The organism is Methanorbis rubei, assembly GCF_032714495.1.
Classification (GTDB): domain Archaea; phylum Halobacteriota; class Methanomicrobia; order Methanomicrobiales; family Methanocorpusculaceae; genus Methanocorpusculum; species Methanocorpusculum rubei.
In genome coordinates, this window is record NZ_JAWDKB010000007.1 from 1 (window position 1) to 55,881 (window position 55,881).

General features: G+C 50.9%; 61 protein-coding genes, 3 tRNA genes, 1 rRNA gene and 1 other RNA gene (1 of these 66 only partly in view). 37 read left to right on the forward strand and 29 right to left on the reverse strand.

Features of this window, described 5'->3' with window-relative positions; translation table 11 throughout:
* The 5 genes from rrf to McpCs1_RS07950 all read left to right on the forward strand — a co-directional run.
* Positions 1-112: ribosomal RNA gene (gene rrf, locus McpCs1_RS07930) — 5S ribosomal RNA — on the forward strand; the annotation flags it as partial.
* Positions 113-886: 774 nt separating this feature from the next.
* Positions 887-4,372: an InlB B-repeat-containing protein gene (locus tag McpCs1_RS07935; RefSeq protein ID WP_338096723.1), complete on the forward strand. Its 3,486-nt coding sequence runs from the start codon at positions 887-889 to the stop codon at positions 4,370-4,372.
* 1,121 nt (positions 4,373-5,493) lie between these two features.
* The gene (locus tag McpCs1_RS07940) at positions 5,494-5,985 is read left to right on the forward strand and encodes a hypothetical protein (RefSeq protein WP_338096724.1); all 492 of its coding nucleotides are present in this window, start codon (positions 5,494-5,496) and stop codon (positions 5,983-5,985) included.
* Positions 5,986-6,141: 156 nt separating this feature from the next.
* On the forward strand, positions 6,142-6,291 hold the full coding sequence (locus McpCs1_RS07945) for a hypothetical protein (protein WP_338096725.1): 150 nt from the start codon (positions 6,142-6,144) through the stop codon (positions 6,289-6,291).
* A 442-nt stretch (positions 6,292-6,733) separates the two neighbouring features.
* The gene (locus McpCs1_RS07950; protein WP_338096726.1) at positions 6,734-8,134 is read left to right on the forward strand and encodes an META domain-containing protein; all 1,401 of its coding nucleotides are present in this window, start codon (positions 6,734-6,736) and stop codon (positions 8,132-8,134) included.
* Positions 8,135-8,405: 271 nt separating this feature from the next.
* On the opposite strand, the gene McpCs1_RS07955 is transcribed toward McpCs1_RS07950, so the two are convergent.
* From McpCs1_RS07955 to McpCs1_RS07970, 4 genes are all read right to left on the reverse strand, one after another.
* The gene (locus McpCs1_RS07955) at positions 8,406-9,053 is read right to left on the reverse strand and encodes a DUF1129 domain-containing protein (RefSeq protein WP_338096727.1); all 648 of its coding nucleotides are present in this window, start codon (positions 9,051-9,053) and stop codon (positions 8,406-8,408) included.
* A gap of 1 nt (position 9,054) precedes the next feature.
* Positions 9,055-9,381 carry a PadR family transcriptional regulator gene (locus McpCs1_RS07960; RefSeq protein WP_338096728.1) on the reverse strand — a complete coding sequence of 109 codons (327 nt, stop codon included), beginning with the start codon at positions 9,379-9,381 and terminating at the stop codon, positions 9,055-9,057.
* A gap of 376 nt (positions 9,382-9,757) precedes the next feature.
* A complete protein-coding gene (gene speB / locus McpCs1_RS07965; protein WP_338096729.1) occupies positions 9,758-10,612 on the reverse strand; it encodes an agmatinase in 855 nt (284 codons plus the stop codon).
* Between the two features lie 18 nt (positions 10,613-10,630).
* Positions 10,631-11,011: a translation initiation factor IF-5A gene (locus McpCs1_RS07970; RefSeq protein WP_338096730.1), complete on the reverse strand. Its 381-nt coding sequence runs from the start codon at positions 11,009-11,011 to the stop codon at positions 10,631-10,633.
* Between the two features lie 35 nt (positions 11,012-11,046).
* On the opposite strand from McpCs1_RS07970, the gene McpCs1_RS07975 reads away from it, so the two are divergent.
* The 4 genes from McpCs1_RS07975 (at position 11,047) to McpCs1_RS07990 (ending at position 14,060) form a co-directional block, all read left to right on the forward strand.
* A complete protein-coding gene (locus McpCs1_RS07975) occupies positions 11,047-11,331 on the forward strand; it encodes a hypothetical protein (protein ID WP_338096731.1) in 285 nt (94 codons plus the stop codon).
* Between the two features lie 13 nt (positions 11,332-11,344).
* The gene (locus McpCs1_RS07980; protein ID WP_338096732.1) at positions 11,345-12,136 is read left to right on the forward strand and encodes a bifunctional fructose-bisphosphatase/inositol-phosphate phosphatase; all 792 of its coding nucleotides are present in this window, start codon (positions 11,345-11,347) and stop codon (positions 12,134-12,136) included.
* Complete coding sequence (locus McpCs1_RS07985) at positions 12,136-12,954, forward strand: NAD(+)/NADH kinase (protein WP_338096864.1); 819 nt, start codon at positions 12,136-12,138, stop codon at positions 12,952-12,954. The genes McpCs1_RS07980 and McpCs1_RS07985 overlap by 1 nt, the downstream gene beginning before the upstream one ends.
* A gap of 398 nt (positions 12,955-13,352) precedes the next feature.
* Positions 13,353-14,060: a DUF169 domain-containing protein gene (locus McpCs1_RS07990; RefSeq protein ID WP_338096733.1), complete on the forward strand. Its 708-nt coding sequence runs from the start codon at positions 13,353-13,355 to the stop codon at positions 14,058-14,060.
* A 387-nt stretch (positions 14,061-14,447) separates the two neighbouring features.
* On the opposite strand, the gene McpCs1_RS07995 is transcribed toward McpCs1_RS07990, so the two are convergent.
* The 3 genes from McpCs1_RS07995 to McpCs1_RS08005 form a co-directional block, all read right to left on the reverse strand.
* Positions 14,448-15,098, reverse strand: coding sequence for an ArsR/SmtB family transcription factor (locus McpCs1_RS07995; RefSeq protein WP_338096734.1), 651 nt, complete (start codon positions 15,096-15,098; stop codon positions 14,448-14,450).
* 205 nt (positions 15,099-15,303) lie between these two features.
* The gene (gene map, locus McpCs1_RS08000; RefSeq protein WP_338096735.1) at positions 15,304-16,182 is read right to left on the reverse strand and encodes a type II methionyl aminopeptidase; all 879 of its coding nucleotides are present in this window, start codon (positions 16,180-16,182) and stop codon (positions 15,304-15,306) included.
* Positions 16,179-17,312, reverse strand: coding sequence for a M24 family metallopeptidase (locus McpCs1_RS08005; RefSeq protein ID WP_338096736.1), 1,134 nt, complete (start codon positions 17,310-17,312; stop codon positions 16,179-16,181). Before McpCs1_RS08005 ends, map begins: the two co-directional genes overlap by 4 nt.
* 66 nt (positions 17,313-17,378) lie before the next feature.
* Between McpCs1_RS08005 and McpCs1_RS08010 the strand changes: the two genes are divergently transcribed.
* The 6 genes from McpCs1_RS08010 (at position 17,379) to McpCs1_RS08035 (ending at position 20,005) form a co-directional block, all read left to right on the forward strand.
* Complete coding sequence (locus McpCs1_RS08010) at positions 17,379-17,729, forward strand: hypothetical protein (protein ID WP_338096737.1); 351 nt, start codon at positions 17,379-17,381, stop codon at positions 17,727-17,729.
* A 7-nt stretch (positions 17,730-17,736) separates the two neighbouring features.
* Positions 17,737-18,039, forward strand: coding sequence for a hypothetical protein (locus McpCs1_RS08015; protein WP_338096738.1), 303 nt, complete (start codon positions 17,737-17,739; stop codon positions 18,037-18,039).
* A 71-nt stretch (positions 18,040-18,110) separates the two neighbouring features.
* Positions 18,111-18,183: transfer RNA gene (locus McpCs1_RS08020), tRNA-Asn, on the forward strand.
* Positions 18,184-18,545: 362 nt separating this feature from the next.
* Positions 18,546-18,617 (forward strand) — tRNA-Ile (locus tag McpCs1_RS08025).
* Between the two features lie 85 nt (positions 18,618-18,702).
* An RNA gene (gene ffs, locus McpCs1_RS08030) (signal recognition particle sRNA) lies at positions 18,703-19,014 on the forward strand.
* Between the two features lie 25 nt (positions 19,015-19,039).
* A complete protein-coding gene (locus McpCs1_RS08035) occupies positions 19,040-20,005 on the forward strand; it encodes a malate dehydrogenase (protein ID WP_338096739.1) in 966 nt (321 codons plus the stop codon).
* A 183-nt stretch (positions 20,006-20,188) separates the two neighbouring features.
* Here the strand turns inward: McpCs1_RS08035 and McpCs1_RS08040 are convergent, their stop codons facing one another.
* The 3 genes from McpCs1_RS08040 to McpCs1_RS08050 all read right to left on the reverse strand — a co-directional run bounded on the left by McpCs1_RS08040 (position 20,189) and on the right by McpCs1_RS08050 (position 21,269).
* Positions 20,189-20,449 (reverse strand): elongation factor 1-beta, encoded by a 261-nt coding sequence (locus McpCs1_RS08040; protein WP_338096740.1) that lies wholly within the window; start codon positions 20,447-20,449, stop codon positions 20,189-20,191.
* A gap of 9 nt (positions 20,450-20,458) precedes the next feature.
* Positions 20,459-20,620, reverse strand: a complete 162-nt coding sequence (locus tag McpCs1_RS08045; RefSeq protein ID WP_338094787.1) for an HVO_2753 family zinc finger protein — start codon at positions 20,618-20,620, stop codon at positions 20,459-20,461.
* Positions 20,621-20,684: 64 nt separating this feature from the next.
* A complete protein-coding gene (locus McpCs1_RS08050; protein WP_338096741.1) occupies positions 20,685-21,269 on the reverse strand; it encodes an amino acid kinase family protein in 585 nt (194 codons plus the stop codon).
* A 46-nt stretch (positions 21,270-21,315) separates the two neighbouring features.
* On the opposite strand from McpCs1_RS08050, the gene McpCs1_RS08055 reads away from it, so the two are divergent.
* Positions 21,316-22,992, forward strand: coding sequence for a phospholipase D-like domain-containing protein (locus tag McpCs1_RS08055; protein ID WP_338096742.1), 1,677 nt, complete (start codon positions 21,316-21,318; stop codon positions 22,990-22,992).
* 43 nt (positions 22,993-23,035) lie between these two features.
* Here the strand turns inward: McpCs1_RS08055 and McpCs1_RS08060 are convergent, their stop codons facing one another.
* Complete coding sequence (locus McpCs1_RS08060) at positions 23,036-23,275, reverse strand: winged helix-turn-helix transcriptional regulator (protein ID WP_338096743.1); 240 nt, start codon at positions 23,273-23,275, stop codon at positions 23,036-23,038.
* 210 nt (positions 23,276-23,485) lie between these two features.
* The gene (locus McpCs1_RS08065) at positions 23,486-23,725 is read right to left on the reverse strand and encodes a winged helix-turn-helix transcriptional regulator (protein ID WP_338096744.1); all 240 of its coding nucleotides are present in this window, start codon (positions 23,723-23,725) and stop codon (positions 23,486-23,488) included.
* 94 nt (positions 23,726-23,819) lie between these two features.
* Here McpCs1_RS08065 and McpCs1_RS08070 point away from each other — a divergent pair, with 94 nt between their 5' ends.
* The gene (locus tag McpCs1_RS08070; protein WP_338096745.1) at positions 23,820-24,179 is read left to right on the forward strand and encodes a hypothetical protein; all 360 of its coding nucleotides are present in this window, start codon (positions 23,820-23,822) and stop codon (positions 24,177-24,179) included.
* On the opposite strand, the gene McpCs1_RS08075 is transcribed toward McpCs1_RS08070, so the two are convergent.
* Positions 24,176-24,358: a hypothetical protein gene (locus McpCs1_RS08075; RefSeq protein WP_338096746.1), complete on the reverse strand. Its 183-nt coding sequence runs from the start codon at positions 24,356-24,358 to the stop codon at positions 24,176-24,178. The two genes, McpCs1_RS08070 and McpCs1_RS08075, sit on opposite strands and share 4 nt — an antisense overlap.
* Positions 24,359-24,413: 55 nt before the next feature.
* Between McpCs1_RS08075 and McpCs1_RS08080 the strand changes: the two genes are divergently transcribed.
* Positions 24,414-24,818: a hypothetical protein gene (locus McpCs1_RS08080; protein ID WP_338096747.1), complete on the forward strand. Its 405-nt coding sequence runs from the start codon at positions 24,414-24,416 to the stop codon at positions 24,816-24,818.
* On the opposite strand, the gene McpCs1_RS08085 is transcribed toward McpCs1_RS08080, so the two are convergent.
* Positions 24,788-26,044: a MiaB/RimO family radical SAM methylthiotransferase gene (locus McpCs1_RS08085; RefSeq protein ID WP_338096748.1), complete on the reverse strand. Its 1,257-nt coding sequence runs from the start codon at positions 26,042-26,044 to the stop codon at positions 24,788-24,790. The genes McpCs1_RS08080 and McpCs1_RS08085 overlap by 31 nt on opposite strands.
* Before the next feature lie 80 nt (positions 26,045-26,124).
* On the opposite strand from McpCs1_RS08085, the gene ppk1 reads away from it, so the two are divergent.
* Together ppk1 and McpCs1_RS08095 are read left to right on the forward strand one after the other, a co-directional pair.
* Complete coding sequence (gene ppk1 / locus McpCs1_RS08090; RefSeq protein WP_338096749.1) at positions 26,125-28,224, forward strand: polyphosphate kinase 1; 2,100 nt, start codon at positions 26,125-26,127, stop codon at positions 28,222-28,224.
* A complete protein-coding gene (locus McpCs1_RS08095; protein ID WP_338096750.1) occupies positions 28,211-28,816 on the forward strand; it encodes an HD domain-containing protein in 606 nt (201 codons plus the stop codon). Before ppk1 ends, McpCs1_RS08095 begins: the two co-directional genes overlap by 14 nt.
* Positions 28,817-28,818: 2 nt before the next feature.
* Here the strand turns inward: McpCs1_RS08095 and McpCs1_RS08100 are convergent, their stop codons facing one another.
* The 3 genes from McpCs1_RS08100 to McpCs1_RS08110 all read right to left on the reverse strand — a co-directional run bounded on the left by McpCs1_RS08100 (position 28,819) and on the right by McpCs1_RS08110 (position 30,722).
* Complete coding sequence (locus McpCs1_RS08100) at positions 28,819-29,397, reverse strand: MerR family transcriptional regulator (RefSeq protein WP_338096751.1); 579 nt, start codon at positions 29,395-29,397, stop codon at positions 28,819-28,821.
* 146 nt (positions 29,398-29,543) lie between these two features.
* On the reverse strand, positions 29,544-30,113 hold the full coding sequence (locus tag McpCs1_RS08105) for an HdeD family acid-resistance protein (RefSeq protein ID WP_338096752.1): 570 nt from the start codon (positions 30,111-30,113) through the stop codon (positions 29,544-29,546).
* Positions 30,114-30,167: 54 nt separating this feature from the next.
* Positions 30,168-30,722, reverse strand: a complete 555-nt coding sequence (locus tag McpCs1_RS08110; protein WP_338096753.1) for an HdeD family acid-resistance protein — start codon at positions 30,720-30,722, stop codon at positions 30,168-30,170.
* A 103-nt stretch (positions 30,723-30,825) separates the two neighbouring features.
* Here McpCs1_RS08110 and McpCs1_RS08115 point away from each other — a divergent pair, with 103 nt between their 5' ends.
* From McpCs1_RS08115 to McpCs1_RS08125, 3 genes are read left to right on the forward strand one after another with little or no spacing between them, the layout of a single operon-like run.
* Entirely contained in the window at positions 30,826-32,904 is a 2,079-nt protein-coding gene (locus McpCs1_RS08115) for a YIP1 family protein (RefSeq protein WP_338096754.1), read from the forward strand.
* Between the two features lie 10 nt (positions 32,905-32,914).
* Entirely contained in the window at positions 32,915-33,940 is a 1,026-nt protein-coding gene (locus McpCs1_RS08120) for a PKD domain-containing protein (RefSeq protein WP_338096755.1), read from the forward strand.
* Between the two features lie 11 nt (positions 33,941-33,951).
* Positions 33,952-34,452, forward strand: coding sequence for a PKD domain-containing protein (locus McpCs1_RS08125; RefSeq protein WP_338096756.1), 501 nt, complete (start codon positions 33,952-33,954; stop codon positions 34,450-34,452).
* A 61-nt stretch (positions 34,453-34,513) separates the two neighbouring features.
* Here the strand turns inward: McpCs1_RS08125 and guaB are convergent, their stop codons facing one another.
* Positions 34,514-35,983 (reverse strand): IMP dehydrogenase, encoded by a 1,470-nt coding sequence (gene guaB / locus McpCs1_RS08130; RefSeq protein ID WP_338096757.1) that lies wholly within the window; start codon positions 35,981-35,983, stop codon positions 34,514-34,516.
* Between the two features lie 5 nt (positions 35,984-35,988).
* Complete coding sequence (locus McpCs1_RS08135) at positions 35,989-36,678, reverse strand: (5-formylfuran-3-yl)methyl phosphate synthase (RefSeq protein ID WP_338096758.1); 690 nt, start codon at positions 36,676-36,678, stop codon at positions 35,989-35,991.
* A gap of 75 nt (positions 36,679-36,753) precedes the next feature.
* Between McpCs1_RS08135 and McpCs1_RS08140 the strand changes: the two genes are divergently transcribed.
* From McpCs1_RS08140 to McpCs1_RS08205, 14 genes are all read left to right on the forward strand, one after another.
* Positions 36,754-37,470, forward strand: coding sequence for a HisA/HisF-related TIM barrel protein (locus tag McpCs1_RS08140; protein WP_338096759.1), 717 nt, complete (start codon positions 36,754-36,756; stop codon positions 37,468-37,470).
* Positions 37,464-38,063: a dTMP kinase gene (tmk, locus tag McpCs1_RS08145; protein ID WP_338096760.1), complete on the forward strand. Its 600-nt coding sequence runs from the start codon at positions 37,464-37,466 to the stop codon at positions 38,061-38,063. Before McpCs1_RS08140 ends, tmk begins: the two co-directional genes overlap by 7 nt.
* Positions 38,064-38,625: 562 nt before the next feature.
* Entirely contained in the window at positions 38,626-39,516 is an 891-nt protein-coding gene (locus tag McpCs1_RS08150) for a dihydroorotate dehydrogenase (protein ID WP_338096761.1), read from the forward strand.
* Complete coding sequence (locus McpCs1_RS08155; protein WP_338096762.1) at positions 39,509-40,270, forward strand: dihydroorotate dehydrogenase electron transfer subunit; 762 nt, start codon at positions 39,509-39,511, stop codon at positions 40,268-40,270. The genes McpCs1_RS08150 and McpCs1_RS08155 overlap by 8 nt, the downstream gene beginning before the upstream one ends.
* Positions 40,271-40,274: 4 nt before the next feature.
* Complete coding sequence (locus McpCs1_RS08160) at positions 40,275-40,925, forward strand: CpXC domain-containing protein (RefSeq protein ID WP_338096763.1); 651 nt, start codon at positions 40,275-40,277, stop codon at positions 40,923-40,925.
* Positions 40,922-41,620, forward strand: a complete 699-nt coding sequence (locus tag McpCs1_RS08165) for a CpXC domain-containing protein (RefSeq protein ID WP_338096764.1) — start codon at positions 40,922-40,924, stop codon at positions 41,618-41,620. Before McpCs1_RS08160 ends, McpCs1_RS08165 begins: the two co-directional genes overlap by 4 nt.
* Positions 41,607-43,088 (forward strand): argininosuccinate lyase, encoded by a 1,482-nt coding sequence (gene argH / locus McpCs1_RS08170; protein ID WP_338096765.1) that lies wholly within the window; start codon positions 41,607-41,609, stop codon positions 43,086-43,088. Before McpCs1_RS08165 ends, argH begins: the two co-directional genes overlap by 14 nt.
* Entirely contained in the window at positions 43,085-44,326 is a 1,242-nt protein-coding gene (gene gatD / locus McpCs1_RS08175; protein WP_338096766.1) for a Glu-tRNA(Gln) amidotransferase subunit GatD, read from the forward strand. The genes argH and gatD overlap by 4 nt, the downstream gene beginning before the upstream one ends.
* The gene (gatE, locus tag McpCs1_RS08180) at positions 44,327-46,165 is read left to right on the forward strand and encodes a Glu-tRNA(Gln) amidotransferase subunit GatE (RefSeq protein WP_338096767.1); all 1,839 of its coding nucleotides are present in this window, start codon (positions 44,327-44,329) and stop codon (positions 46,163-46,165) included.
* 79 nt (positions 46,166-46,244) lie between these two features.
* Entirely contained in the window at positions 46,245-46,514 is a 270-nt protein-coding gene (locus McpCs1_RS08185; RefSeq protein WP_338096768.1) for a DUF5350 domain-containing protein, read from the forward strand.
* 142 nt (positions 46,515-46,656) lie between these two features.
* Positions 46,657-47,895, forward strand: coding sequence for a methyl coenzyme M reductase-arginine methyltransferase Mmp10 (gene mmp10 / locus McpCs1_RS08190; protein WP_338096769.1), 1,239 nt, complete (start codon positions 46,657-46,659; stop codon positions 47,893-47,895).
* A complete protein-coding gene (locus McpCs1_RS08195) occupies positions 47,892-48,335 on the forward strand; it encodes a ribonuclease III domain-containing protein (protein WP_338096770.1) in 444 nt (147 codons plus the stop codon). The genes mmp10 and McpCs1_RS08195 overlap by 4 nt, the downstream gene beginning before the upstream one ends.
* A 172-nt stretch (positions 48,336-48,507) precedes the next feature.
* The gene (locus McpCs1_RS08200; RefSeq protein ID WP_338096771.1) at positions 48,508-48,789 is read left to right on the forward strand and encodes a peptidylprolyl isomerase; all 282 of its coding nucleotides are present in this window, start codon (positions 48,508-48,510) and stop codon (positions 48,787-48,789) included.
* A gap of 19 nt (positions 48,790-48,808) precedes the next feature.
* Positions 48,809-49,903 carry a HEAT repeat domain-containing protein gene (locus tag McpCs1_RS08205; RefSeq protein ID WP_338096772.1) on the forward strand — a complete coding sequence of 365 codons (1,095 nt, stop codon included), beginning with the start codon at positions 48,809-48,811 and terminating at the stop codon, positions 49,901-49,903.
* A gap of 160 nt (positions 49,904-50,063) precedes the next feature.
* On the opposite strand, the gene McpCs1_RS08210 is transcribed toward McpCs1_RS08205, so the two are convergent.
* The 10 genes from McpCs1_RS08210 to McpCs1_RS08255 form a co-directional block, all read right to left on the reverse strand.
* Positions 50,064-51,260, reverse strand: coding sequence for an SPFH domain-containing protein (locus McpCs1_RS08210; RefSeq protein ID WP_338096773.1), 1,197 nt, complete (start codon positions 51,258-51,260; stop codon positions 50,064-50,066).
* Positions 51,260-51,796, reverse strand: coding sequence for a hypothetical protein (locus tag McpCs1_RS08215; protein WP_338096774.1), 537 nt, complete (start codon positions 51,794-51,796; stop codon positions 51,260-51,262). The genes McpCs1_RS08210 and McpCs1_RS08215 overlap by 1 nt, the downstream gene beginning before the upstream one ends.
* 28 nt (positions 51,797-51,824) lie before the next feature.
* A complete protein-coding gene (locus McpCs1_RS08220; RefSeq protein ID WP_338096775.1) occupies positions 51,825-52,151 on the reverse strand; it encodes a hypothetical protein in 327 nt (108 codons plus the stop codon).
* A gap of 73 nt (positions 52,152-52,224) precedes the next feature.
* Positions 52,225-52,551 (reverse strand): tetratricopeptide repeat protein, encoded by a 327-nt coding sequence (locus tag McpCs1_RS08225; protein ID WP_338096776.1) that lies wholly within the window; start codon positions 52,549-52,551, stop codon positions 52,225-52,227.
* Between the two features lie 63 nt (positions 52,552-52,614).
* Positions 52,615-52,687, reverse strand: a tRNA-Glu gene (locus McpCs1_RS08230).
* Positions 52,688-52,755: 68 nt separating this feature from the next.
* Positions 52,756-53,619, reverse strand: coding sequence for a branched-chain-amino-acid transaminase (gene ilvE / locus McpCs1_RS08235; RefSeq protein WP_338096777.1), 864 nt, complete (start codon positions 53,617-53,619; stop codon positions 52,756-52,758).
* A gap of 577 nt (positions 53,620-54,196) precedes the next feature.
* Positions 54,197-54,598 (reverse strand): molybdenum cofactor biosynthesis protein MoaE, encoded by a 402-nt coding sequence (locus McpCs1_RS08240; protein WP_338096778.1) that lies wholly within the window; start codon positions 54,596-54,598, stop codon positions 54,197-54,199.
* Positions 54,599-54,604: 6 nt separating this feature from the next.
* Positions 54,605-54,883, reverse strand: a complete 279-nt coding sequence (locus tag McpCs1_RS08245; protein ID WP_338096779.1) for a MoaD/ThiS family protein — start codon at positions 54,881-54,883, stop codon at positions 54,605-54,607.
* A complete protein-coding gene (locus tag McpCs1_RS08250; protein WP_338096780.1) occupies positions 54,880-55,611 on the reverse strand; it encodes a HesA/MoeB/ThiF family protein in 732 nt (243 codons plus the stop codon). The genes McpCs1_RS08245 and McpCs1_RS08250 overlap by 4 nt, the downstream gene beginning before the upstream one ends.
* Positions 55,608-55,881, reverse strand: partial view of a TfuA-related McrA-glycine thioamidation protein gene (locus tag McpCs1_RS08255; protein ID WP_338096781.1) — the 3' end only. The gene runs 365 nt beyond the window's last position; only the last 274 of its 639 coding nucleotides appear in the window; the start codon falls outside the window, past its right edge; it ends in the stop codon at positions 55,608-55,610. The genes McpCs1_RS08250 and McpCs1_RS08255 overlap by 4 nt, the downstream gene beginning before the upstream one ends.

Sequence of the window (55,881 nt, forward strand, 5' to 3'; positions counted from 1 at the left end):
ATAGCAGAGAGGTTCCACCCGGACCCATTCCGAACCCGGCAGTTAAGCTCTCTTACGTCGGATACTGTACTGAGATACGCGAGTTCTCGGGAACTATTCAACGCTGCACCCCCTTCCTTTTGATTGATTGTTTTGTAATGTTTTTTTGAAGAGCGGGGAGCTTTTGTGAATTTTGTTTGAAATGAAACGCGAATAGCGCGAATCGCATGCCTTCGGCCTGCTCACCGCTTCTCGGAATAAAAATTTTCAGGATAGTATTCAAGGATTATTTTTTGGATGCATCTGGTTATTCAAAAATATGCTGATAATTTTCTTTATCTTTTGAAAAATCGCCATTGGCGATTTTTTATTCGCGTTTCACTCCAAACAACAAAAGTCTCGTCGACCATGACCCAAGCATCTGCTCCGGTGTTCGGCATGGTTGTCGGGCTGTTCGCAGCTGGTCTGCTGATCAGAAGGCGACTCTCGTAAGAGAGTAACCACTCTTCTTTTTTCTGCTCAGGACTTGGTGTCAAGTCTGGGTAAAACCGCGCACGAACCTCGCAGACCCAATGGCTCGGTTGTATTTCATGCGAATTTGAAAATACGTTTCGAGAGTTTTTTGATCAGTAATTTATGGCGAATATGTGGTTTTTGATCAATTCTGATCAGCAATCTCTCGAAAAAGAATCTGCGAGAGGTCTTCAATCCGGATTTTATGGTCATACATTAGGTCTGCTTGAAAATAAAGCTCAGAATGAGTAGAACGGAATAATTATTCTCGCGAATAACCCGGGCAAGTTTTATTTTCTCTCAAAAACCACGTACAAATGTCTTAGGATTACATGACCTGATTTTGAGAAACTCTGCTGTTTCTGCAAGCTCATCTCTCCTGAGGAGGAATCACATGCTTTTACGAACATGCGGGACACAATGTCCCAAAACCGAGGCAGGAGAACTTGGACGCGGTGGTGTACTCGCGGTCAAAGCTCCTGAACGAAGAGAAGACCCAGACCGCACTATGGCTGCGGCTGCCGCTTCTGAAGGAAAAAATACTACAAAATATCTCTGGCTTGCAACTACCTCTCTTTTACTAATATTCTTGCTGATGGCGGGAGCTGTCAGTGCAGAAGGATGGAATGTCGTTACAACAGCAGAAGAACTGCGATCCAATCTCACTGTCGGCAACAATGTAACACTTGGCGACTCTTTCACCGATGCAGGCACATCCTCACTGATCATTGAAAATGCAAATCCTGTACTTGATCTGAACGGCAAGACGCTCACTTTTTCGGGAATTACAAATAGTGCACTTGTCATCGGCAATGATACCGCAAACAAAAAAGGATCACTCACCATTCAGGACTCACTCGGAAATGGTGGAATAAAAGTACCAAATGGATACTTATTTTTCGTGCGAAACGCCAGCACTCTCACCCTGAACGCAGGTTCGTTTGAGGCAAAATATTTTGTTGTCTCCACAAATGCCAACGGAGAGTGGAATGACCCAACCATCACCATCGGCCAGGATGTGACCCTCACCACACCAGACACAGCGATCTATATCCCTGCACAAGGGAGCAACGTGACCATTACCGGTGCGAAAATCAACGGAGGTCTTGGTGGAGTATGCGTCGCATCCGGTAATGTTACCATCACCGATACCGAGATCACTGTTTCGGGTCAGAGTAGCCCGCGATGGAACGACGTAGACGGATCTGCAGATGACGGATCGGCTGTTGTAGTGCAGAAAAAGAGTGCTGCATACAAAGGTGATGTCAATCTGAAACTTCTGGGCAACACCGTCGTCGACGGTCCCACCGCAGATGCACTGCATAATTACATCCGCAAAAATCCTGATGATCCAGGAAAAACCACCGTAACTATTGCAGATACTGTTCGGTTCAACGGAGCACTCAGAAGCTATCAGTATGGTACCGCCACAAGTGATATCGGCGGCATATTCCAGAATGAAAGCGGCGAAATTCTTCTCTATCCCGGTTTAAGTCAGGATGGTGTTGCATGGGGCGGTGACGCCGTCAATGGCTGGACGCTTACCATCTCCAAATCCGGCAGTTACAAACTGATGGAGAGTTTCGATTACGCTCCCTACACGAGTGCCAACCGGCTTTCTATCACCAATGACGTAACCCTCGATCTGAATGGTCACACCATCACCGCTCAGAGAGCCTCATCTGCTGGTGATACCGCATTCATCAGTGTGAGCGAGAAAACGCTGACCATCAACGGAAACGGAGGTGGAATTTCCACCTCAGGTACAAGTTCTGACGGTTTCAAGTCATGTCTCTTCCTTGCTGGAAAGAACAGCACATTAACGATAAACTCTGGAACATTCTCCAGCAACGGAATTGTCATCTCTGAGAACGGAGCTGTAAGCCCGAGTTATGCAAACCCAACCATCATCCTCAACGGCGGAACTTTCACCTCATCGAACTCTACGGCGGTTTACATGACTGCGGATGACGGCACGCTTACCGTTGCAGACGGAGTTGCCATCACCGGCAAGACTGCGGGTATTGAGATACGCTCAGGCAAGGCAGAAATCACCGGCGGCAAAATTCATGCAACCGGCAGTAACAATTATCCGCCCTTATCAGCGGTTCCTGCAAACCCAATCAGTGACGGCTCGGCTATTGTTCTCGTTTCAAAACCGGATGCATACACAGCAGATATTGAGTTGACGGTTGGTGGAACCAGCACAGAGCTCATCAGCACGAATGGTGCAGCGATCCGCAACTATGTCCGCAATGGGGATGGAAAGGGCGGTATCAAAGCCTCTAACGATACGATCAACGTGATCGTTTCAGATACCGCGAAGCTTTCCGGAAAGACAGCAGTGATCGAGAACACTCATTACTCCGGCGATACAACTCCTGTCGTCGGCACCTTCAACCTCAACGGCGGTTACTACAAATGTACTGATGCTGCCGCGGGAGTTCTGCTGAAAGATGTTACTCCCACGTATCTGGCGAATCACATTATGAGCGATACTCCGGTCATGGACGGCTATTACGGCATCATCTCAGTCGAACCGATACATTCGCCGGGCGGAACGGTTAATGATGCCTGCGGCTGCATCGATGTCAGTGCGGGGGACATAGAACTGATTGGAAACACAGTAAACATCACCGTTCCCGAGATATCTGGTGTGGTTGCCGTAAACTTCACATTGACCTATCCGGGCGGGGTAGAGGTATATGGAAACCAGATTCAGCCAAATGTCTCCGGCGAGATCCCCAAAGTAGAGATGATCTATTCTCCGGTTTCACTGAGGGTTTTCGAAGTTGGTCGGTTTTATCTGACAGTTGAAGGAAATCCAACCGGAGCAGAAAATCTCTCCAGACTTCTGAACGGGACTGCAATTCCGTTTATCTCAACCGAAATAAACGATGAGGCGAGAGACAAACTTCCCACTACAGCTGTCTACATCGGCATGGTTACGGTGGATTACACCAACTACAGCAGATATGTTGGCACTCCAACCCTGCTGATGACGTTTGGCATTCTGGATGTCGGCGAGTTTGAGGGCATGGATTACCGGAAAATATTTGTTTTCCATGTTGACAAGGACGGTAAGGTAACGAAGATACCCACAACTCAGAGTTATCATGGCAATGATTGGTACACGTTCACCGCCACTTTCACCGATGCATCTCCACTGATTCTTGCCTATGATCCGAGCGGCGGCCCGGGCCCGGTTCCCCCGGGGCCTTCAGATTCTTCTGACGGCAACATGGAAAACGCGTTCCGTGTCCTCTTCGATTCCAAAGGCGGCAGTTTTGTACAACCGGCAACGTATCTTTCCTACGGTGACCGCGTTCCAAAGCCCAGTGAACCAACTAAAGATGGTTACACTTTCTCAGGCTGGCACAAGGATGAGGCATGCACGATTCTCTGGATCTTCAGCGAGGATGCAATTCCTGGCGACATGACGCTGTATGCGAAGTGGATCAGCACCGCAACTCCAGTTGTAACCCCGTCAGTAGAACCGACAACAGAGCCTCCGGTACCAACCATGCAGCCCACCGCCGCACCAACAATTACGGACGTCACCATCTCACCGCCGATTGAGATTGATGACGACAGCAAATCTGGTACCGAAAATAACGGGGTGTTCTTCATTATCCTCCTACTGTTGCTGCTGTTCCTCCTGTTCCTGATCTATCTCCTCCGCCACACCGTAATCTTCCTTGTTCATACAGCGGAAGGTATCGAAAAGTATCGCATCAGAATCTGGCATGGGAAAAAAATCGATCCGAAAAAACTACCCGAACTTCTCAGAACAGCCGACTGGTATCTCGACAAAGAACACAGTAACCGCTGGGACATGAAAGAAGATCGTGTCACCCGAAATATCACGCTCTATCACTAAGAGCGCTGTATAATATCCGACAGATTCACACTGATCCCCTATGTGCGATCCGTGTGAATCTCTTCGTTTGGATTACTGATCGATGTGCACTCTTGTCGTCTTCTGGGCATATGTCGGTAAATATCTTCAGAAAACCCTCAAAAATCACTGCTGGCGTTGTTTCATTTGCGTTATTTACGCGAAACTGCGAAGCTGCGAAGCAGTGAACACGGCGGAATGGTATGTGATTACGACCCTGCTTGCAGGGGAACCAAGCAAGCCATAGGTATGCGAGTGAATCCGAGCCGGGTTGATTCTGTGGGCTGCTCCGCCCATTACGGGCGGAAGCCGTCCCACATTAGAATCGAAGCGGGGAGGGAGGCTCCTGCTCCGGTGTTCGGTGTGGTTATTGGGCTGTTCGCGGCTGGTGTACTGATGAGAAGGAGGTCTCCATAAGACGAAAAACCGTCTTCGGGGTGCGAGAGAAAAACAACTTCTCTTTTCCACTCCGCAAGATTATTTAAGCAACGGATGATATTACATTGAGAGTACATTTGGTCTCATGGTGAGGCCACTCGTCACTGCCAAACCGAACTCAAAGGCTGCCTGAGGCAGTACTGGCGGCCATAGATAATTCTGCGCAAAATATGATGATCCAGATACTTTTCATGTAATTCCTATCTGGAAATGGGTACACACATATGCCCGCCATCAAAACAGCACACTGCGCGGGATTATCTGCCGATACCGGTAAAAAACAATTTTTTTTTGAATAGGACTTACGCGGTGATGAGTTTCATTGTTTGGGATTTTTCTGTAGGTGGTCTCGCTTGAAGTAACCACGTATCGCATGCCTTTGGCCTGCGATACGTGGTTGCCCCAAATAAAATCAAGGACAAAGAATCCCTTTTTTTCTTATGTTATTTCATACCGCGTAAGTCCTATTGATATAAAACCGCTTATTGATGCGAATCTGTAATCTGTTGATTGTTCTGTCTTTTTCCCTAAATTTTCTCACTTCTGTCGAAAAACGCCCGCGAACTCGCATTGATTACTGATCACAACTAATACTCTTCTGTTGCAAAGCGGCCGCTCCTGTAACACCAAAAACTCCACACAAAAAACAAAAGGAAACAACTGAAATGCCACTCGACTTCACCCCCACCTCTATTCAGAAAGCCGCAAAACGCGTCTTCACGGTGCCCATCACCAATGCCGCCGCGTTTGATGCAAACATCGCCGCACTCAAAGACGAGACCAATCCTCTCGGCACAATCGCAGGCGGCATCACCACCACCGAAGCGTACTACAAAGCAACGATCGCCTACCTCAACCCGCTTGGGAAAGTTCTCGGCACCATTGTTGTCACCGCCCCGACCCGTGATACCTATGACAGCGTGATCGCAGATATTCTTGCAGACACTGCCATCAGCACTGCGTTTGGTGAGAACACCATCGCCGACCGCAACAATACCAAAGATAACTGGTACGTCAAACTCAGACTCCGCGACCCGACCGGCGAGACCTATTACCTCGCCTTCAACAGAGGGGAGCTTAAGATCAGCTCTTACGGAGATGATGCCATCCTCGCCAGAGCCGAGGCATGGGCGGATACAATCACCAACCTAAACTAACCGCCCCGCTTCAATTCTAATATGGGACTGCGGGCCTTTGGCCCGCAGCCCCATAGAATTAAACCGGCTCGGCATCTCTCGTCCCTTCGGGACTCGGTCTCACGGTTGATTGAGATTATTTGAAAACTGACTACACAACGAAACGGAGAAACAATCATGGACACCATCACCACCATCCTCATCATCGGCATTGCTGCCCAAGGCATTACCGGCGCTGTCCTCATCCTCGCAGGACCCATTTACGCCTGGAACGACCGGTGGCTTGACAGAACTCATCGGACAACTGCTGATGAAAATCGGGAGTAAAATCTCGATCTATTTTTTTAAAATTCGTTTTTCCTGCTTAACCGTGAGAACGAGTCCCGAAGGGACGAGAGATGCCGAGCCGGTTTGATTCTGTGGGCTGTGCCGCCCGTTACGGGCGGAAACAGCTCACATTAGAATCAGAGCGGGGCGGGTGGCTTGACAGAACTCATCGGGCAACTGCTGATGAAGATCGGGAGTAAAATCCCAACCTTATTTTTTGCGCGAACCGCTCAGTCCAATATCACATATCAATTCTGCAAACAACTCCCCTTCCTCCCTCTCCCGAAATCCTCCTCATCCACATTGCCCCTCGTTCTCTCATCAGGTACGTCATAGGGAATTTCCTGAAATTTCATTTCATTTTGAAAACCAACCTCATATAACTGAGAAAAAAATTGTAGTTAAAGCTACCCTTTTAATCTCTACAGACCAACGATAAGATATGAAACGCACAGGACTTGTGTTACTCGCCCTCATACTCGTAGGCGGACTCGTCTTTGCAGCAGGCTGCATAACAGCCCCTGCATCTCAGTCCCCTGAGGGCAAATGGATCCTCACCGATTTCGGATCCAACGCGACCCCAGACCACCCGATGGGTGTCATCGACCTTCAGATAGCTGGCACCAACGTCTCCGGCAACAGCGGCGTAAACCAGTACTTCGGCACTGCCACCATCGACGCAGCCAACGGAAAAATCAGCTTCGTCACGCTCGGCACCACCAGAATGGCAGGATCCGAAGAGATGATGGCACAGGAACAGGCATACCTTGCAGCCCTTGCCAACGTTACCGGTTACAAAGTTGCTGACGGCAACCTCATCCTGACCGACTCTGCTGGCGCAGTTCTTCTCACGTTCGCAGCAATGCCTGCCGTAACCCTTGACAAAACCTCATGGATTCTTGCCGACGACAAAAACGTCACCCTTGAGTTCGCCAACGGCATATTCAACGGCAACGCTCCGGTCAACTTCTACTCAGGCGCATGGTATGTCACCGGAACCAACGGCATCCAGTTCGGCAACGTCATCTCCACACTGATGGCAGGGCCGACAGACGCAATGAACGCAGAGTCTGCCTACTTCAAAGCGCTCGCCAACACAACCAGCTACAAAATCACTAACGGAAACCTCGTCCTCATGGACGCCTCCGGCAGCACTCTCCTGACCTTCAGGGAAAATATTGTCGAAATTGGCATCACCATCACCGGCAGCTGGACGCTCTCCACCGACAAAAACGTAACCATCGACTTCGACACATTCGGCGAGGTCAGCGGCAAAGCTCCGGTTAACTCTTACTTCGGCAACGTAACCATCACCGGCACCACCATCAGCTTCGGCCCGATCGGTTCCACCAAGATGGCAGGACCTGAAGTCGCGATGAACGCTGAGTCCGCATACTTCGCAGCTCTTGCGAACGCCACCGGTTACAAGTACGGTTCAACCACCCTTGACCTGCTTGACGCCGACGGCAACACCATCCTGACCTTTGTCAGACCGGTCAACGCAGGCCCTATCTCTGCAAAAGCCCTGCCCGGCATGGAAAAACACGGGCTCGTGAACGAGTGGCTCCTTGCTGACGACAACGCTGTTACCCTCACCTTCACGTCCGAAGGCACCTTCAACGGACATGCTCCGGTCAACTCCTACTCCGGCAGCTACACCGAGACCCCTGACAGCCTTATCCTCAGCGATGTTATCACCACCCTTATGGCAGGGCCGGAAGCTGCGATGAATGCTGAGTCTGCATATTATGCGGCTCTCGGCAAAGTTGCTGACTACAGAGTCGTTGACGGCAGACTCTACCTCAACGATGCGGCAGGAAATACTCTGCTGACGTTTGTGTGAATATCATATCCCCAAACACACCAAACCAATTTTTTTCTTTTTTGTGGTTTTGTCTATTAATTCCTGCTTCCCACTATTCGCACGCCGTTCCGTCGTGCTCACTGCTTCGCAGCTTCACAGAAAAAAACATCACAGAGAGGCGTGAACATCACTGAATCCGAAACAATTCATTTCTGTGACGTTCACGTTTGCTCCGTGATGTTTTCTGCGATGTTCAGTGTGTTCCGTTTTTCCGTGGGCGGAGCAGGCAAAGCCGAAAAAAAGTATGAATTCAGTTCTGCCGTCTTCGGATCAGAATAACCCCGATCAGAATCACAACCCCGATCACCAGAACAACATAAGGATCGATGGTGAACAGTTCTGTTGTTGGCAGGAAGCTGTAGAGCAGAAGAAATCCTGCAAGCACAACAACCACTCCGCCGTAGCCGAGAATCCGGTTTCTCCATACATGTTCTCCCGGCAGTCCCCAGACAACTCGGGAAAGAAACCACATAACCGCGGTCCCGCAGACAATACCAAACAGAATCGATACAAAGAATGCCGGAGTTACCATCATCGCCGTTCCGGGCAGCGTGCCGTTCAGAAAAATTGTTGCTATCAGCAGCGCGATTCCGGTGTAGAGCAGAAGTTCGACAACATCCAGAACCTTGGTCAGCGGGGTCTTTTTTCTACCGTTTGCGATCAGCTCGTTGCAGAACAGGGTGTAATCCTCACCGATTACCTCTGCAAACGAATCATTTCGCTCCTGCGCCTCAAGTGCCATGCCGGTCAGATCCTTTCGAATGGTCTCCACCTCAAGGTCTGTTAAGGCAGACGCGGTCAGGTAAAAATACATTCGCGTGATCAGACTGCTGTTCTCTCTTGTCAGTTCTTTTTCCAGTGCATTGTTTTCTTTTCTGAGTTGTGATAATTTTGACATGTTATTTTTCCTCGGTAAGTATGCGGCCTGTGGCCTGCGAAATCTCCTGCCAGGCAAGAACAAACTCTGCCGCAGTTTCACTGCCGGTTTTGGTGAGATGATAGTATTTTCTGCTCGGACCAAGGGGCGAAATCCGGTACTCGGACTCGATGAGATTTTTTTTCTCAAGCCGCACCAGAAGAGGATAAATGGTTCCCTCCCTGACGTCAGTAAATCCGTAATGGATCAGTTTCTCCATAATCTCGTACCCGTAGGTGGTTTCATGGCCGATGATCTTCAGAATGCATCCTTCAAGCGTTCCTTTCATCAGCTGCGTTTTGTCAAACATTGTTCTTCTGCCTATTGTGTATTGCAAGCTACTTTGTAATACAAAGTAGTGATCAGAAATAGGAAGTAAGATCCTAAATACGTTGTGGTTACTGAGGTGTTGCCAATAAATTCGTTTATTACTAGCTAACATTCATCGTAGCTCCGCCCACGGAAAAACAGAACACACGGAAACTTCACCGAAAAAAACATCACAGAGAGGCGTGAACATCACGGCAATGAATTTTTTTCGGATTCTGTGATGTTCACGTCTGCTCCGTGATGTTTTTCTGAGATATTCAGTGTGTTCCGTTTTTCCGTGGGCGGAGCAGTGAGCAGGCCGAGAGCATGCGAATCGTGGGCGAAGCAGGCAAAGCCACAAAAAAATAAAAAAAAAATTATTCGGTATGAGCGCAGTAATGCCCTGCAATGAACTCGCGGATCAGGTGCGCCGCAACAACCGCGGTCTGGCCGGAATCGTTTGGCAGAACCTCAACATAATCAAAACCAACCGCATTCTTCGCAAATCGTCTGATCACTGACCGCACGTCCACCGGCGTCAGCCCGAACGGCTCAGGCGTTCCAAGGCCCGGCGTCATACAGCAGTCGATGGCGTCTGCATCTATTGAAAGATACACCGAATCCTCGCCGATCATCTGCCCGACCTCATCCAGAACCGACCGCATTCCGCGTTCGAGCACATCATCAGCCGTGTAGAGATGGAATCTCTCGCGTGCCTCGGCAAACTCATCCCGTGTCCCGCTCCGGGGACCAATGATCACAATGTTTTCCACGTTTTCAGAAACTCGCGCCGTAACACAGTCATGATTAAACCGGGACCCGCGGAACTCCTCAAGCATATCCAGATGCGCATCGCAGACAACATACCACTTCGGCGCAACCGCCCGCACCGCGCCGATGGTGAGCGAGTGCTCGCCGCCGATCATAACCGGAATCTTCTCATCCTTCAGCAGATCAGAGACCGCGTCCTCCACTTGTCCGCAGACAAGGTCGGGAACGCAGTCGCAGTACATATCCCCCATATCATGGAACAAAATCTCCGGCATCTCCACATCATGGAACGGCAGATAAGTCTCCACATTGTATGATGCTGCCCGAATTGCGAGCGGTGCATCACGTGCCCCGGCTTTAAACGTCGTAGTTGCATCAAACGGAACGCCAAAGATCACATACCGGGCGTCCTGATACGTAGCGTCTGCATCTGCGAAAAGAGTGTTGGAAAAAGACTGCATGGGTGGTATTGTGCAGTCTTATCGGTCAAGCTTGCGCTTGCCAAGGGATTCGATGTAAGGAACTTCCTGAGCCGGCTGGAAGGTTGCGACAATTTCATCATCGACAACAAGCTCGAAGTTGTTGAAGTCTTTCATATCCATGAACGTCACAACGTTTCCTGCGATCGTTAAAATCTGGCCGGTCTTGCGCTCCACGATGGGTGCGTAAACGGTCGAGGACGTCGGGGAAACGACTGAGCGTTTCTGTCCGTCAAAGAGACCGACAACGTCGAGTCTTGCTTTTGCTGCTCCATGCTTTCCCGGCTTGGAGATAGAGATGCTCTGAATCTTGCACGGCTCGTCGTCAACAACAACGTAGCGGCCTTCCTTGAGCTTGCCAACTTCTGTCTGTTCCTTCATAATTAACTCTGACTAATTATGCGAGGTAATTGCTTATGAGTGTTCCGACACTGATTGCTGGAAAGCTGATATTCATGCTCGTTGGTGATGTGTGGGGGATGTGTGGAGGAAAAAACGCGAATAGCGCGAATAGCGCGAATAAAAAATCGCCAATGGCGATTTTTCAAAAGATAATTTGTATTTTTCACCGATTGATATGCAGAAAAATAAGTAATCTTGATGAAATTCTAAAAATCGCCTTTGGCGATTTTTTATTCGCGTTCTTCGCGTTTCAGATATCTGTTTCACCCACCGCTGATTTCATGAGGGTGCCGCACTAATACCAATATATCTATGGTAACGCCGTTTCAGTTTCTGTCTGCATGCGATGAAGTGGGAACAATCATGTCCAAAGAGCTTGCTCCGCTGATTGGGACTGCCTACGGCGGCGAAGAACTTTGTATCGGCGCTGACAACACACCGACCGAGCGCATCGATCAGATTGCCGAGGATATTGTGTTCACGTACTTTCGGGAGAAGAAGATCTGTTGTTCGCTTCTTTCCGAGGAGGCCGGGATGGTGGATATCGGCGGTGAATCAGGAATTGCATATCTTGATCCGGTTGACGGCACGTTTAATGCGGTCGCCGGCATTCCGTTTTATGCTCTCTCTATCGCCTTATCCGACGGCGAGAAGATGATCGCAGGGTATGTGATGAATCTCTCGAACGGCGAGCGGTTCACCGCAATTCGTGGAGAGGGTGCGTATCTGAACGGCGAGCCGATTCAGGTATCAACGGAAACCATGCTGGATCACTCTGCGATGAGCGTGTATGCAAAAAAATTTGACATGACCCGGATGATGGAACTTGGCCACAAGATCCGGCGCTGGCGGCTACTTGGAGCATCTGCTCTTGAGCTGTGTTATGTTGCCTGCGGGAGGCTTGACGGGTTTGTGGATATGCGCAACACGCTTCGGGTGACTGATGCTGCGGCAGGTATTTTGATTTGTCAGGAGGCAGGCGGCCGCGTGTCTCTGCCGGACGGGAGTCCGGTGGTGTTTGCTGATAATGTTGTTTCAGGAACCTGTCTTGTTGCGACGAACCGCGTGATTCACCGAAAGGTGATTGAGTATCTGAGGTCATGATGAAGGTCTGTGTTGTTTCCAGGATTGATCTCAAGGAACCAATCGAAAATGCCCAGTCGCTTGGGTGGATGCTGCTTGACAGCGGGCACGAGGTGGTGTATGAGGATTCGGTGGCGTCAGAACTTGGATACGAGGGAGTCTCTCTTTCCTCTCCTGATTTTTCTGCGGATCTTGTTGTGGTGCTTGGGGGTGATGGCAGTGTGCTTCGGGTGGTGCGGATGCTGGCCCGCCAGATTCCGGTCGTCGGGGTGAATCAGGGTAGGGTTGGTTTTCTTACGGATCTTGAGCGGGAGCATGCATGCGCTGTTCTTTCAAATCTTACGCTGCCGCTTGCGGTTGAGCCGCGCATGCGTCTTTCTATTGAGCAGGACGGGAAGCTGCTTGGTTCAGCTTTGAATGAGGCTGTTGTGGTGACGTCGCGGCCTGCGAAGATGCTTCAGTTCGCGACGTTTGTTAACGGAAGTAAGGTTGGCGAGTTTCGTGCGGACGGTCTGATTATTGGAACGCCTACGGGCTCAACCGCGTATGCGATGAGTGCGGGCGGCCCTATTGTGGATCCTTTGATTGAGGCGTTTGTGCTGGTGCCGCTTGCTCCGTATATGCTGTCTTCGCGTCCGTATCTGATCTCGTCGCAGAGTGAGATTGAGGTGCGGCTGGTGAGCAGTAAGCCTGCGCAGCTGGTTCTTGACGGGCAGATGCAGATTGATTTGGGCGAGGAGGCGACGCTTGTGGTGCGCAAGTCGCTTGAGCCTGCGCTGTTTCTGAATGTTGGCCGGAGTTTCTTTGAGAAGGTTGAGCAGAAGCTCCGCCTTCTCTGATTTTTTTTTGGTTGTGGGTGTGTTTGTATATTCGTATGGGGTTTATTGCGGGTGCTCGCTCGTTTTTTTTTGTCCTTGGTTTTGCTTGGAGCAACCACGGAATGCACTGAAATTTCACGGAGCTTCACGGAAAAAATGCACGGAGAACGCCTGCGGCGCCGGAATGCACGGAACATAAATACCCTTAGATTCTTCCGTGCATTCCGGCGCCGCAGGCGTTCTCCGTGCATTTTTGCGAAGCAATGAGCAGGCCAAAGGCATGCGATTTCATTTTTTCCGTGAAGCTCTGTGTTCTCCGTGCATTCCGTGGTTATTCTGATAGAAAATCACTGTCCCCCCTAACGAACACCCCAAGAAAATGAGGAATGATTATATAACAGTCCCGCCTATGTTCATGCATGGAAGGAATGAAATCAAACCCTGATTTCGCAGCGATTTCCGCTGTTCTCAAGGATAATCTGGATCTTACCGGCTCACCGGTCGCGGTCAGGATCGCGACCTCGCCTGATCAGATTCCGTCAAACATCAAAGAAATCGAAGAGACCGTCCGTCACTGTAAAATGATCTCCCTCGCCCGCGAAGGCCAGGTGTTCTACGCAACTGATGCCAAGCATCAGTGCGGCGGCGGCGCATGGGCGCTGGGATTCCGCAGCAAAAGCGAGTCTCTGAGAACCGGCGAGCATTATTTCCGTCTCGGCAAGTACGAATCCATCTCTTCGAGCCGCAGAACCATGGAAAGCGTTCCAAATCTTCCGCAGGAAACCTATGCAACCATCTATGCTCCGCTGGAAAAAGCAGAGTTCGCTCCAAACGTTGTGTTGATCTTTGCCAAACCCAAAGCAATGCTCAAACTTGCCCAGACTGTGCTCTTCCGGCTCGGCGGCAGAATTTATCCGCAGTTCTCCGGCATCCAGTCCGTGTGTTCTGATGCAACAGCTTACCCTCTCCTCAGCGGAAAACCCAACTTCTCCCTCGGATGCGACGGCTCGCGCAAGTTCTCGGGCATCGCTGACGAAGAGATGGTCGCCGGACTGCCGGTGGAAATTCTCGCAGAAATTGCTGAGAGTCTTGCAACTGTGGTGAACGCCGCAGGCTCGAAAAAATAACTCTTTTTTACAATCCGGCTTTGCCCATAAATTCGTTTATTGGTGAACACTGTTCGGCATTATTTGTTGTTCCGCCCACGGAAAAACGGAACACATGCCTTCGGCCTGCTTACTGTTTCGCAGGAACACACGGAAATCTCACAGAAAAACATCACGGAAATGAAATGTTTTCGGATTCCGTGATGTTTTTTTTTCTATGTGTTCTGTGTGCTCTGTGCATTCCCGCGAAGCTGCGAAGCAGTGAGCACGACGGAACGGCGTGCGAAGCGGGGAGCAGGCCGTAGGCATGTGAATCGTGTTTACTCCAAGTGAGGCCAAGGACAGAAAAATCTCAGGACGATGAAATTCATCACCGCGTAACTCCTATTTTCAGCAAAAAAAGAAAAATCAGGCTCCCCGCTTGAGCGAGTAAACCTCATACACCATCATCAGCGCAAGAATCACGACCCCTGCAACAAAGAAAACGGTCACCGCATCATGAATCCAGAGCGGTATTGCAGAGTTCGCCGCGTCAGTCATCATCTCTGTCGGCGATGCTGTAAGCAGAGTCGGCTGACCGACGTCCATTACTACTGCCCCGCTCTTGGCAACCATAGGCAGTCCTCCGTGAGGTGGTGCCGGCTGAATAAAGCCGAGAAGTGTTGACGGAATCGCCAGCCCCAGAGCACAGATAATTGCCAGCGCTCCTGCGGCAACACCATAACGTTCCACAATTCCCCGAACATCCACCTTCTTCTTCGGAGCAATAATTACTACCTGATCCTTTACCGCATAGATCTTCATCTCGCGGCCTTTTGCGCTCCAGCGGGTATCCGTGACCTCAATCAGACCTGCCGACAGCATATTTTCCAGATGATATTTTACGGTCGTCAAAGGAAGGCTGCTTCGCTCTGCCAAAGCTGTTGCACTCATCGGGCAATCGGAAAGGGCATTGAACAGATCTGCTGAAGTCGGGGAAGACATAGCTTTTGCAATCTTCTGCGCCTCAGACGAACCCTGTTCAACAACCACAACATTCTCGTCTGTCACCGTTATCACGACCTGTATAGACTTACCTCAAGATTGGACGCAAAATTATAAAACCTTCTGGTAAACTTCGAATACATTGGTAGTCAAGAAAAATTTCAGGGATTGGTCGCATTTCAGCCCACGGAAAACACGGAACGCAGGCCGAAGGCATGCGTTCCGTTTTTCCGTGGGAGGCAGAACTCAAGACCCTCCACTGAAAAATCTCAAAAAAAAATTATCTGGTTGTTACAACCGGTCCTTCTTCAGAAACAATAATCGTATGCTCAAACTGGGCAACAAAACTCCCCGGCGTGTCTGATAAGCAGTGATACACATACATATTTCCCTGTCGAAGAAGCGACGGCAGTGCAAGGTCAGCCTTTGGCACATTCAGCCATCTGCGGGAGAACGGCAGGCCCTGCATAACCTCGGCACGCTTCATAATCTTTCGCGCAGTTGGCGACCGCACGGACCCGTCTGCTACCACCTGATAAATTTCCGCCCTTGGTGTCTCATGCACCATGCCGGTCCCGGTCGTTGCGAAGGGCTCTATTGCCACAACATTACCCTCGCGCAGAACTGCTGAGCCGAACATGCCGGTGTTTGGAATTGAGGGGCCGTGATGCAGATCATATCTCGCCACACCATGACCGGTCAGATTCAAAATCGGCTTGAACCCGTACGAAGTAATCGCTGCTTCCACTGCCGCACCAATCTCGCTCACCACAACTTCGGGCATCACAACGTTGATAGCTGCTTCGAGCGCTGCCTGCGCAGCCTCGCACAGCTTCCCGTGATCGCCGCCAAGATCCACCGTCATCGCCGTATCTGCAATATATCCATCGATGTGGGTACCAATATCCAGCTTCACCAGATCGCCTTCGATGAAGGTTCGCTCATCGACAGGCGACGGCGAGTCATGGGCCGCAACCTCGTTTAAGGAAATATTTGGCGGAAACGACAGCATCGCACCCGCTGACTCGATTTGTTCAACAACCATATCAAAAATATCGCCCATCAGAACCCCGGGTTTTATCTCTGCTGCACAGCTGTGCAGCACCTGCTTTGCAACTCTCCCTGCTTCCAGATAGTTGTCCAGCTCGGCATCATTCATACTATTAATTGTTCGTCGAAGTTAGTAAACCTGTCAAATCCGTTCTCTGTAATTACCCCCATATCCTCAAGCCGTACTCCCCCCACACCCGGGTAGTAGAGGCCTGGTTCGATGGTTACAACGTTTCCCGGCTCAAGAATGCCGCCCGCAAGTGACAACGATGGCCCTTCATGAATCTCAAGACCCACGCCGTGTCCGAGGCTGTGAATAAATCCTGACGAGCCTGCGGTTACATATCCTCTCTCGGCAAAAAAGTCCACCACTGCCTTGTGCACATCTGCTCCCGAAATTCCGGGAGCAAGCATCTCTGCTGCCAGCTCTTTTGCTTCATGCACGACCGCATACATCTGCACAATCTCTTCACGCGGGGCACCTTTTGAAATCGTTCTTGCCATGTCGGCAAAGTATCCGTTTGCCAGACTGCGGGGAAACACATCCATAACAATCGGTTGGTTTGCATACAGCTGCCCGGTTCCCAGGCAGTGCGGCATTGCCGTGTCGGTCCCGCACGAGATGATGGTGTCGCGCTCCTCGCACTTCCAGGGACGAAGGGATGCTGCAATCACATCCCTGACCTTCTCCGAAGTCACGGGCTCATCCTCAAATATCAGTCCTTTGTCCTCTCCGACCTCTGACTTTCTGATAAGATCCACCGCACAGCGGGTGGCCTCTTCGTTTCTTTTCTGCACTTCGCGTATCAGTGCGATTTCATCTGAGGACTTCACCGTCCGCATTCCTGCAACCGTTCCCCGGTCAACGATAACGTCTGCAACACTCATCAGGGTCTGGGCAAAACCCACCGGCATGGAGGAGGGGACAAGGAGTTTTTTTCCGGCAAAGTTTCCGATCATGTGTGCGGTTGCAACTTCTGCATCCTGATACTCTTTCAGGAGATCAGGGAGTCCTGCCGCGCTCCTTGTTACCACGTTGCATGTTGTCTCTCTGCGCGCACGCAGTTCCTCCATCGATGAAACAATTACTGTTCCCTCTCCTTCTTTCGAATAAATGTAGATGTAGGGGTCCGATGTCAAAAATCCTGCCAAATATCGCATGTCTGCGTTTTCCGACGAGTCATAGACGACGTATGCATCACAGTTTTTTTCGGTTAGGGCATCTGCCAGATCTCTCATAGTTCATCTACAGATCTGTTGTAGAGAGATGTAGTATTTATTGCTCGGACACCGATGTACATACTAATGGACGATAAAGAACAGATGATGTTTAAGGGGAAATTTACTATCCTCGTTGTTCTCCTCAACGTCATCATCTTCTCCGCTGCTGTTGCTGTCTGCGTGTGGGCAATAATTGATGACAGTTACTGGTTCAAACTGCCGGTTGTTGTCGCTGCCGCTCTCATTTGCGCTGTATCTGTTCTAATTTTTGTTCCCCGCTACAAAGCAACCAGAGCATGGCTGCAAGTTCACGGAACAACCAAAGAGGAACGGCTTGCCATCGCAAAGAAAGAGGACGACGAGTACCGTGCACGGATTCGCGCGGAACTGGAAGCCGAGATGCGAGAAGAAGAAAGCAAAGATAAACAGGATTGATGATATCATGCTGAGCAAAATCAAAGGAGAAGTGGAGCTGCTTGAGCGCCATCTGTCGGTTATGCGGGTTGTTGCCAGAACCGGACCGATTGGTATTATGAAACTCACCGAAGAACTCAGTCAGCCCCAGCATCGGATACGCTATTCTCTGCGGGTTCTTGAGCAGATGCAGTACATCAAGGCAACTCCTGCGGGCGCTGTTGCAACGCCGAAGGCATATGAGATGCTTGAACATTTTGATGAGGAGCTTGAGGGTCTGATTCGGCAGCTTGCGGTTCTTCATCAGGATAAAACCATCTCCAAATCATAATCTTTAATACAACAGGTTGCCTATGTATTTAGGCAAGACACGTGCGAAATACCTTCGTAATGTGTTCGATTGCCGCCATAACTCAGTTGGTAGAGTGGCTGGCTGTTAACCAGCATGTCACAGGTTCGAGTCCTGTTGGCGGCGCTTCTTTTGTTTTTCTGTTCAGTGTTTTTTTTCATGAAATATTTCTGTCTTTGTCATTCTGGTTTTGTCTGCGCCTGTTTCTCGTATCCATGACATTTTCTGACGAAGTGTATTCCTGTAGAACTACTGGGTTGTTGGAAGTGCTTCTGAAATTGGCATGAACTGCGAACTGTTCGGTGTGAAGCGGTGTTTTTCGCGGGCAATTTGCATATATTCAGAATTATTTGCCGAATGATCAACCGACGAACAGGTTTAAGTAGATGTATGTCGAATATAATGTGTTCTTCTGCAAGGGAACAAATTTCTTTCGGGAAGCAGATTCGTCTGCATTCCCATTTTCTGTATTATCTGCCAGTAGCATTGGGCCTGTAGCTTAGTGGTGGAGCGCCCGGCTCATAACCGGGTGGTCGTGGGTTCGAACCCCTCCGGGCCCATTTCTTGGGGATGTCTGTTGTATTTTTCTTTCTCCCGTTCAGTTGCGCATCCTACATCATTTTAACCGGTGAGCGACTCATTATATATGGGACTAGTCCGGGTGGCTTGGCGTCACCTGTAACCTGAAACAGCCAATATGCAGGGGACGAAGTTTGAGGACGGCTGTGGCAGTCCAACTGACGCGGCATATTCTGACGTTGATACCTCGTCCTGTGAGGTCAGCGGCGATGACGGGCACATCCGGAGGGATGTGCTCTCATCTCGTCGTGGGCACCGGTTCAGGCCCGGAAGGGAGCAGACCTACTGTGAACGCATGGCGCCCACGGGGTTGCGGGGCGGAGAAGGGGTATGTCAGAGAGGCTGGATGTGCGCTTTCAACCGATAACGTGTCCCATCTTTTACTTTTACGAGGCATTTCTTCATGGCAAAAGTGACTATCATTGGTGCAACCGGTCAGGTTGGTTCATACGCAGCCCATGCTGTATCGCAGTTTCCGCATGTTCAGGAAATGTGCCTCTACGGCAGACCTGGTAATGAGCAGTATCTTGACGGACTAGCGCATGATATGATGGACTCGTTTGCCGCACGAGGGACGAACACGAGAGTTACGTTTGGGACAAATCCCAAAGAGCTGCGTGGTTCTGACATTGTTGTTCTAACATCCGGGGTTCCAAGGAAACCTGATCAGTCCAGACTGGATCTTGCACTGGAAAATGCCAAGATTGTGCGCCACTTTGCTGAGCAGGTTGGCCGCATGGCACCTGATGCGATTCTTCTTGTGGTGACCAATCCGGTGGATATTATGACCTCCGTTGCCCTGAAATATTCGGGAATGATGCCGCACCGTGTGTTTGGTCTTGGCACGCATCTGGATTCAATGCGTCTGAAAGCATGCCTTGCCGAGTTCTTTAATGTGCATGTGAGTGAGGTTCACACCCGTATCATTGGCGAGCACGGCGATACGATGGTTCCCATGTGGTCGGCAACGACTGTCGGCGGTATTCAGATCGATAATATGATTGGTATTGCGAAGCTGCCGCGCGATGAGATGATTGAGCGGGTGAAAAACAGCGGCACGTATATTATCAAAGCAAAAGGTGCGACCGTTTTTGGTCCTGGTGATGCTGTTGCCACGCTTGTCCGAACGATTGTTGAGGATGAGAACCGCATGCTGACGGTTTCAACGCAGATCCGGCGCGAAATTTTCGGGCATGACGGCGTTTGCATCAGTGTTCCAACGAGAATCACTCGAGGGGGAGTGTTTCCTATCGGCGTTCGCTTGTCTCCGACCGAGGAAGCTATGTTCAGCACTTCGGTGAAGATGATTAAGGAGCTTACCGAGCGGATTTATGCTGCTCTTGATGCGGATTCTTCAGAGACCGCATAATAATTTTATATTCTGTTTTACGGGTATTTGCTCTACTTATTTGTTTACTGACAACTAACGTTAGTCGTAGCTCCGCCCATGGAACACATGCTTGTGGCCTGCTTACCGCTTCGCGGGAAAAGCGGAACTTACATGAAAGTACAATAAGCAGCCAAATTTGCAATGAAAAGAAAAAAAAAGTATTTAGAGCAGCCGGTTCAGAGATTCAATCTCTGCGCGATCGATGCCTGCAATGCCTGCAAACATGCCTTCGATCTTGTCGCCGGAGCCTTCCTCATCTTCTGCGATCACCATGAGCTTGATTGCGGAGAGGCCAAATCCAATTGGTTCCACTCTCATATCCTGAATGCCTGGGATCTTTGCCTTAATGTCGGCCTGAAGCTTTGCCATGTCAACTTCCGGGGATTCCGGCATGACTTTAATGATTACTGCGACTTCGCCCATATTATTCACTTATGGTCCCTGGAATCCGCATTTCGGACAGGTGTATTTTACGCTCTGCTTGCGGCAGTATGCGCAGCGGTAAATAACTTCTCCACAGTCCGGGCACTTAAATTCTGTTGCACCGCGCTCTGCGAGCGGGGCATTACATGACGTACATTTCGTAGCTGCCATTCGATCAAACTCTCTAAATTATTAGTTCCCCACAATTATAAACGTGTGGCCTTCACCACTCTGATTACTGGAGGCGGGTTCCCAGCACATTTTCTCCGGAGAGATACTGTATCAGGCGTTTTGGCTTGCGTCCATTGAGTATTACTGCCTTGATATGATATTTATTAAGAATCTGCACGCAGCAGGGATCAATGACATCTGTGGTCGTGCCGAGGGTAAGTTCAGGCAAAAGTTTTCCGTTCGTTACTACGCCGTCCACTGATTTGAGAAGTATCAGCTGGCAGCCCAGCTCTCCTGCAACCCATGCCGCAATCGAGTCTGAGGTTATGTCCCATGAGTGGGGCAGAGGGTCGTACTCACGAAGAAATGTGTAGGGAAGAAATATTTCTGCGCCGCTTTCTGGCATGGTGCAGTGGCTCGTTGTTTTCAGGCCGAAGGTTGAGAGATACCAGCCATATTGATCCATCGCAGCGACTGCCATCCAGTGTGCGGCGTCTCCGTCGATGCCGAGGTCTCGGACGTCATTGGCAAACACTCCTCCGCCGGGAATTATCAGCGCCGGAGTTTTGATCTCCCCAAACTCGTGCAGAATATCTTCTGCAACATCGATCAGGCTGCCGCCAATTTTTATCACAACTCCTTCGGTCATAGATATCTGCAATACTATTAATCAGTCTCATGACACAAAAACCAGTATGAGATCATGGTTGGCCGCAGTTGTTTTTGTTCTCGCATGTCTCACTATTCCTTCCGCATCCGCGTTTCTGATAACCGAGGTCTGCCCTGACGGGTATGCGAAAGGTGATGGGGATGAGTATTTTGTCCTTTCAGGATCGGGGAGTCTTGACGGGTGGGTGGTGACCGACGGGGAAGGCTCGGTTCGTTTTCCTACCGGGTCGGCTTCGCGGGAATCTCTGACTGTGGCGCGTGATGGCGCTGCCTACTATGATGTTCACGGCATCCACCCTGACTATGAAATTTTGTCCACGCTTGACGTTGTTCCTGATATGGTCTCCACCGGCAGATTTCAGATGGCAAACACGAAGGATGATGTCACTCTGCTTTTTTACGATGAACCAGTTCAGTTCTTCTCATGGCCCGAGGATTTTTCCTCCAAGAATGGAATGATTCATGTGTTTTCCGAAGGTGTCTGGGATGAACGCATACAGCGCATCGGTCAGAGCAGTTTTGTTCCTGAGACCTTCACCGCAGACTCGGTGACGCTGTTTGTGTCGCCCGACTCCTCGTTTGAGGTGGTGAATGGTGTCATAACAGCAACGCAGTCTGAGATGCTCATCTCTATGTATGAGTTTACGCACCCGGAGCTTGCCGAGTCTGTTGCTGACGCTGCTTTGCGCGGTGTGAATGTAACTTTGCTTGTCGAAGGGGGTCCCGTGGGCGGCATGAGTTCTGAAGAGAAAGGTGTCCTGAATTATCTGACGGACGCGGGCGTGTCGATTTACACGATCGAAAGCATGGATACAAAACCTGCCAGATACCGGTATCTCCACACAAAGTATCTTGTCTCTGACGACTTCGTCACGCTTGTTCTCTCTGAAAACTTCAAACCAACCGGCATTCCTCTTCCGGGGACTCGCGGAAACAGGGGGTGGGGTGCGGCTGTCTACAGCACCGGCGTTGCAAGCTATTTCAGCAAGGTCTTTTCCGCAGACCTTGGCGGGTATGACATCTACTCATATGTTCGAACATCTGATCCGTTTCCGCCTTCCTGGTCTGATGAAGATATTGTGGTTCATTTCCCTGCGCGCTCCATCCAAAATGTTCTGGTAACGCCGGTCATTTCTCCTGATACCAGCCACTTAATTCCTGATCTTGTCCTCTCTGCTGAGAAAAGAGTTGATCTTCAGCAGGCATACATCTCCCCATATCCAAACAGCGCGCGCAATATTTGGCTGGATTATGTGCTTGATGCGGGGGGTCGCGGCATTGATGTACGGGTGATGCTTGACGGCATGTACTACAACACGGACGGCGAGCATGACAACGACGAAACCGCTGCAAATATCAATCGGCTGTCTGAAAACGATGATATTCTTGTGGAAGCACGTCTGATGCATCCGAGCCAATCAATTACGAAACTGCACAACAAAGGGGTGATAGTTGATATGAAATACGTACTTGTGAGTTCTGTCAACTGGAATTATAATTCTCCAAATAATAATCGTGAATCAGGGATTATCATCGAAAATGCGGATGCAGCCAGATATTTTTCTGATGTTTTTGATTTTGACTGGAATGATGGATCCGGCGAATTTCGAATCGCTGCTCCCGGTGGGGTTGATCTGCGCTACGCCGTAGTCGTCGTAATTGTAATGTTACTGTTTGTCATTTGGCTACTGAAACGACGTTAAAAAAAGTTTTGTTTTATATCTGTTGGTCGGTTCACAGACAATTTTACGCTGATGCCGGAGTTGTGCCGGTGGTGAGCTTTGGCTGATAAATTGCCTGTCTGGCATCACGGAAGTTGAACTTCTCGATGATGAGTCCCTGTTCCTTCAGGCGCTTTAAAGCATATCGAACGGTACGCGGAGCAAGTCCGGTGCCCGCAACGATATCCTTGTGGGTCTGGGATCCAGTCCTCTCCAGGAGATGGTAAATCGTGATACACGATTGGGGCAAATTTGTTCTTTGCATACAAAACAATTGTCTTGTAAGTATAAATAGTTTTGTTATTTTGTTCGTATTGTCACGAACAATATGGAAAAATGCCCCTAAATGAGCTTTGATAGTTCATTTATGGGATTACTGCTTGTAAACGGAAAAACCGGTCACAATTTGTTGATTTATTTTTACTATGAATTTTACAAAAAAGAAGAAATTTCTGGTTTTTTCTCAAACCATCAACTACACCGTAGCCTGTGTAGGTGCTGCAGGGATCTTACTCGAGTAAAGAATCTGCCGTGCATCGCGGAAATTGAACTTCTCCACGAGCATATCGTGTTCCTTTAACTTTTTCAGCGCGTAACGGATGGTTCTTGGTGATAATCCCGTTAACTGGGCGATTTCCTTGTGTGTCAGAGAGTTGTACGGATCAAGTACTGTGAGCACTTTGACCGATGACTTGGGGAGTTCTGTTTTAGTCATAACGAACAATCGACTTCTGCAGATATATAATTATTCATGGTGCCAAATGCAGCAACATACAAGTATGTCCGCATCAATATATTGAAAAATAGACATGCTTACACAGCCGGAACGACGAGCGGTCCTTCTTCTTGCCGGAGTTGTACTGCTGCTCCTGGCGTTTCATCTGGGAACAACTCTTTTTGTACCGGACGGCGGGGCAGTGGCATACTCAGCTGATCTTGCTGACGGTGTGCTGGTAAAACACACCGGTACTGTTTTAGATCTCACTTTTACCAAAACTGGCGGTCATTTGATCGTCAACGTATCCGGAACTGATGTGTTCGTGCCTGGCGGCGCATCAAAACTCACCCTGCTTGTTGGCGATCAGGTAACCCTGCGCGGCATTACTGAGACATATTCCGGAAAAAAAGAGATTATAGTGAATGATCCTTCAGATATTGCGAAAATTTAGTTCCGGTTGGCTTTACCCGGAACACCCTCTCCCTCGATGACCTTTATCTGATTACCAAGGGACTTCTTCTTTGACGGTTCAGTTCCCTCAACTTTCGTTGACTTGATTTTGGATTTGCGGCCTTCAACACCCGCGCCAGTGTCGCTGCCCTCGTGAATGTCATTAAATTTTATCCGCATACTGATTCATTGGCCCACAACAATAAAGTCATTTGCCTCAAGACTATTACAGCAGATGACTGAGCTTCCCAATACCGGCGACCGCGTGGATGTTCTTATACTTCGCGACCTGCGGCAGACCGAGCACATCAACGTCTACCTCTATATGGATGAAGAGATTGCCAAAACCTCAGACCTTGCCGCTGACCTGCAGAAGTACCGGCTCATTGATCCTGACTTCAGGCCCGTGATGGAAATTGAAGAGTGGTTTAAGGTCATGCAAAAACAGATGCGCCAGATCGCAGGACCTGGTGCAAAGGTTGAAACAATGTTTGCCGAAGAGCCGCTGCATGCAGAAATTCTCGGCTCAGGAATAATTCAGACCGCGGTCGGTCCGAGGACGTATCTCAAAGCCCTGCTTCCGTATCTTGACGAGATGGAAGACATCCATTACTCGGACGCAACCCTTCCCAGTAAATAATGCCGGCGGTGTCCGGTAATTTCCACCGGTATTTTTGTCCCAAGGGGAATTTCCTGCATCACCACAATATTCTGATACGTCCGGTCGCGGGCAGTAACACTTCCTGCCCGCACCGCCTCAGTAACCACTGCGTCGACAACTCTACCAATCCAGGCCTCATTGTTTGCATCATACACCTGATTTGCCGCGTTCGTCAGAGCCCGTGACCGTTCCTTTTTTATCGGCTCAGGCAGTTTTTTCATCTTTGCTGCCGGCGTCCCGGGCCGGACTGAAAATCGCGTGATGTTCACCTTGCCGGGTTTTGTGCTGAGAATCTGATCCACCGACGCCTTGCCGTCCGCATCAGTCTCTCCGGAAAATCCTGCGATGTAATCAGTAGAGATGCGGATATCGGGGAACCGTTCGCGTGATCTTTTGCAGATCTCCTCATACTCTGCCGAGGTGTATCTGCGTCCCATCGTTTTCAAAACCGCGTCGGATCCTGACTGCACCGGCACATGCAGAAACAAAAAGATCTTCGGGTCGGTTAATGCATCCAAAAAATCATCCAGAATCGGCAGAAGCGTATCAGGATTTGCCATACCTACTCTGATATGAAACTCTCCCGGAATCTTGCAGAGCGAACGCAGAAGATCAGGCAGCCGCCGTCCTGAGGTCATATCCATTCCCCAGGAACTCACATCCTGTGCGGTCAGCTGAATCTCTGCAACTCCAGCTTCCACAAACCGCTCAGCCTGCGTTACAATATCCTCCTCAGAAAAACTCACCAGTTTCCCTCGTGCAAGTCTCGTAATACAGTAGGTGCAGTGGCCGTTACATCCTCTGGCAATCTGAAGAACCGCATGATCGCCGGAACTCACCGTCCCAACCTCACGGTAACAGGAATGAATCAGATCAGGATCAATAATTCCTGCGTCAGGGCACGCTTCAAGAACACGTTCGATGGAAATTCCTGGCAGACATCCGGTAATAATCAGGGTTTTTCCGGCAAACAGATTCATGCGTTCGTACATGTGCTTCTCGGTTTTATCCACCACAATGCAGGTGTTGATCAAAACTGCGTCTGCGTCTTCCGCAGTATCCACAACCGTGCAGCCCTGAGCCTTGGCTATCTCAATGATTTTTTCGGTGTCGCCGGCATTGTAGGTGCAGCCGTAGGTCTCAGCATACAGCCGGACATTTTTCAGCCGGTCCAGTGCCGCAGCTGTCAGAGCCGTTGAATCCATTCTGCATACTAATCTGTAGCGAACTAAATAACTAAGTATCTGAGAATACCATATTCACTCTTATTCGGCTGGAAATCATCATGGGCAAGAAACACAAGAAAAAAGAGAAGGAAGAGAAAAATTCCAAGTCCCTCGTTGAGAAAACGGCTCTCTGCGATGACTGCGGCAGATACTTTAACCGTGAGTTGTCCTGGCTGAAGTTCAACGAGCGCATCCTCGAAGAAGCCCGCAATATTCGCAATCCTCTGCTGGAACGAGTCGCGTTTCTCGGCATTGTTGCCGGCAACTTGGACGAGTTCTTCATGGTGCGTGTCCCTGCATATCAGCGCGGCGCAACCCGGCAGAGCGATGAGTTTGAAGAGGTGGTCGGCAGCCGCACCCAGCTTGAGATGATCTACGACAGAACTATCTTCATGATGCGGATCGCTTCTTGGGTCTGGGCAAAGGAGCTGAAACCTGAACTGGAAAAAGAAGGAATTGTTTTCCAGAAGTATGCGAAGATCAGTGAGTCTGAAAAGCATACGCTCCGAAAAGAGCTCTCGGCAATCCTTGCTGAGACTCCGGTTAACATCATTCGCGGCGACCGGTTTCAGGACATCGAGCAGAACGATTACCTCAAAGGCATGGGACTTCTCGCAAAGTCGGACCAAGGCCTTGCGGTAATTCCTCTTCAGGATATTCTGGACAAGTACGGGCGGTATGCAAAGGTTGGAAAACGAAAGGTATCCTACCTCTTCCGCGAGGATGTTCTGCGCAAAAACTATGATCTCTTCCTGCCCGGAGAGTCGACGAGTGCGGTTGTTCCAATCCGCATCACCCGCGACTCTGATCTGAACCTGAAAGGCGATGACGCAGACGATTTGATCTCAGCGATCAAAGCTGCTCCCGAAACTCTTGCCAAAAAACTGCCGTCCCGTCTTGAAACCGAACAGTGGCTGCCGTTCGGATACACGACGCATCTGGTGGATGCCTTATCACTTCTGCCCGAACTGGTGTATGATGTTCCTTCCCCACTCGGACTTGCTGACCTGAAAAAGTTCCCGGTCACACGACCCGAGCTGAAGTTTTCTGCTTACGAGCCCTCCCTGCCGGTCGGTCTTGCCAACACAAGGGAGATCTTCTCCCATCTTGCGGACCGCGACATCATGCTGTTCACCCCGTACAACAGCTTTGACGGGCTGGTGAACTTTTTGAATGCCGCGGCAAATGATGATGCAGTTCAGAAGATTCAGATGACCCTTTACCGGCTCGGCTCCGAGTCGCCGGTGGTTGCCGCCCTCATAGCCGCTGCGAAGAACGGCAAGGATGTAACTGTTGTTATTGAACTCAAGGCAAGCTTTGACGAGGAAGAAAACTTCCAGTGGGCAACCACTCTTGCCGAGAACGGGGTCACCGTCATTCACGGATTCCCGGGCCTGAAGGTTCATGCCAAATGCTGTCTGGTGACCCGTCTTGAAGACGACAAGCCGGTTCGGTACGGAACGGTTTCGACCGGCAACTATAATGCGAAAACCGCAAAAATTTACTCTGACATCTCGCTCTTCACCGCAGACTCAAGCATCTGCCGTGACATCTCGCTCCTCTTCTCTCACCTTGCGGGCGAGGAGAAAAAGCCTGAGTACAAACAGCTGATCGTCAGTCCGTACTTTATGGAGGATCAGCTGCTCTCCCTCATTAAGCGGGAGACCGAGCACCACAAAGCCGGCAGTCATGGCTACATTGCGCTCAAGACCAACTCGCTGACGCACCGACCAATCATCAACGCTTTGTATGAGGCGTCTAATGCCGGTGTGAAGATCGATTTGATTGTTCGCGGCATCTGCATGCTCAGGCCTGGTGTTCCGAATCTTTCTGAAAACATCAGGGTGACGTCGGTTGTTGGGCGGTTCCTTGAACACAGCAGAATATTTTACTTCCGTAACGACGGAGATGAGCAGGTGTTCATCGGAAGCCCTGACATGATGTCAAGAAATCTGAAGCGCCGTGTTGAGATCATCTGCCCGGTTCATGACCGGAGAATCAAAAATGTGATCGTCAACAAAATTCTGCCGACTTTCATCCATGATTCGGTGCAGGGGTATGTGCTTCAGCATAACGGCGTGTATCTACCCCCCAAGCATCTTGCTTCGCATACCGGGTCGCAGCAGCAGTTTATTGAAATGAGAAGTGTATGGTGGTAGTCTGAAAAAAAAGGATCTCACTCATGTGTATGACTCGGCAAAAATTCTCAACGAGGATTTTTGCCATGCTGATCAGGTGAGCCGTCTGGCTCTTGCTCTCTATGACTGTCTCGTTCCTGCGAGACACCACGGCAAGCAGACGCGGCGCATCCTTGCGGCTGCCTCACTTCTGCATGATGTCGGCTGGGGAATTACGGGCGGCACTCACAACAAAACCGGCATGGAGTTTGTGCTGCACGACCGCACTCTGCCGTTCACTCCCCGCGAGCGCATACTGATCTCTCTGATCGTTCGGTATCACCGTGGTGCTCTTCCGAAGAGACGCCATTTTCTCTACGGCGATCTCAGCCGCCGTGACCGAAAGCTTGTGGATCTCATCTCAGGCATTATCCGTGTTGCTGACGGCCTTGACCGCTCGCACATGAGTATTGTCAGGTCTGTTTCTGTAGAGCTTTCTAACAATACCATTCTTATCACCTGTGAGGGTGCGGGAAGAGGCTCTCCTGAGCAGAGGACTGCCCTGAAAAAAGCGGATATGTTGATGAAGGTGTTTTCTTCCGGCATCAGGATTCGCTGGAAGACGGTAAAGTAATCTTACCGTTTCCAGAATCCTGACTTCTTTTGTGCGTCCTGTTCGCGGAAGTACTGCTCAAGCGATGCAATCTGGTCCCAGAGCGTGCGGACATCATTTCTGAGTGCGGTTACGTCTTCCGAAACTTTGGCAACCGCATCAAGGACTGCGGCGTTGTCATCAGCCATTTTTTCCCGTATCGCTGCCATCCGGTGATCCATGGTCTGAACCGCTGCCTGTGCTGATCTCATGGCAAGGATCAGTTCTTCTTCGATCTCAGTCCGGGGAATTGGTTTTGGCATCTCCTTTGGGGCTGCCGGCACCGACTCTATTCCCATCCGCTTCATGTCCTCGCGTGCCCGCTCCTCCAATGTTTTTCCTCCCCGAATGGCAGCGGTGATCACTTCTTCCGGCAGTCCCTGGCTTTGCAGATCTGCAATTTTTCTGAATCTGTCGACCATGTTCTCATCATACACCCGTACTTTGCCGATCTTTTTACAGGGGAGAATTGTTTCGTATCGGTCGGCAATGAGTCTGCACTCGCCTTCAGGAATTCCCAGAATTTCTGCAATGTCAGCTATTTTTCGTGTACTCTCAGTCATAGCAGTATCTACTCTTCTCTTAGGAGGATGAGTGATAAAAGGTTTGGGATGTGGCGTTTTGTATCTTTATTCATGAGCCATTCGCGAAGTGTTACATCTTAAGCTATAGCCAAGATCTCAAAAAAAAAAGAAAAATGAATTTCTGATTATGCAGTCAGTTCTGCGTACTCTTTCTTGTACAGGTAGGCCTGCACAAACGAGACGATACCTGCGATAACCAGAAGGATTCCTAAGACCAGTGCAAGGACCGGGGCTCCCTCGGTCGGGAACAGCAGGAAGAACAGACCAATGATGATACCAATGATACCAAGGATCAGCATCAGAATTCTCTGTCCCCAGGAAAGTCCGCGGCTGAACGCAAAGATGACATCCGTAACTCCGGAGATTAACGCAATAATTCCAATGAATACGGTTGCAATCCAGATCATCGTGTCAGGCGACACAAAGGAGATCAGTGAAATTACAATACCAATGATACCAAGAAGGATCATCCACCATGTGGCTTTTGGTTCGCCGAATGCAGAGAATCCTGAGAACAGGGCTGCAACCGAGACGAAGAGCAGGAGAATTGCGATCACATATGCACTCACGTTTAATGCTGCGAATGGGAATGCCAGACAGAAAATTCCCAGAACCAGAAGGACAATGCCTTTTAAGAGAAGCGTCTTCCAGGCTCCTGGAAGAAGCGTCTCCTCAATCACAACAATGTTTGTCATATACAAATCTTGTCGTTCCAACCTATATAAGGTTCAGATTGAGACAAAAAAAGATTAGGTGGTCTGGGCTGGTTTTTTTGCCATGAACCCTTCGATAATTGCAAGGATTCCAAAGACCAGCAGGAAGATACCGGTTACCTGTACAAGAACAATTGCGCCCGTGAACGGCATCACAATGAACAGGATACCAAGAATTACTCCAAGAACACCGGAGATTGCGACAAGAATACGGTTTGCTTCACCGGTCTTGTTCGCGATTGAAATTGCAATGTCCGTAAATCCACTAATAAGGACGGTAATCGCAATCATGTACACGATGTAGAGCGTCATTATTGCCGGGAAGACAAACGCAAGAATTCCTCCAATGATTGCAAGAATTCCTAAAACAATTACCCACCATGTACGTTTATACTCTCCAAGGAACGTGGATCCTGAGGTCAGAAGCTGAATTCCAAGAATGATAAGTACGATACCAAACAGCAGTTCAATAGCAAGGATCGAACCGAAGGTAAAGATCAGCATGATAATACCAAGTATTATCATCAGGATACCCTTGAGAAGAAGAGACTTGAAGATGTCTCCTCCAATCGGGGCTGAGGTTTCAGTCATATACAAGCAATTAGACTGCAAATGCTATTAAATCCTTGTATCAAGAGAAAAGGGTAAGTTTGACATCTATTTATAACAAGAAATTCAGACTAATACAGATACTATGTCGCCTGTAGAGATGCATGCCGGTGAAGTACGATATTATTCTTCTCCGGTCATGGTGAAAAATCAGCAGTACACTGGGATGTTAACCAGCGAACGGTTGATTATCGATGGTGGATCGGCCCCCCGCGAGTTTAAAATCACGAATATTTCCGCTGCGGATCCGGTCACTCTCCCCAGTGGCGAGCCTGGTCTGAAACTTGTTTTATCAACCCCGACCGGTCAGAAAGAGATGGTCTGGTCGTTTCCGGTAGGTGATATTTTCAAAGCAGGCGAGCAGCAGGCATGGGTGAATCAGATCCGTAAAGCGGTTGGTGAAAAACCGTTTGCTGTTCCGGGAGCACAACCTGCCGCTGCGCGCGCAATGCCGGCAGCTGCCTCCGCGGGTGCACCCCAGTCACCAGTATACTCTCCTGGCGAAATGGAGATCATGAAAACCGCAGGTGTTCGGATCAAGAGGACCTACTACACGCTGTATCTGACTAATCTTCGACTGATTCTTCAGAACATCTCAGGGCAAATCGGTCGCGAGTTCGCTATTGCTGAGCTGATGGATGCGTCCCGAATGGAGGGTGAGTCTGGCGAGCCGTCCATTGCTCTGACTATTGGTTCACAGACCGGTGTCAAGCAGATGATTCTGACGTTCCCCTCTCCTGGTTCTCGTGAGGCATGGATGGTACAGCTTTCCGCAAAGCTTCCGACCCATGCGATGCCTCAGGTTCCCCAGATGGCTGCCCCTATGATGGGCGGCGGCGGTATGGGAATGGGAATGGGGTATGGCGCCCCAGCCCCGGCCCAGAGTGCTCCGCAGATGCTTACTCTGCAGCCCGGAGAGAAAATCTACATGTCTTCTCCCGGCATCCGGGTAAAGCGTGATGTGTTTACTGCGTATCTGACGAATACACGGTTTGTGCTGATGGGCAATTCAAACGGCATGCTTGCAATTGCCGGAGAGTTTGCGGTGAACGCGCTGAAGAAAGCGATCCGTATCGCAGGCGAGCTGGGCGAACCAGGGATCGGGTTAACCATTGCATCCCGTGATGGGGTGAAGGAGATGCATCTGCTTTTCCCGTCGATGGATCTGCGGGAGATGTGGATCTCGAAGTTCGAAGAGGTTATTCTGCCTGAGGCACCACCGATGTACGGCAGCCCTGCTGCATCTGCTTCGCAGTACTCGGTTACGACTGTTGCCCCGCCGTCACGCGGCAATGCGCCGGTAAAATACTGTACTGTCTGCGGAGCACGCAATCATCCTGATGACCGATTCTGTGCGATGTGCGGCAAACCTCTGGCTGATGCAGGCGTCGGCACGGCAGGAGCTGCGGCAGCGTCCGCATCGATGAGTGAACCTTCGGTTCCGGATATGTTTGACGGCAGCGGTCGAAGTGAGCAGCCCAGGAAACGTAAAGAAAAACCAGCCAAACGCGGAAAAAAACCAAGACGTGATGAGTATGAGTATGATGAGCCGCGCACAAGACGCGAACGTCCGCCGAAACGTGCACGTGCACCCAAAGAGACGAAGGCGAAGAAGCCGTACGAAGGCAGTATTGTTGGTTTCCTGACCCGACCCGCGGATGCATTTGAGTATTATGGCCGCGAGGGTCCAAAGGATGCACTCGGTCTGTTCCTGATTTCAGGTATTGTCTGGGCTGTCATCTCGGTTGTGATGCTTGCGTTCGTTCTGCCGAAGGTTCTGCCTGTCACTGCTGCAGAGTTCCCGATTCTTGGGGCACTGTCGTCGAATATGATGGCGATGGTGATGCTGATTCTGGTGATGTTTGTTCTCTGGATGATCTTTGTGATGATTCAGGGAGTACTGTCCGGCGTGTTTGCAAAAGTGTTTGGCGAGGATGCAAGTATTGGCGAGACCATTGCTGTGGTGATGCGAAGCTCGCTTCCTTATGCAGTTGTCGGATGGATTCCCGGATTTGGTATTATTATTGCCGCTCTCTGGTCATTGATTGCAACCATGAAAGGATTTGGCTCAGCACTTGATATGCGTGGAGGCGCAGCTGCAGGATGCGCAGTCCTCGGCCTTGTCGTGGTCGCGGTAATTCTTGTTGCACTTGGGATGATCTGAGGTGGGAAGAATGAGAAAAATTCTCATGCTGCTTCTGGTGCTGGGGATGGTGGCTGTGGGGGTGGGAGCAGTAGCGGCGAGTGATAACAACACTACGAACACATCTGGTGATAATGGCACAATACCCACCACAGATCCGACGGAAAACACAACAACCGCGACTACTGCAACAACAACCGCTACGACTACGGCGACGACGACTGCTACGACCACGACCACAACTACTGCAACAACAACCGCTACGAGTACGACGGCGACGACTGTTGCCACGACTACAGCCACGACAACGGCAACCACTCCTAATCAGAATTACGTTGTGTCAATTGAAGCGAATCCTCTGAAGGGGGCTGTGCCTCTGAAAATCAATTTCAATATCAACACAACAATTCCGTCAAGTGACAGGGCGAAAATAGAATGGGAGTTCGGATATGACAGTGAATCGTGGAGCAGTCAGACGAGTCCTTCGTATACCTATGAAAAGGATGGCACGTATACGGTTACTCTTTCGATTACGACCAAATCAGATAATAAAAAATATCAGGCTGAGTCTGTAAAAATTAGTGTCTCTGATTTGATTGCTTCTTTTACTGCTTCTCCAACATCCGGTTCTGCCCCGCTTGAAGTCACGTTTACTGACACATCACAGGGTCCAACTTCATGGTTATGGACAATCTACAAAATGAACAGCCAGAACACACGTACTTCGATTGATACAAAGACCAGTCAGAACATGACATACACGTTTAATAACGAGGGAACATATGAGGTCGAACTTACTGCAAAAAAGGACTCTAAATCAGTAACCACCTACAAAACCATCTCTGTCAGTGCCAAAGCAACAACTGCTCCGACCACCGCGAAAACAACCGCGGCTACGACTGCTCCGACAACTGCGGCTACAACATCCCCGGAAGTAAAAGCGGCTTCCCTCTCCGCAGATGATGAACTCATCCCAAATCCGATGGATGTCATAGACGAATTCATCCGCCTTTTCTTCGCAATGATGAATCCGGCGAAGTATAGCTTAGAGATATGAGGTGATGTAAGATGAAAAAATATGTAATTCTTTGTGCAATCCTGCTTACGGCGGCAGTATTCGTATTTCCCGCGTCTGCTGCCATAATCGCTGACTTTTCGTACAGCGTTGACTCGTCCAACCCGATGACTATCCACTTTACTGACAAATCCACCGGTAACCCAAATACCTGGTTCTGGAGTTTTGGCGAAAGTGGTGCTTTCTCCTCTGACCGAAATCCCACCTACACATTTAATGATGAAAAGGAGTTCCGGGTAGCTCTTGCCGCGTCTGACGGAACCTCTTCAAATGAAAATACAGCGATGAAATGGATCACCATTACTCGCAGTGGGGTTGTCGAGGACAACGGGGGCTCTTCCTCTTCCGGTGGAAGCTCGTCCAGCGGTTCATCCGGCATCAGCCTGCCTGAGTTCTCCATCGGCGGCATCAACATCCCGAACCCGCTGGATCTGATCGATGAATACATCAAACTCATTCGCGTCATGATCATCCCGGCAAACTATCAGAAATAATCCTACTTTTTTCAAATCTGCTTGAGCAGATTACTGTGAATAATTATAAAAAAAAGAATGTTCAGAGTCCCGCACGATAGTTCGGGGCCTCGTCGGTAATTAAAATATCATGCGGATGGCTCTCTTTGAGGCCTGCCGCAGTAATGCGCACGAAACGTGCGCTCTTTCGCATCGTCTCAATATCCTTGCTGCCGGTGTATCCCATTGCAGATTTTAAGCCGCCAATCGTCTGGTAAATTACATCATTTACCATTCCGACGTATGGTGTCGCTCCCTCAACGCCTTCGGGCACATACTTTGTTGCGCCGATGCCTTTCTTCTGGAAGTACCGGTCGCTCGACTGGCCTGAGGTCATCACGCCAAGAGAACCCATACCGCGGTACTGCTTGTAGCGGCGGCCCTTGACCACAATGATCTTTCCCGGAGCCTCATCGGTTCCTGCAAACATGCTGCCCATCATGACAGCCGAGGCACCGGCAACAATTGCCTTTGCGACATCGCCGCTGTACTTCACGCCGCCGTCGGCAATGACAGGGACTCCCGCAGGTCCTGCAATATCACAGACATTTGCGATTGCAGACACCTGCGGAACGCCAACACCTGCAACGATACGGGTCGTGCAGATGGAACCCGGGCCAATACCGACTTTGATACCGTCCACAAAGTCAACAAGCTCCTTTGCTGCCTGTGCTGTTGCAATGTTTCCTGCAACCACATCGCAGGAGACCGCTCCTTTGATGTCTTTTACGCCTTTGACCACATGCATGTTGTGACCGTGGGCACAGTCAACAACAATTGCGTCAACTCCTGCTTCTGCAAGCATCAAAGCGCGGTTCATATCAAACGGACCGACTGCTGCTGCAACCCTGAGGTTTCCTGATTTGTCGCGGTTTGCATTCGGGTACTGCTGTTTTTCCAGCAGATCCTGCATGGTGATGATACCAATCAATTTTCCTTTGTCATCCACGACCGGCAGCCGCTCGACCTTCTTGGCATACATCATGTTGATGGCTTCATCAGCGGTGATGTTGTCCTTCACCGTGATCGGGCGCTTGGTCATGATCGTGTCAACGGTCTGTGAGCCCATCTTGTGAACCACTCCGCGCACGTCGCGACGGGAGACAATACCAACCAGTTTTCCTTTCAGGCCAACGACCGGAACGCCGCCGATGCCATGCATATCCATCAGATTTGCAACAAAGGCGATCGTTGTCTCAGGTGTAACGTAACGGACATCGCGCTCGATGACCTTGTCCGCATTTTTCACGATGTTGACAAAGGCAACTTCCTGGTCCGGCGTACAGTTTCTGTGTAAAACTCCGATACCGCCAGCACGTGCCATGGCAATTGCCATCGCCGACTCCGTGACCGTGTCCATTGCAGAACTCACGAGCGGAATTGAGATCGGAATGTTCTTGGAAAATCTTGACTTCACATCCACGTCGCTCGGCTCGGTCCATGACTCAGCCGGTTCGATCAGCACGTCGTCGAATGTTAATGCCGTTGGGATATTGAGTTTTTCACTGTACATGTTGTTTACCTGACCATCTGAATTGCTTTTGTCACCAACTCTGCTTTGACCATTGTTGTTCGGTCTCCGCCGCAGACCATGCCGCGGACACCGATAATCTCCGGATTGATCTCTTTGAGTACCGGAATGTCTTCAAACTTGAGGGAGCCTGCAAGTGCGGTTCCAAGGCCCAGAGATCTGTTCTGTTCGGTGAATGCCTTGAGAGCTTCCTTGTTCATAAATTCAAACGTGCTTTTTCCGTCTTTTGCACCGGTGTCGATCATGGCAAAGTCAGCACCGCATTCTGCGGCGATCGGAGACATGATGTGCGGGGCAATGCTGCCGAGTCTGGCGTAGTCAGAGTATGCAGCAATCACGACGGTTTTTTCCGGGAACGGTTCTTTGACGGCACGAACGACGCCTTCGATCACTTCGTGTGCAGCGTTTTTGTCATTGAACATGAGTCCAATTTTTACAAAGTCTGCGCCAGCACATGCAGCGCCGTATGCGGCGAGAGCTGCATTGCCCGGGGTCGGACCATAGTCTCCGATTGCGGCAGAGACCGGTTTGTTTCCGGCAAGTTTCTTAATTTCGCGGATTACCCACGGAAAATTAGCACCAAGCGACCCTTCTGCAGGGCGTTTTACATCGATTATGTCAGCATCGAGGCAGAACTTTGCCTCTTCTATTGAACTTGGGCTGACTAGGAGTTTCATGGATATTATATGGTCTTTACCCCTAATAAGGGCATTCAATTTATCGATTCCTATGGCATATATGTGGTGACAAGAATGGATGTTGTACTCGCAGTAGATCTGAAAGGGGGCTATGTGGTGCACGGTAGTTGCGGCAACCGCGCAAATTATCTGCCGTTGAACTGGGGTCTGTCGCCGTCGGCAGAGCCGTCGGCATATCTTTCGGTGATGGAGCCGAAGTATTTGTACGCGGCAGACCTTGACCGAATCGAGTTTTCCGGGGATCATACAAAACTGATTCTTCGTCTTGCGGATTTTGTCGACGGTCTCTGGGTGGATCGCGGGTGCAGTATTCCTGAGGAGTATCTGTGTGGTCGCAACATTCACAATATTGTGGGCACGGAAACGATTGATGCACCAATGGACGAGTTTATGGGAGGTTTTCTGAGCGTGGATGTAAAGGACGGGCATGTTGTTGCGAGGCAGAATTTTTCCCAGCTTCTTCCCTCAGAAATATCTGATCCGTCAGGAGTCAGCCCTGAGGATGTTCTGAGGCTTTCAAATGATACGAACTTTGCAGGGTGTGTTCTACTGAATATTTCGTCTGTTGGAACATCGTCTGGTATTGATGCTGCTGTTGCCGAGAGTCTTCGCAGCTGTTGTGAGAAGACGCTGTTTTACGGGGGAGGTGTGCGGTCGACTGAGGATCTGGCGACTCTTGCGGACGCCGGGTTTGACGGGGCGATTGTTTCGACTGCTGTTCATAAGGGAACAGTGCCGCTGAAAATTATTCAGGAGGGTTCGTTTTGTTAATTACGCTTGAGGGTATTGACGGCGCCGGGAAGTCGACGCTGTATGCCGGGCTGAAGGGCAGACTTCTTGATCTTGATCCGCTGTTTACTAGGGAACCGGGCAGTCCGTATCTGGGTGATGCGGTGCGACGTGCGATTGCGAAGAATGATGATCCGCTTGTTGAGGCTGCACTGTTTGTGGCTGATCATGCGGTACATCTTTCTGATGTTGTCCGTCCGGCACTTTCGTGCGGTCGGGTTGTTATCTCGGACCGGTACTCAGACAGCAGGTTTGCATATCAGGAGGTATCACTTCAGGGCGTTCATCCCAATCCGAAGCAATGGCTTTCTGCAGTGCATGAGGGATGGTCGGTGCGGCCTGATATGACAATTCTCCTTGTGGTGCCGGTCTCTGTTGCGATGTCGCGTCTCGCCGGACGAGTCGAGCAGGAGCATTTCGAGCGGCAGGAATTTTTGGAGGCTGTGCAGAAAAATTATCTGGCACGTGCTGCTGAGGACCCGTCACGATTTTTGCTGGTGGATGCCTGCGGGAGTCCGGAGACTATTCTCGATTTTGTCGAGATGAGCATTCGTGCGAAATTGAAACGCGAATAGCACGAATAGCGCGAATAAAAAAATCGCCAATGGCGATTTTTAAGATTTTACTAGAATTACTTATTTTTAAATACATCTATCCGTTCGGGAAATTACAGACATTTTTTTTTGAATAGGACTTACGCGGTATGAAATAGCATAAGGAAAAGGGATTCTCTGTCCTAAGTTTCATTTGGGGCAACCACGGAACACACGGAGCACCACGGAAAAAAACACAGAATACCGCTCCACTTACGGAAAACACGGAAAGCCTAAGGAAGTTGGCATCTCAAAATGGTGACCTATACATATGCCCATGCTCTTAGGATTTCCGTATTTTCCGTAAGTGGAGCGGTATTCTGTGTTTTTTCCGTGGAATTCCGTGTGTTCCGTGGTTACTCCAAGCGAGACCACCTACAGAAAAATCCCAAACAATGAAACTCATTACCGCGTAACTCCTATTTGAAAAATCGCCATTGGCGATTTTTTATTCGCGCTATTCGCGTTTTAAAATCTCACCCCCTATTCATCAACATCTTCGAAGACAAGATAATCCCCGGCGTCCAATACATACCTCATAGATATGATCAAACTGCAGACACCGGCAGCAAAGATCGGAGGCGTCTCCCTTACGAATCATATGCTCCTCGCCGCAGGAGTGCTCGGGACCACCGCCGCATCGCTGTCACGAATGCTTCGCCTCGGAGCAGGCGGAGTTGTTACCAAGTCCATCGGCCCGGAACCAAAGGACGGTCATCACGGCCCGTCCTTAATTCCGATTGCAGGCGGCCTCATTAATGCCATGGGTCTCCCCAACCCGTCAAAAGAGTTTACGGATGAGATCGCTCCCTTACTTGCCGCACAAAAACCGATCGTTGTCAGCATCTTCGGCGGAACTCCTGCTGAGTTCGCCAAAGTTGCCGAGTGGTTCCCGAATGCCCAAGCGTTTGAACTCAACCTCTCCTGCCCGCACGCCGAAGGATACGGTGCTGCGATTGGCGCAAACCCGCGTGTCGTGCGCGAGTGCACCGAAGCTGTGAAGGCGTTCGGGAAACCGGTCTGGGTCAAACTCACGCCAAACGTTGCAGACATCGGTGTCATCGGCCGTGCCGCTGAAGAAGGCGGTGCTGACGCAATTGTTGCCATCAACACCGTCAAAGCAATGCGCATCTCAACCGGCATGCGCCGTCCGGTTCTCGGCAACAAGTTCGGCGGCCTTTCCGGGACTGCGGTCTTTCCGATCGCGGTTCGATGCGTCTACGATCTCTACGAAGCATGCGACATTCCCATCATCGGTTGCGGCGGGATCTCCACCGCAGACAATGTGCTTGAGATGATGATGGCAGGAGCGTCTGCTGTTGAGATCGGCAGCGCGGTTTACGACAACGTCAATGTTTTCTCTGACATAGCAGAAGATCTTTACGCGGCAGACGGAATACCTGTTGAGGAAATCGTGGGGTGCGCTCATGACTGAGGAACACATGCCGACAGTGACCACCATCACCGCCGTGATCGATGAAACACCGACGGTGAAAACTTTCGTCTTTGACGAACTGTTCAACTTCCGACCAGGCCAGTTCTGCATGGTCTGGATACCGGGCGTTGACGAAATACCGATGGCGTTCTCTGCGGCAAACGCAATCACCGTAATGAAAGTGGGCGACGCAACGTCGGCTCTCTTCAACTGCAAAGCAGGCGACAAGATTGGTATCCGGGGGCCGTTCGGCAACGGATTTTATCCGACCGGCCGCGTGCTCGCTATCGGCGGAGGCATCGGGGTCACACCGCTCTTCACCCTTGCCGCGACCGGCGAGGTTGACACCTTTATCCTTGGTGCAAGGACTGCTGCGGAACTCGTTTTCCCCAATGAACTTGCAGGCGTTACCGATCTGAAAATTGCGACTGATGACGGAACCCGCGGCTATCATGGTTTTGTCACCGGCATTCTCGACCAGCTTGACGTCACCGAGTACGACACCATCTGTGTCTGCGGCCCTGAGATGATGATGAAAGGAATTCTCGACCGGCTTGTTGCCAAAGGAATCGAGTCACGCGGTCAGTTTTCCATGCACCGGTACATGAAATGCGGAGTTGGTGTCTGCGGCTCCTGCTGCATGGACCATGAAGGCCTTCGCGTCTGCCGCGACGGCCCGGTTTTTACCGGTGATTTCATCAAAGACAGTGAGTTTGCCCACCATCACAGGGGACCAAGCGGAAGAAAGGAGTAAAGTCATGAAACCAGTAGTAAAAACCATTACCTGTCCAAAGTGCGGATCAAAGCAGGACTTCACGATGTATCCAAGCATCAACGCCTCTTCTGATCCCGGTCTTGCGGAAAAATATACGGAAGGAAGCCTCACCATGCTCGCCTGCAATGAATGCGGATTTTCAGGAAAAGTCGAGTATCCTATGCTCTACCATGATCTGGAGCGGAAGTACTCGGTGTTCTTTGCTCCGGACAGTGAGGATCGCGAGGCAAAACTTCCGAATGTTCTGCCTGCCCATCTGTTGCCTGAGATGCAGCTGCGGCTGACTCACAGCTCTGACGATCTTCGCGAGAAGACGTTCATCTTCCGCGATCATCTGGATGACCGGATTGTTGAAACCATGAAGGACTCGATCCTTCGTGAGATGTCGGCACGACATGAAGAGACGGTTCCTGACAAGCTCTACTATGCAGAGGATCTGTTCGAGTGCGCTGGCCGCTCGCTGATCTTTGTGCCGCAGAAAGGCGATGAGTTCCTTGAGCCGATCAAGGTCCCGTTCGATACCTATGAAAAGATCAAAATGCTGATGCACGGCATCTGGGATCGTCCTGTGTCTGGATACACGGTAGTTGACAGCATCTGGGTTCAGTCAGCAGCGCCAAAGGAGCGATCATGATAACTGAAGAAGACTCCATCATCTGCCCGGACTGTGGTCATGAGCAGCAGATCACTATCTGCCCTTCGGTGAATGTGACAACCGACCCCGAGCTGCGGGAGAAGGTTCTCTCAGGCGAAATATTTCTTTTCACGTGCGATGAGTGCGGCTGCTCCGGTTTTGCCGGACACCCGTTTGTTTATGAGGACAAAGAGGCGGCAGGCGGTTTTCTGATTTATCTTGAGCCTGACTGCCCGGACCGTGTTGTCGGTGTTGACGGGGATATTGCTGATCAGGTGATTTATCGGGAGAAACCGATGCGGCTGGTGGGCGATCTGAATGCGCTGAAGGAGAAGATCTTCATCTTTGAAGCAGATCTCGATGACCGCGTGATGGAGCTTTTCAAGATGCTGACCTTAACCAAACTGAGCTCCGACAACCCTGATCAGGTGCCTGACCATCTGCTTTTCACAAAAGTTCAGGAGAATGAAGAGGGCAAACAGATTGTGCTCGCAGCATTTAAGGAAAACAAATACATCGGTGTTCTTGAACTGCCGTACTCGCTCTACCAGACCTGTGTGGTGACCGGCGGCCCTATCTGGGATGTACCGACCGTTGACTGCGCAGCTGTTGATCAGGAGTGGATAGCCGAGCGGCTGAAGGAGTGCGATGAGGACGATGGTGAGGAAGAGGAGGATGACCATGCAGAGCAGTGATCAGATCCGTAAAGGCCGTCTCGGCGGCGACCGGAGTTCTGCTGTTGCAGAGTTTCTTGCGTCGATGGATGCCGACCGACGGATTGCGTACTGCGACATCCGCGTGGATATGGCGCACATTCTGATGCTTGTCCGACAGAATCTCATCGACAAGAAATCTGCGCAGCTGCTTCTTTCACATCTGCATCGCTACAAAGAGGAGGGTCTTCCTGAGTCGGTGTTTGATCCAAATCATGAGGATATTCATGCAGGAATCGAAGCGCAGCTGATCGCTGATGCCGGCGCTGATGCTGGCGGAAGAATGCATCTTGGCCGCAGCAGAAATGACGAGGTTGCAACCTGCCTTCGGATGCAGACCCGTGAGGATATTCTGGAGATTCTTGCAGGCCTTGCAGCCCTTCGCCGCGCTTTGATCGATCAGGCTGCGCGACACACCGCGAGTATCATGCCGGGCTTCACCCACTTTCAGCATGCGCAGCCGACGACGCTTGCACATTATCTGCTTGCTTATGAAGCGATGTTTGCGCGGGATTTCAGCCGGCTGACCGATGCATACCGCCGGCTCAACGAGTCGCCGCTCGGTTCGGCAGCGTTTGCGGGAACTGGTTTTGCAATAGACCGTGCACTGACCGCAGAGTATCTCGGATTCTCTGCTCCCATGACCAACTCCATGGATGGTGTTGCATCCCGGGACTTTATTCTTGAAGTCCTGTCAGCTCTTTCGATTCTGATGACAAATGTCAGCCGTCTGTGTGAGGAGCTGGTGCTCTGGATCAGTGCGTTCATCAGGTTTGTGGACCTGGATGATGCCTACTGTTCGACGAGTTCGATTATGCCGCAGAAGAAAAATCCCGACACCGCGGAGATTATGCGCGGCAAATCGGGTGTTGCGTCAGGAGAACTGATGGCAGGCATCACGCTGATGAAGGGTCTGCCGATGAGCTACAACCGCGACATGCAGGATTTAACGCCGCACCTGTGGCGGAGTCTTGATGCGGCAGAGTCTTCACTGCCGATTCTTGCGGATATGATTCAGACCGCGTCATTCAACACTGCGCGAATGGCCGAGGAGTCGGACCGCGGCAACTCAACAGCCACTGAACTCGCGGACCTCATGGTCCGTGAGTTTGGGATGCCTTTCAGAACAGCCCACAACATCGTCGGCCGTGCGGTCAAGCTTGGTGGTCTGTCGCTTGAGATCACGGAGACTGCCGGAAAAGAGATATGCGGCTGGTCACTGATAGAGAAAGGACTGACACAGAAGCACATCGACCGTGCTCTCTCTCCGCTTGGAATGGTTGAAGCAAAGAAGAGTGCTGGCGCTCCAAGTCCTGCGATGATGAGAACTGCTGTCGCACACGCGGCTGCGGCTCTCGACTCTGACGAGTCGACCGCTGCGGCTCTTCGCACCGCACTGTCTGCGGCTGATGACAAAATAGAATCTGATTACATGAGGTTAACTGCATGAGTTTTTCCAACAGCGATCCTGTGAACGTGGCGTTTGCGGGTCTTGAACTTCACGGGATGTACATCTCCGGCGATGCCGACTACGCAGTCGTGAAACTTTCGAGCGGCTACAACATCTGTGTGCCGGCCTCGGTCTGCACTGCTGCCCCTGAACGTGCGGCGGCAACTCCCGCAAAAGTTACGGCTGAACCTTTGAAGCAGGATGCAAAACTGCCGCTGCTTGCAATCGTCTCCACCGGCGGAACGATTGCGAGCACGGTTGACTACCGAACAGGCGCAGTCTCCTCCAAGTTCACTGCTGAAGATATTGTCCGCTCAATTCCGGAGCTTGCAGTCATCGCCCGCTACCACACGCTCCAGCCGTTCAATGTTCTTTCAGAGAACATGAATCCTGCAATGTGGCAGGAGCTTGCCCGCGCGGTTCATGATGAGATTGCATCAGGAGCAAAGGGTGTCATCGTAACCCATGGGACTGATACGATGCTCTACAGTGCTGCTGCGGTCTCCTTCATGCTTGAGACGCCGGTGCCGGTGATCTTTGTCGGCGCCCAGCGGTCTGCCGACCGGCCGAGCAGCGACAATGCGATGAATGCCATCTGCTCAGTGAAGGCCGGCATCTCAGACCTCGGCGAGGTTGTGGTGTGCATGCATGCAACGTCAGATGATGTTGCTTGCGCCCTTCACCGCGGAACGCGTGTTCGGAAGAATCACACCTCCCGCCGCGATGCGTTCCAGAGTGTTGGCAGAGGGCCGGTCGGTGTGGTCTCCTATCCTGACGGAAACGTCAACCTGACCGGTGACGCCGTGCTTCGCGGCACGCATGAACTTCGGCTGTTTGACCGGCTTGAACCGAACTGCGGCCTTCTCCAGTACTATCCGGGAATGAATCCAAATCTCTTCGATGCATTTTCCGGCTGCCGCGGGCTTGTCATCTCAGGAACTGGTCTTGGCCATGTGGGTACCGACTGCATCGAAAAGATAGCTGCGCTGAACGCTTCCGGGACTTTTGTAGTGATGACGTCCCAGTGTCAGGCAGGCGAGGTATGCGACCGCGTGTATGAGACCGGCCGCGATCTGCTTGCGGCAGGTGTTGTCGAGGGCGGCAGCATGCTGCCTGAGGTTGCGCTCGTGAAGCTGATGTGGGTTCTTGGCAACACTTCGCGCCCTGAGGACGCGGTTCGGATGATGCAGACGAACCTGAAAGGGGAGCTTGATTATGATCTGTGGAGGGAGATGTAAATGACCGACTTCGATTACGCGTCCCTTGGCCTGAAGGCGGGAATTGAGATTCACCAGCAGCTGAACACCAAAGAGAAGCTGTTTTCGCACACGCCGACACTCATCCGCGACTCAGCGGACCACACCGGCGAAGTTCGCCGGTATCTGCGTGTCGCAACGTCAGAGATGGGTGATGTGGACCGTGCGGCAAAGGAAGAGATGATGCAGGCCCGGCTGTTTACGTATTACACGTATGACACAACCGGTCTTGTGGAGATCGACGAGCAGCCGCCTGCCCCGATGAATCCTGACGCGCTGGATCTTGTGCTGACGATTGCCAAGATGTTTGGCATGACGCCTCTGCCGCAGATTCACACGATGCGCAAGATGATTGTGGACGGCTCTGCCACAAGCGGTTTTCAGCGGACTGCACTTGTTGCGCTGAACGGTGCAATTGATAACACCTGCCGGATTGAGACCGTCGCTGTTGAAGAGGATGCCTGTCAGCGCGTGACTGACGAGGTGTTTTCGGTTGACCGGCTTGGTATTCCTTTAATTGAGATCACGACCGCTCCCTGTATGAAAACGCCTGAGCAGGTGCATGATGTGGCCCAGTACATCGGTATGACGCTTCGTTCGACCGGCCGTGTGAAGCGCGGTCTCGGCACGATTCGTCAGGATGTGAACGTGTCCATCCGTGACGGCGCACGTGTTGAGATCAAAGGTGTGCAGGAGCTTGATCTGATTGCCGAGGTCGTCCGCCGCGAGGTGCAGCGTCAGCTGTCGCTTCTTGCGATCAAGGACGAGCTTGCCGCACGCAGTGCACTCGTGAACGGCGAGGTGTATGATGTCACTTCCGTCTTTGCAGGCACACAGTCGCAGGTGCTGAAGAAGGCAAAGACGATTCTGGGAACGGTGCTTCACGGCTTTGCAGGCCTTGTCGGTATGGAGATTCAACCGAACCGTCGGCTTGGGTCTGAGATGTCGGATTATGCAAAGAAGTGCGGGGTCGGCGGACTGTTCCACACCGACGAGCTTCCGGCGTACGGCGTGACAAAGGAGGAGGTCGCACTCCTTAAGGAGACTCTTGGTGCAGGTGAGTCTGATGCTGTGGTTATTGTTGCGGCAACGGAACAGAAGTGCCGGTGCGCTATTCAGATGGTTATCAACCGCGCGAAGATGGCGATGGAAGGTATTCCTGAAGAGACGCGCAAGATGCTTGAGGGCGGGTCCACTGCCTACATGCGTCCCCTGCCGGGAGCTGCACGGATGTATCCTGAAACTGATATTCTTCCGGTGCCGGTGTCGCAACCCTACTGGGAGAGCATTGCAATGCCTGAGCTTCTGACCGATAAGGCGAAACGGTTTGTTGCCGAGTACGGTCTTGATGCCGGCATGGCGCGTCAGATGGCGTTCTCTGAGAAGCTGCCGCTGTTTGAGCGTGCGGTTGCGGAGGGTGTTCGTCCGGTGTTTGCCGCGCGGACTATCCTTGCCTCCCTCAAAGAGCTCTCCCGCGCAGGCGTGACTGCTGACGCGATTCCTGACGACTCGGTGATTGCGGTGATGATAGCTGTTGAGGCGGGTCATGCAGCAAAAGAGGCGGTTGCTGATATTCTGTCTGCATGCGCTCGCGGCATGACGCTTGATGAGGCAGTATCCACGGTTGCTCCGGCATTCTCCCGCGAGGAACTGCAGACACTTGTCCGCGGTATTGTGACCGATCGTGCGGAGTTCATCAAGTCGCGTGGAAAGGCGGCTCTTGGCCCGGTAATGGGTGTTGTGATGAAGGAAGTGCGTGGAAGAATCGATGGAAAAGTCGTTTCCGAGGTTCTGGATGAGGAACTCGGACGAATCGTCTGATGTTTTCCGACTCTGCGAATCTGAAAATCATTAAGATATATTTAAGTGAATTAGGCACGAACAAGATAAGGAGTTCAATATGGGAAAGACAGGCAGCGTTAACTGGCACCAGGTAAAAGGTGTTAGCGGTCAGATCAGACTCGTTCCCCAGAGAGAGGGCGAGGTTAAGAAACCGGGACCGAATCAGAGATTCAAGAGATCAAGCATTGTTTCCAAGATCGAAAGCCGCATGGCAAACACCCAGCAACAGGGACGCCGCGGACCGAAGATCGCAGACCAGCGCATTCGCCGCCGGATCCGCAGATCTAAGAAGTCGATGATGGGCGCAAAGGCAAAAGCAAAGCGCTGATATTGTCTTAACAATAATCTCATCATCAATAATGGTGGGTGTATTCCCTCCATTCCAAGTTTTTCAGTTTGTTTTTATTTTGTGACTTTTTTGGTATCTCAACCCTTCATAACCCTGCAGCGCCTATAAATAGGTAACAATTATGGTGCATCTCACAGTTGATATTGGCGGGCGTCCCGGATCTGACTGCCGGGGTTTTTGTGCCTACTGTTACTTCAAGCACGCAAAGGATGTGCCAGCATTCGGCTGCCGGTACTGCCTCCCGTTCTTGAAAGGCTGTGACTACTGCACCCGCGGTGTAAAAGAAGAGTATGCCGGATTTTTGCCGCTGAAAGATGTCGCCGACTCATTCCTCGCCGACCTTCAGTCGGTGACTGATGAAGTGACCCGCATCACCATCTCCGGCGGAGGTGATCCCAGCTGCTACCCTGAGTTTACTGACCTCTTCGAACTGCTTGGAACACTGGAAGTCCCGCTGCATATCGGATACACCAGCGGCAAAGGTTTTGACGATCCCGCTATCGCAGACTTTCTGATCGCACACAACCTTCGGGAGATATCGTTCACCGTGTTTGCCGCTGATGCAAATCTCAGGCGTGAGTGGATGCATGACCCAACACCCGAGGCTTCACTTGAGATCATCCGTCGCCTTGCAGCAGAAATAGAGGTCTATGCAGCCGTCGTGATCCTGCCAGGCATCAATGACGGCGCCGTCCTCACCCAGACACTTTCGTGGCTCAGCGATGTCGGTGTCAAAGGCGTAATTCTGATGCGGTTTGCAAACACTCCTGAGCAGGGTCTGATCCTTGGCAACGCACCAATTCTTCCAAACCAGCGGACGCACACCGTCGAAGAGTTCAGAGAAATTCTGAAAGAGTCCGGCGCAGCATTTCCTTCGCTCAGGATATCTGGAACCCCGCTGTATGATCCTGCATTCGACTCCCCGTTCGCACTGCGGAATATGCCGGATCTGCTGGACCGGCTCCCGAAAATTCATAAAAAGGGAACCCTTATAACCGGAGCGGTTGCAACACCTTATATCAGATCAATAGTGTCGGCATGTGGCGGCGACCCTTCTTCGGTTGTCGGTGTCGCAAAAGAAATTGCATGCCTGATAACCATTGACGATCTCAGACAGCTTGATCTGTCTGTCCTTGAAGATACGGTAATAATTCCCGGTCGTGCCTTTCTGCATGATGCAGAGGCGGAGAAGGTCCTTTCTGCAGATGGTGTTTCCAGGACCGTTATCCGCGGACCTGAGATGCTCTCTGCCGACGGAGAGACAAGCATGGGTATGAGTGAGATCGATGTCCTTACCATGGAGATGGAAGGATTTTCTGCTCTTATCAGGTTGATAAATCAGTATGGATGCTCCACATGACATATGCGGAATTATACGATAAAATAGGATACACATTCAAAAATGAAGAGTATCTCAATTACGCATTGACGCGGACAGCGTACGCCCGCGAACATGAGATTCCGATGAGTGAAACCATGGACTCGTTTGCAGTCCTTGGGGACGCGGCGCTGGATCTTGTCATGATTAAAGAGATCATTATGGACGGCGAGTACGACAAGGGCGAGATCACCCGCAAAAAAATCGATTCGGTCAACATGACTGTTGTCAGAAAAATTGCCGAGGAACTGGATCTCCCCTCCTACATGCGATGGGGCAAAGGCGAGGTCCGCATGCAAATATGGACGAGCGGCCGTGTCTCTGCAGAATGTTTTGAAGCACTGGTCGGTGCGGCATACATGGACGGTGGTATTGATGCTGCCGCGAAAATTATCAACACCGTCCGCCGCGTGAAACCATAAGATGTGCTTTGCATCGGATGTTCCGACTTCTGAGCTTTTCGATGCCGGTATTTTTCTTTTCTGAATTTTTTCTTTAAATATTGTCTTCGTGGTGCCTCACACAATTCGTCAATTCATTAGACGGTCATCATATCATAATTTATTTCTTCGGAATGCGATACATTATGGTATCATGGTGAAGGTGAAGGCATCGCATATTCTGGTGAAGACCGAGTCTGAGGCAAAGCAGTTGATGAAGCAGCTCTCTGACGGGGATGATTTTGCAAAGCTTGCAACGCTCTACTCTCAGTGTCCTTCCGGCAAGTCCGGCGGCGATCTCGGATATTTCGGAAAGGGTCAGATGGTTAAGCCGTTCGAGGACGCAGCGTTTAAGGCAAAGGCCGGTGAGGTTGTGGGTCCGGTAAAGACGCAGTTCGGCTGGCATGTGATCAAAGTTACCGATGTGAAAAATTAAGGATTTTCTGGTGTTGTGAATGGATGCTGCTACCTTTTTGTGCTGCGTTGAGGCGATAAAAAGCGGAGATGCTGCAATTCAGGAGGATGCAGCAAATCAGATCGCGGCTCTGAATGATCCTTTGATGCTGCCGCAGATTCAGCATTATGTCTCTGACGCAAGTCCGCTCGTGCGGCGGGTGATGCTCTGGACACTCAGGAATTATACTTCGCAGATTGAGTACTCATCCCTGCTTTCCTGTCTGCGTGATCCAGACATGGCAGTGCGCGAGGCTGCTCTTGTGTTGTTTATGGAAGGAGGCAGCGCGTCAACCTGCGCACTTGTTGATGCGGTGTCCTCGACCGATGACTCTCTGCGGTTTTCCGCTGTTGAGGCACTCGGTCAGTTCCGTACAGCCGAGGCTGTTCTTCCTCTGATTGCTGCGGCGGTGTCGGAAAATCCTGATATCCGCGAGGTAGCGGTTCTGTCGCTTGGTGTGTATGCGGATGCACGTGTGATTCCACCACTCATCGCAGCACTCAACGACGCACCGGAGATTCGTCTTGCTGCGCTTGAGGGGCTGAAGACCCGCCCTCTTTCTTCTGTTGATGCAGGGAAGGTGTCCGGTTGCCTATCTGATGCCGACCCTGCGATTCGCGCGGCAGCAGTCGCGGTCCTTGGCGAGCATGCCCCGGACTCCTGCGCTGATGATGAGAGTTCGGCAGTCCGTCGCACTGCTGCCCAGGTTATTGCGTCCCCGGAGATTCTTGGAAAGCTGTGCGGCGATGCTGAACCTTCGGTCCGGATGGCAGCAGCAGAGTCTGTCGGCAAACGAAAGTATGCACTTGAGGATGTTTTGCTGCCGCTGCTTTCCGATGAGGTTCCGGGTGTCCGCCGTGCTGCGGTAACCGGACTTGCGTTTTCACAAAGGCCGGATGTTGTCTCTGCACTGATTGGATGCCTGTCTGATCCAAAGCCGGGTGTGCAGGCTGCGGCAGCAACAGCTCTTGGTGAGATCGGCGGCGATGAGGTAATTGCGGCGCTGTCTGCATCATCACAAAGCGGCAATGCAATTCTTCGCGGCATTATGAAGAACGCTCTCTCTGCGGCGATGAAGAAATCGTCGTCTGAATAATGTGTTGACGCTGTGCCGCGAAAAAATTTCATCGATTTTTTTTTATCTGGGTCTCGCTTGGAGTAACCAAATAAAACCACATACGGGGAATCCCAAGCAATGATGTTCATCACTGCATAACTTCCATTGAAAAATAAAAAAAAAGTTTTGAACTCTGCTCTCAGATCTTCTGCCCGCACTCAGAACAGAATTTTGTTCCTGCCAAAAGCTCTGCCCCACAGGCAGGACACTTCGGTGACCCGATCGGAGTTCCGCACTCAGGGCAGAACTTTGCACCTGCGGCAAGTGCTGCACCGCATTTTGCACATTTGCCTGCTGCCGCGGGCGGCGCCATAGCTGTTCCGCACTCAGGACAGAACTTCGTTCCTGTCGGCGCTGCAGTCCCGCACTTCTGGCACTGGACCTGCGATGTGCCCGGCTGACCGCCGAACGGAGCAGGCTGGCCCGCTGCCATTCCTGCCATGCCCTGGGCCATCATATTGCCCATACCGACACCGGCCCCCATACCTGCACCCATCATCGCAAAGCCTGCGCCTTCGCCGCCGCCCTGCGCGGCGCCAGCCCCTATCCCCTCAATCGCCTTACCGGACTGGTACTGGATATAGTTCACGCCAAGAGCTGACATTGCGCCGCGCTTGTTGATCGCCTCCTGAACCTCCTCAGGCATATTGATGTTCAGACCGGCGAACTTCATGATCTTTACGCCGTAAATCTCGGTCTCGCGGCCAAGCTTTGCGAGGCAAAGCTGCTCAATCTCCTGCAAGTATGCAGGCATATCAAGAACTCCCATCTGTTTCTTTGCCTTCAGCTCGCCCAGCGTGTCATTGAGGACAACAACAATCTGCGCCTTAAGCCAGTCAACAATTTCCTCAGACTTCGTCAGACCCTTGGTGCCGACAAATTCCGTAATCAGCTGGAGCGGGGCGACAACCTTGTACGAGAACTGGCCGAATATTCTCAGCTGCACAACGCCGAAGTCCACGTCGCGGAATGCCAGAGGTTGGCTTGTTCCGAACTTATCCCGGAACTCTCTCTTCTGCACCCAGAAGAACTCGCCGATCTGCACATTACCGAGAACCGTTCCTGCGATATCTTTGAGAACCGGAATGTTTTGGGTCGTCAGTGCATACCGGTCAGGCCGGTCAAAGACCGCGAGAGCCTTTCCGTCACGGAAGAAGATACCATACTCATCCTCGCGAACGAGAACGTTGTCGTTCCACATCACGTTTCTCGGGAGGCGCCACATCACATTGTCGCCTTTCTTGTCCTCAACCCAGTAGAAACCTTTTCTGGAGTCTGCCCCTTCAATATCGGAGCCGGATCCGATTTTTTTGTTAACTTTCGAAAATAATGCCATTACAATGCACCAAGCCCTGCCATTGTGATAATGCGCTTTTCAAACACTGCCGATAACTCAGAAAGTCCGGAGCGGATGTCGCGGAGATCTGCTTTCACCAGACCAAAGTCTCCTGAATCACTTGACGCAAGAGCCGTTCTGCAAAGCTCGCCGAGACCGTTGATTCCTTCAACGAGAGCAAGATCAAACTCATAGAGCGTATTCAGTTCAGCATCGGTGACTCTGTATGCCGGAGAGATTCCTGAGTAACCCTGCTCTGCGTGGCGGACTCTGCTCTCCGCGGTCTTTGCCGCAGAGACGACCGTTGCAATGTCGTTCATCATATCCAGTTCAAGTGCATTGCCTGCCCGTTCGCGAATCAGTTCAAGCGGCTGCAGGACATTTGACTTCAGAAGATCTGCAATCTGCACCCGAAGCAGGGAATCTGCAATGCGCAGATCCTCTTTCTGCCGGTATCCGCGAAATCCCGGAATGCCCAGCTGAATCTTCTTCAAAAGGCCGCGGTCATCCTCAACTTTGTTTCGTAAATCTGTCATATTTTCAAACTCGTTCGATATACTTTTGTTACTTCTTTGCCGCGATATATACTATTGCAGCAAGCGCGATTCCGATCAGTGCTCCGCCAAGAACCAGCAGCAGGTCAGCTCCTGAGTAGAGCAGAATGAATATTGCGCCAATTATTGCAAACAGCGCTCCGGCTCCTGTGATTACCGGCTCTTTTTTGCCGACTGCAAAGGATAATGCGATCATTATGAGGCCGGTGCCAAGAAGGAACACGCCTGCCGCAGCCAGAAGACCAGTGCCTAAGTGCCCGATCAGAACCGCAATGCCAAGCATCAGGACAACACTCAGCCAGCCGATCTGAAATCGCTTGTTTTCAGTATTTCCCATTACTTTTCTCCGTTCATGTGGATATCTGTTTTCAGAATTGGATACTGCGAGGCAAAGAACTTTCTCCGAAGGGCTACTCTGAGAGTTTGCCAAGCCTGATGCGGCATGCGGTCATCTTCTCAAACTCACCGCGTGCCTCATAACAGTTGGCGAGGCCTTCAAGAGAGTTCTGCGCGTCAGGCCGCAGTACCAGTGACCGCTCAAATGAGGCAACTGCGTCCCCGTACCGCTCAAGGCCCGCGAGTGACTGCCCGAGTCCGCACCATGCATCCGCATCGTTTGGTGTTAAGTCGCACAACTGCTGAAATGCCGCGGCAGCTTTCTCAAAACGCTTTGCCGCGAGAAGTTCATCAGCGGTCTGCTTCCAGAACACCGGATTATTCGTCGGGTGAAATGTCATGCCAGATACATCAACCCGCAGAGCAAAAAAACAAACTGATCACAGAATCAAACAAAAGAAAAGTGCTGATATCGGGATTCGAACCCGAGTCGCTGGCGTGAAAGGCCAGCATGATTGGCCACTACACTATATCAGCAGGGCAGTCTTGCCTATAAAGGTTGACGTTGGCAAATAAAAAGATTATGATTAGCCTCTGAGATTCGCTCAGTAGGCGTCGCCTTCGGTTCTGGTGACTTCCTGAAATACCGGAAGCAGCTTGCGGTAGACTGACCCTGGCTTACCGTCGCCGACAATACGGCCGTCGATCTTGGTGATTGCGCAGATTTCAGCAGCGGTTCCTGTGACCATTACTTCGTCTGCGGTGTAGAGATCGAACAGACCAAGTTCGCAGACCTCATAGGGCACACCGATCTTGTCCAGAAGCTCAAGAAGCACCTGACGGGTGATTCCCTTGAGGTTGTTGATGGTTGGCGGCGTGTAGAGTTTGCCGTTCTTTACCAGATAGATGTTGTCGCCTGAGCCTTCTGCAAGTTTTCCGGTGCGGTCAAGGAAGATTGCCTCGTCGCCGCCTTTGTAATTTGCCTCAATTTTTCCAAGGATATTGTTGAGATAGTTCAGGGACTTGATGTTTGGCGGAAGGGAGTCCGGCGTGTTTCTGCGGACACACACGGTTACTCCGGTCAGACCGGTCTCATAGAGGTCGCCGTACATTGCGCCCCACTCGCTTGCTGCGCAGACCACGGTCGGTTTTGGGCATCTGTGCGGGTCAAGACCCATCGAACCGACACCGCGGCTGATGATCGGGCGGATGTAGGCATTTTTGAGATTATTTTTGCGCAGCGTCTCTTTGATGATCTCTGCCATCTCTTCCTTTGTTACGGGAGGCACAAGATCAATCGCCTTTGCTGAGTCAAACAGACGGTCCACGTGCTCGGCAAGCCGGAACACACGTCCGTCGTAGGCACGGATTCCCTCGAACACACCATCGCCGTAGAGGAAACCGTGATCAAAAATGGATACCTTCGCCTCGTTTTCGGGGAAGAATTTTCCATCGATATATACTAACATGAAAGTATTATTGTTGGTTCTTCGTTATAATTCCTATCCTATCATTTACTCTGTGTTTGTGGTTATTCCAAATGAAACCAAGATGGAAAAATTTCAAATAGGAGTTACGCGGTGTGAAATAGCATAAGAAAAAGGGTTTCTCTGTCCTCGGTTTTATTTGGGGCAACCACGGAACATACTGAACACACGGAATTCCGTGTGCTCAGTGTGTTCCGTGTTTACTCCGAGCGAGACCACCTACAGATAATTTTCAAACGATGTATCTCACCACCGCGGAACTCTGTTTGAGGATAGTTTTGTTGCCGGGAGTGCGGCAACAAAATTATACTCGTAAAATCTTTAAAATAAGATAATATCCTCATATAACAGTAATTCATATTTTTGTTGCCGCTGTTGCCGCTAAAACCGTATTCTGTATATGAATAATTTTTTACTTACAAACACAATGTCAAAACATCGGCAACACAAAATAAAAATCCGCAGTATTTGGTTTGAATCAAAAATAACTCCCGAATGTGAGTCAGTTTTGTTGCCGCATGATGCGGCAACATATCATGGACCTATATCTTAAGTCCTCTCATGCACCGTGAACCCAGTCGCCTTTGCGGTCGCCGGTGATCTCCTGCTTCCAGATAGGAACTCTCTCCTTCAATCGCTCGATGATGTAGCGCGAACCTTCGTATGCCTCAGGACGGTGGCCGGCACCGACCACAATCACCACAATCGTCTCGCCAAGGGTGAGTCTGCCGTAGCGGTGGATGATGTCCACTGAGTTCAGCTGAAACTTTTCTATTGCTTCAGCAGCAATATCTGCAAGATCTTTTTCAGCGACCGGAACAAACGCCTCAATTTCGAGAGCGTCCATGTTGTCATCACGGACACAGCCGATAAACACAATCTGAGCGCCGTCAGCATGCGTTCGTGATGCAGCGATCAGTGCGCCGATATCAATATTCTCTTTTTGTACTGCAAGTACCATTTTTCTTTATCCTCCCGAGACCGGCGGGTAGAGCACGATCTCATCACCCTCACCTACGGTGATTTCTGCTGCCTCTTCTGAGTCGATACGCTCGCGGTTGTACATGATGATAACATGACCGCGAAGTCTGTTCTCTTCAAAGAGCTCCCCGCGTGCTGCGGGGATTATTTCTGCGAACTTCTCAAGAGCCGCAAGAACTGTTGCCCCTGAGTCTGTAGTGATCATATTTTTTTCGCCGAACTGTTCGCGAAACTTCGCGAACGCCAGTATTGTTACTTCAGTCATTGGGTATCCTCGGTAATGGTTTTTCCTGAACAGACAGAACATCTCGAACTTTTCTTTACCGAGAAAACATCCATGCTGTTCACTGCCCCGTCCCAGAGCAGGAGTTTTCCTGCAAGGTTATCCGGAGAACCGGTCAGGTATTTTATGGTCTCCTGCGCTTCAATCGACCCGATAACCCCTGCGGCCGATCCAAGAATTGGCGTGCCTTTCGTGGTCTGGGCGTTTGGGAATATGCAGGATAAGCACGGGGTAATGCCCGGGATTATCAGTGTTGCCTGACCGGAAAGGCCTGCGACTCCTCCATGCATAAGAGGAATTCCTGTTCTTTGCGAAAATTCATTGAGCACATATCGGGCTACGAAGTTGTCCATCGCATCAACGATGATGTCGGCATCCCCTATCAGCTGCGGCGCAGTTTTTTCATCGATGAACGAGGAGAACGCGGTTACTTTGATGTCAGGGTTGAAGGCTTCAAGAGTCAGCTTCGCTGACGCTGCTTTTGGCATGCCGATCCGATCCTGCCGGTGCAGAATCTGGCGGTTCAGGTTGGTGACTTCCACCACATCGCAGTCAGCGACCCTGATGTGGCCGACGCCTGCTGCCGCAAGATAGAGTGCGACCGGTGAACCGAGCCCGCCGGCTCCTGCGAGAAACACGGTAGCCTCGTCAAGTTTTCTCTGGCCCTCGTTCCCGATGACCGGAATTTGTCGGATGTATCGCTCGTTCATACCATACCTCGTACTGTTTTCAGGCACTCAACCGCGTCATGGCGTTTCTGATCCACGGCGTTTGTTTTCAGCCACAGGGCAAGTGCAGATTTTGTATCCTCTGCAATTCCCGCATCACGGAGAACCCGCCGGTAGGTGCGGTCAGGATAATAGATTGCCTTGCAGGCACGAAGAAGCTCTGCCTCTTCTTCATCACTGATGACCGCGGCCTCCTTTGCCGCGGCAAAACTTGCGCGGATGTTCACCATCGGTTCAGAGAGGGCAGTGTGC

Coding starts and splice junctions, on each gene's coding strand:
- McpCs1_RS07935 (WP_338096723.1), top strand. CDS start 887: ATGCTTTTACGAACATGCGGGACACAATGTCCCAAAACCGAGGCAGGA.
- McpCs1_RS07940 (WP_338096724.1), top strand. CDS start 5,494: ATGCCACTCGACTTCACCCCCACCTCTATTCAGAAAGCCGCAAAACGC.
- McpCs1_RS07945 (WP_338096725.1), top strand. CDS start 6,142: ATGGACACCATCACCACCATCCTCATCATCGGCATTGCTGCCCAAGGC.
- McpCs1_RS07950 (WP_338096726.1), top strand. CDS start 6,734: ATGAAACGCACAGGACTTGTGTTACTCGCCCTCATACTCGTAGGCGGA.
- McpCs1_RS07955 (WP_338096727.1), bottom strand. CDS start 9,053: ATGTCAAAATTATCACAACTCAGAAAAGAAAACAATGCACTGGAAAAA.
- McpCs1_RS07960 (WP_338096728.1), bottom strand. CDS start 9,381: ATGTTTGACAAAACGCAGCTGATGAAAGGAACGCTTGAAGGATGCATT.
- speB (WP_338096729.1), bottom strand. CDS start 10,612: ATGCAGTCTTTTTCCAACACTCTTTTCGCAGATGCAGACGCTACGTAT.
- McpCs1_RS07970 (WP_338096730.1), bottom strand. CDS start 11,011: ATGAAGGAACAGACAGAAGTTGGCAAGCTCAAGGAAGGCCGCTACGTT.
- McpCs1_RS07975 (WP_338096731.1), top strand. CDS start 11,047: ATGAGTGTTCCGACACTGATTGCTGGAAAGCTGATATTCATGCTCGTT.
- McpCs1_RS07980 (WP_338096732.1), top strand. CDS start 11,345: ATGGTAACGCCGTTTCAGTTTCTGTCTGCATGCGATGAAGTGGGAACA.
- McpCs1_RS07985 (WP_338096864.1), top strand. CDS start 12,136: ATGAAGGTCTGTGTTGTTTCCAGGATTGATCTCAAGGAACCAATCGAA.
- McpCs1_RS07990 (WP_338096733.1), top strand. CDS start 13,353: ATGGAAGGAATGAAATCAAACCCTGATTTCGCAGCGATTTCCGCTGTT.
- map (WP_338096735.1), bottom strand. CDS start 16,182: ATGAATGATGCCGAGCTGGACAACTATCTGGAAGCAGGGAGAGTTGCA.
- McpCs1_RS08005 (WP_338096736.1), bottom strand. CDS start 17,312: ATGAGAGATCTGGCAGATGCCCTAACCGAAAAAAACTGTGATGCATAC.
- McpCs1_RS08010 (WP_338096737.1), top strand. CDS start 17,379: ATGGACGATAAAGAACAGATGATGTTTAAGGGGAAATTTACTATCCTC.
- McpCs1_RS08015 (WP_338096738.1), top strand. CDS start 17,737: ATGCTGAGCAAAATCAAAGGAGAAGTGGAGCTGCTTGAGCGCCATCTG.
- McpCs1_RS08035 (WP_338096739.1), top strand. CDS start 19,040: ATGGCAAAAGTGACTATCATTGGTGCAACCGGTCAGGTTGGTTCATAC.
- McpCs1_RS08040 (WP_338096740.1), bottom strand. CDS start 20,449: ATGGGCGAAGTCGCAGTAATCATTAAAGTCATGCCGGAATCCCCGGAA.
- McpCs1_RS08045 (WP_338094787.1), bottom strand. CDS start 20,620: ATGGCAGCTACGAAATGTACGTCATGTAATGCCCCGCTCGCAGAGCGC.
- McpCs1_RS08050 (WP_338096741.1), bottom strand. CDS start 21,269: ATGACCGAAGGAGTTGTGATAAAAATTGGCGGCAGCCTGATCGATGTT.
- McpCs1_RS08055 (WP_338096742.1), top strand. CDS start 21,316: ATGAGATCATGGTTGGCCGCAGTTGTTTTTGTTCTCGCATGTCTCACT.
- McpCs1_RS08060 (WP_338096743.1), bottom strand. CDS start 23,275: ATGCAAAGAACAAATTTGCCCCAATCGTGTATCACGATTTACCATCTC.
- McpCs1_RS08065 (WP_338096744.1), bottom strand. CDS start 23,725: ATGACTAAAACAGAACTCCCCAAGTCATCGGTCAAAGTGCTCACAGTA.
- McpCs1_RS08070 (WP_338096745.1), top strand. CDS start 23,820: ATGCTTACACAGCCGGAACGACGAGCGGTCCTTCTTCTTGCCGGAGTT.
- McpCs1_RS08075 (WP_338096746.1), bottom strand. CDS start 24,358: ATGCGGATAAAATTTAATGACATTCACGAGGGCAGCGACACTGGCGCG.
- McpCs1_RS08080 (WP_338096747.1), top strand. CDS start 24,414: ATGACTGAGCTTCCCAATACCGGCGACCGCGTGGATGTTCTTATACTT.
- McpCs1_RS08085 (WP_338096748.1), bottom strand. CDS start 26,044: ATGGATTCAACGGCTCTGACAGCTGCGGCACTGGACCGGCTGAAAAAT.
- ppk1 (WP_338096749.1), top strand. CDS start 26,125: ATGGGCAAGAAACACAAGAAAAAAGAGAAGGAAGAGAAAAATTCCAAG.
- McpCs1_RS08100 (WP_338096751.1), bottom strand. CDS start 29,397: ATGACTGAGAGTACACGAAAAATAGCTGACATTGCAGAAATTCTGGGA.
- McpCs1_RS08105 (WP_338096752.1), bottom strand. CDS start 30,113: ATGACAAACATTGTTGTGATTGAGGAGACGCTTCTTCCAGGAGCCTGG.
- McpCs1_RS08110 (WP_338096753.1), bottom strand. CDS start 30,722: ATGACTGAAACCTCAGCCCCGATTGGAGGAGACATCTTCAAGTCTCTT.
- McpCs1_RS08115 (WP_338096754.1), top strand. CDS start 30,826: ATGTCGCCTGTAGAGATGCATGCCGGTGAAGTACGATATTATTCTTCT.
- McpCs1_RS08120 (WP_338096755.1), top strand. CDS start 32,915: ATGAGAAAAATTCTCATGCTGCTTCTGGTGCTGGGGATGGTGGCTGTG.
- McpCs1_RS08125 (WP_338096756.1), top strand. CDS start 33,952: ATGAAAAAATATGTAATTCTTTGTGCAATCCTGCTTACGGCGGCAGTA.
- guaB (WP_338096757.1), bottom strand. CDS start 35,983: ATGTACAGTGAAAAACTCAATATCCCAACGGCATTAACATTCGACGAC.
- McpCs1_RS08135 (WP_338096758.1), bottom strand. CDS start 36,678: ATGAAACTCCTAGTCAGCCCAAGTTCAATAGAAGAGGCAAAGTTCTGC.
- McpCs1_RS08140 (WP_338096759.1), top strand. CDS start 36,754: ATGGATGTTGTACTCGCAGTAGATCTGAAAGGGGGCTATGTGGTGCAC.
- McpCs1_RS08150 (WP_338096761.1), top strand. CDS start 38,626: ATGATCAAACTGCAGACACCGGCAGCAAAGATCGGAGGCGTCTCCCTT.
- McpCs1_RS08155 (WP_338096762.1), top strand. CDS start 39,509: ATGACTGAGGAACACATGCCGACAGTGACCACCATCACCGCCGTGATC.
- McpCs1_RS08160 (WP_338096763.1), top strand. CDS start 40,275: ATGAAACCAGTAGTAAAAACCATTACCTGTCCAAAGTGCGGATCAAAG.
- McpCs1_RS08165 (WP_338096764.1), top strand. CDS start 40,922: ATGATAACTGAAGAAGACTCCATCATCTGCCCGGACTGTGGTCATGAG.
- argH (WP_338096765.1), top strand. CDS start 41,607: ATGCAGAGCAGTGATCAGATCCGTAAAGGCCGTCTCGGCGGCGACCGG.
- gatD (WP_338096766.1), top strand. CDS start 43,085: ATGAGTTTTTCCAACAGCGATCCTGTGAACGTGGCGTTTGCGGGTCTT.
- gatE (WP_338096767.1), top strand. CDS start 44,327: ATGACCGACTTCGATTACGCGTCCCTTGGCCTGAAGGCGGGAATTGAG.
- McpCs1_RS08185 (WP_338096768.1), top strand. CDS start 46,245: ATGGGAAAGACAGGCAGCGTTAACTGGCACCAGGTAAAAGGTGTTAGC.
- mmp10 (WP_338096769.1), top strand. CDS start 46,657: ATGGTGCATCTCACAGTTGATATTGGCGGGCGTCCCGGATCTGACTGC.
- McpCs1_RS08195 (WP_338096770.1), top strand. CDS start 47,892: ATGACATATGCGGAATTATACGATAAAATAGGATACACATTCAAAAAT.
- McpCs1_RS08200 (WP_338096771.1), top strand. CDS start 48,508: ATGGTGAAGGTGAAGGCATCGCATATTCTGGTGAAGACCGAGTCTGAG.
- McpCs1_RS08205 (WP_338096772.1), top strand. CDS start 48,809: ATGGATGCTGCTACCTTTTTGTGCTGCGTTGAGGCGATAAAAAGCGGA.
- McpCs1_RS08210 (WP_338096773.1), bottom strand. CDS start 51,260: ATGGCATTATTTTCGAAAGTTAACAAAAAAATCGGATCCGGCTCCGAT.
- McpCs1_RS08215 (WP_338096774.1), bottom strand. CDS start 51,796: ATGACAGATTTACGAAACAAAGTTGAGGATGACCGCGGCCTTTTGAAG.
- McpCs1_RS08220 (WP_338096775.1), bottom strand. CDS start 52,151: ATGGGAAATACTGAAAACAAGCGATTTCAGATCGGCTGGCTGAGTGTT.
- McpCs1_RS08225 (WP_338096776.1), bottom strand. CDS start 52,551: ATGACATTTCACCCGACGAATAATCCGGTGTTCTGGAAGCAGACCGCT.
- ilvE (WP_338096777.1), bottom strand. CDS start 53,619: ATGTTAGTATATATCGATGGAAAATTCTTCCCCGAAAACGAGGCGAAG.
- McpCs1_RS08240 (WP_338096778.1), bottom strand. CDS start 54,598: ATGGTACTTGCAGTACAAAAAGAGAATATTGATATCGGCGCACTGATC.
- McpCs1_RS08245 (WP_338096779.1), bottom strand. CDS start 54,883: ATGACTGAAGTAACAATACTGGCGTTCGCGAAGTTTCGCGAACAGTTC.
- McpCs1_RS08250 (WP_338096780.1), bottom strand. CDS start 55,611: ATGAACGAGCGATACATCCGACAAATTCCGGTCATCGGGAACGAGGGC.